Below are 54443 nucleotides of genomic sequence, written 5' to 3' on the forward strand. Positions count from 1 at the left end.
AGATCTTCGGCCCCGAGATTGGCCTCTATCGGCTGCAAGAGGGTGAACATTCGGCGGTAATTGGGTTGGGCCCTGCGGCCCCCAAAGAATTTGAGCGCACGATTGCTACTGATCAGATCCTTGAGCCGGTTCTGGCCGAATTGCGCGGCGGTGTGATCCGGGTCGAGGACGGTTTGCCTTCGATCCGAAATGTCCGCGCTGGGCGGCCAGCATCGGGGCGCGGTTGGATCGGGCTGACCCCGCGCGATGCCTACCAGACCAGCTCTGTAACACAGGCTGGTGTTCTACCGCCCTGGCTGGTGCTTTTGCTGGCCGGTGGGTTCCTTCTGGCGGGTTGGCTGCGTGAAGGTCGGCGTTAGGTCATTCGACTACAACGCTGATTGTGGCCCCAATCACCAGCATCATGTCATGGTAAAGCACCGTTTGAACCGGCTTTGCTGCGTCAGGATTGTCGTGTAATCCCACACAGTTTTTTGATCTGAGCGCCTTTCGCGCATTCAGATACCGCAGATTTTGCGTTGAGTAGGAAAAGGCAGGTAACGGCGAGGCAGGCAGTTTTGGACGTTTGCGGCCTCTGAGCCTGCCATTGGTCTGTTGCAACAGGCAACGACTTAAACACTTTTTCACGCTCTGTTGGGATGCTGTGGGCAGATTGTACCGGGATCACCTTTGATGAGTCTTGCAACCAAACTGGCACAGGAAAGACGCGCACGGCTTGCCGCTGAACGTCTGCTGGAGATGAAACAGGCCGAGCTATCAGCGGCCAACCGGAAATTGGGCCTGCACGCGATGGCTCTGACTAAACGCATTGGTGAAACGCGGGCCGAGGTTGAGACGGTGCGCGATGAAAATGAAAAAGTTAAATCGGACCTGACATTGGCCAATGCCAAGATCGAAGTGGCCGAACGGCGGCTATGGCATTCGATCCAGACCTTCCCAGACGGGTTTGCATTCTTCGACGAAGAGAGCCGGTTGATCGGGGCAAATGCCTCATATTTCAGCCTGTTTGAGGGGCTGGATGAAGTAGCGCCCGGCATCAGGTATGGCAGAATTCTGGAAACCCTCACGCAGGAGGGTCTGATTGATACCGTGGACGAGGCGCAGGATGATTGGCGCGCCAGGATGCTGGCCCGTTGGAAGTTGTCCAACCCGCCGTCAGAAATCGTCAAGCTGTGGAACGGGCTCTATATCAAGCTGATTGATCAACGCGGTGGCGGTGGCGATGTGGTCAGCCTTGCGCTTGATATAACCGCCTCGGTCCGGCATCAGGCCGAACTGACCGCGGCGCGCGAACGGGCCGAGGCTGCAAACCGCGCGAAATCTGCATTCCTGGCCAATATGAGCCATGAAATCCGCACGCCCATGAACGGTATTGTTGGCATGACCGAGTTGATGACCGAAACCGCGCTGGATGAAGAACAACGGCTCTATCTCAACACGATCCGCAATTCCGGTGAAGCCTTGCTGGTGATCATCAACGATGTTCTGGATTACTCGAAGATTGAGGCGGATAAGCTGGTCTTGCACCCCGAACAGTTCGATTTCGAACGCTGTATCCTTGAGGTGGCGATGCTGCTGCAGCCCAGTGTTCGTGACAAGGGTTTAAGCCTTTTAGTCGACTATGACTTGTTTTTGCCAACCCTGTTCGTAGGCGATCCGGGCCGGGTGCGTCAGGTCTTGACCAATCTGGTTGGCAACGCTGTCAAGTTCACCGCGGAAGGGCATGTCTTGATCCGCGTCACGGGGGTCCCTCGCGCGGAGGCCCAGGCCTGTGATATTCATGTTGCCATAGAAGATACCGGTATCGGTATTGCCGAGGATAAAGCGGCGCATATCTTTGGTGAATTCAATCAGGTCGAGGATGAACAAAACCGACAGTTTGAAGGGACCGGGTTGGGTCTGGCCATCACCAAACGACTGATCAAATTGATGGACGGTGCTATCTGGGTCGAAAGCGAGCCGGGCCAGGGGTCCTGTTTTGGATTTCGGATAACGCTGCCGACGGTCGAAGGTCCGCAACCCGCCCCCCCGAATCTGGAAGGATGTCTGCGCCATGTGGTCGTGGTTGAAGATCTGGCTGTCAATCGAGCGATCCTGTCAAAGCAACTTGGTCGCCTGGGTGCCAAGGTTACCGAATGTACCACCGGAACCGAGGCGCTGGCTACGCTTGATGACACCGTAGATCTGGTGCTGTGCGATCACGATCTGCCGGACATGGACGGGCTGGATTTGGCGGCCACGATAAAGGGCCGGGGGTGGACGGATATCTCTGTCGTGGTCATGTCGGCCAATCCCGGCGTGATTCATGCTCATCCGGCCTGCCAGCTCATTGACGGAGTGTTGCAAAAGCCGATCCCTCGTTCAGAATTATATGCACGTCTGACCGCTCTGGGACGATCAGCGGATTCGATATCGAATGGTTCCGACACGCAAAACCCAACGGTTGCGCAGGTCAGACCGATTGCCGAGGATCAAAGGCTCATGCGGGTTCTGGCTGCTGAGGACAACAAGACCAACCAGCTGATCCTGCGCAAGATGGTCAAGGATCTGAACATTGATCTTCGCTTTGCGGGCAACGGGCTTGAGGCGGTCGCCGCCCATCTGGAATTCGACCCGGATTTGATATTCATGGATATCTCGATGCCCGGAATGGATGGTAAACAGGCCACAGGTGAAATCCGCCGCCGCGAGGTTGAAACCAATCAGCACGTCCCGATCGTAGCCCTGACCGCACATGCAATGAGCGGAGATGACCAGGGTATTTTATCGGCTGGATTGGACTACTACCTGACCAAACCGTTGCAAAAACAGAAAATCCACCAGATGATCCTTGACCATCGGCCAGACGGGACGCAACCGGTTCTTGATGACGAAACCCGAGCGATCTAGGCTGCCGATATGACTGATGACCGTGGATTTTACCCCCGCGCGCTGGGCGAGATTGCCATTCGCTGCGCAGATATGGCCGCTATGGTGCAGTTCTATGAACAGGTGGTCGGCCTGCAGCGTCTGAGCGGTGACCATGACAGCGCTATAACCTTCTTCCGGATAGCCGAGGGGTTTGGCGGCCATACGCAAGTTCTGGCCCTTTTTCACCACAGCACCGCGCCACGACCGGGGCAACATCGGGCCGGTGCAGAAGGTCCCGTAACAGGAGCGGGATCGCCGCTGCATCATATCGCATTGTCGCTGCCCTTCGACGAGCAGGCGGCGGTCATGAGTTGGTATGACAAGATCGGCCAACCCTATCGCATCGAGCAGTTCGGATGGGTTGGTTGGCGCGGAATTTTCACCGAAGACCCGGAAGGCAACACAGTTGAACTGGTCTCTTACGACCCGTCGATGCTGGCTGAGGCCTGATAGGGCCGGATAAAGACCAGCTTGTCGTTCTCTGACAGGTCAGGGCGGTATTCATAGCCGCCCGAGTCGAACTCCGTCAGGCTGGCGGGATCGGACAGACGGTGTTGAATGACATAGCGTGCCATCGCCCCGCGTGCCTTTTTGGCAAAGAAGCTGACGATCTTTGGCGTGCCGCCCTTGTCTTCCATGAAGACCGGTGTGATGACCCGTAATTTCAGCGCTTTGGGGTCTACTGCACCGAAATATTCCTGACTGGCGCAATTCAACAGCACATCGCTACCGGTCCCGGCTGCCTGAGCGTTCAGCGCCTTGCTTAGTTGGTCGCGCCAATAATCGTACAGGTTCTTGCCGCGCCGGGTCTTCAGCCTACTGCCCATCTCAAGCCGATAGGGCTGAATGGCGTCCAGCGGACGCAATATGCCATACAGTCCGGACAGGATACGCAGGTGATCCTGGGCCCAGGCCATCTCTTCCACATCCAGCGAAGTCGCTTCGAGCCCCTGATAGGTGTCTCCGGCAAAGGCCAGTGCGGCCGGGCGTGTCGCCACAGCATCGGGGGCGTCCGAAAAGGCGCGATAACGGTCGCGGTTCAGGCGGGCCAGATCATCGCTCAGATCCATCAGCTTTTTCAGGTCGCCCAGCGTCAGATTGCGGGCGGTTTTCGACAGGCGGATCGCGTCATCCTGAAAGTCGGGTTGCGTGACCTCAACATTCCGTTCTGCCCAATCCAGCCGTTTGGCCGGGGAAATCACTACCAGCATAGTCGCCCTCGTTTCTTGCCTGTTGGTGGGTATCTAGATTGCCATACGCAGCACGTCCAGAAAGGCGGCTCCAAACCTTTCGTGACGGCGGTCACCCAGAACCTGTTCGATGGCGCGCGGGTCGTCTGATCGCAACTGCGCCACCTTTGCCAGTTGCGAGGCGGTACAGGTCAGCGGCTTGTCGATTCCATCAGGGCCGCGCGACAGTTGCGACTGAACTTCGAGCAGGCGGTCGTAAATCTCACCCTGATCGCGCCCGGCCAGTTTGCGGCGGGCCGGGTGCAGTTCTTCGACCGCGCCGGTCAGAACCTCCAGAAACGTGGCCCCGTATCGTTCCAACTTTTTAGCACCGATCCCGCTGATCCGGGCCATATCATCCAGCGTTGCAGGGCGGGTTTCCGCCATTTCGATCAGCGTGCGATCGGGAAAAATAACATAGGCCGGGACCCGCGCGGATTCGGCCAGCGCACGGCGTTTCGCCTTGAGTGCGCTCAGCAGCGGTGCGTCTTCTTCGGATACCATCTCTTTGACCGCAGGCCGACGGGTTGCTTTGCGGATCGTGTCCTTACGCAGGTTGATCTGCGCCTCGCCTTTCAGGATCGGCTTGGCGGCCTCAGTCATGCGCAGCGCACCGTGGCGGTCGGGATCAGGACGGACCAGATCATGGCCCATCATCTGCCGGAAAATCGCTTGCCACTGGGGCCGCGACCAGTCCTTGCCGATACCGTAGGTGGACAGCGCATCATGGCGGCGGGCGCGGATCTTGTCGGTCTCGTTGCCCAGCAGGATGTCGATCAGATGGCCTGCGCCGAACCATTCCTCGGTGCGCAGGATCGCTGACAGGGCCATACGAACCGGGGTGGTGCCATCGAACACTTCCGGCGGGCTGTCACACAGATCGCATTTGCCACAGGGTTCGGTCTGTTCACTGAAATAACCCAGCAAAGTCTGACGGCGGCAGGCCAGCGCCTCGGCCAAGCCAAGCAGGGCGTTCAACCGTGCGTGATCGGCCATCCGCCGGTCAGAGGGGGCAAGCCCCTCGTCTATCTGTGACCGGCGCAGGCGAATGTCATCTGCCCCAAACAGGGTCAGGGTTTCTGCCGGGGCGCCATCGCGCCCGGCGCGGCCGATTTCCTGATAATAGGCCTCGATGGATTTGGGCAGGTCCGCATGGGCGACCCAGCGGATATCGGGCTTGTCGATGCCCATGCCAAAGGCAACCGTGGCCACCACGATCAGACCATCCTCGCGCGCAAAGCGGGTCTCGACGATGCGGCGATCCTCGGGATCCATGCCGCCGTGATAGTGACAGGCGGTGTGGCCTTCGGCACGCAGGGCCTGTGCCAGAACCTCGGTCTTGTTACGGGTGCCGCAATAGACAATGCCGGATTGGGTTTTGCGCGCGGCGGCAAAATCCAGGATCTGTTTGCGGGGCCCATCCTTGGCGGCAAAGGCCAGGTGGATGTTAGGCCGGTCGAACCCGCGCAGAAATTTGCGCGGGGCCGCGCCGTCAAGCAGCTTTTCGACAATCTCGTCCTGGGTTTCCGCATCCGCCGTGGCGGTGAAGGCGGCCAGGGGCACGTTCAGCGCACGTCGCAGCTCTCCGATCCGAAGGTAATCGGGGCGGAAATCATGGCCCCATTGGCTGACGCAATGCGCCTCGTCCACCGCAATCAAGCTGACATTGATCCGCCGCAACATGCCCAGCGCCGATTCGGCGGCCAGACGTTCGGGAGCCATGTACAGCAGCTTGAGCCGTCCGGCCTCCAACGCCTCCCACACGGCATCGGTTTCTTCGGGGGTATTGCCGGAGGTCAGCGCGCCGGCCTCGACGCCTGCTTCCTGCAAGCCGCGCACCTGATCACGCATCAGGGCAATCAGCGGAGAGATCACCACCGTGACCCCTTCACGGATCAGCGCAGGCAGCTGGAAACACAGGGATTTACCGCCACCCGTGGGCATGATGGCCAGCACGTTTTCGCCCAGCGTGACGGCATCGACGATCTCTTCCTGACCGGGGCGGAAGTCGTCGAATCCAAAGACATCTCGCAGCAAAGGCGCGGCGTCGAACATGTGCGGGGGTGCCCTGTTTTAAGGTTTATCTGCTCTTAAGACAGGACAATCACATACTAAGATTCACTGAACAAGAGGTCAGACAAAATAGACCATATTGTTGATCAGGATAATACGCAGCGCATAGACGCCGATCAGAACCACCAGGGGCGTCAGGTCAAGCCCGCCCATTGCAGGCAGAACGCGTCGGATCGGGCCGTAAATCGGTTCTAACAGGCGGTTCAGCCCGTACCAGATCTGCGCAACCAACTGTTGATGCAGGTTCAGCACCTGGAAATTGATCAGCCAGCTCATGATGACATGGGCCAGAATGATGAACCAGACAATGTCCAGAATCAGCAGCAGAATTTGGATCAACGACAGCATGGGGCCTCCGGATTTCACATCTGCTGAGACCTAAGCGCCCCTGCACAAAAGAGCAAGTCCGCGCCAACAGAACGCTTGCGAATTGAGCCAAAGCCCCGTCTTATGATGCCAACAATAAAAAACGGGGCAGGTATGGCAGAGATTTCCAAGCGCAAACGCATCTGGGGCTGGTGGTTCTTCGACTGGGCAAGTCAGCCCTATCACACGCTGTTGGTGACCTTTGTTTTTGGGCCCTATTTTGCCGGGGTAGCCGCCGAGTATTATCTGAACGCCGGTCTGGGTTCCGATGCCGCAGACGCACGGGCGCAGACGGTGTGGGCGAACTGCATGACCATCGTGGGGCTGATCATCGCCTTTGGTGCCCCGCTGATGGGGGCGATGGCGGATGTTTCGGGCCGTCGTATACCATGGATATTCGGCTTTTCCATCATGTACGCGGTGGGCTCTGCTGCGCTGTGGTACACGTTGCCGGACGGGTCAAACATGTGGCTGATGCTGTCGGCCTTTGGCCTGGGTTTTGTCGGGGCGGAATACGCGCTGATCTTCGCCAATTCTCAGCTGCCCGATCTGGGTGATGACAGTGAGGTGGGCGAGATATCGGGTTCGGGCTTTGCCTTTGGCTATTTCGGCGGGCTTATCTCGCTTGCAATCATGCTGGCCCTGTTTGTTGAGCAGGGTAATGGCAAGACCCTGATCGGCATGGACCCTGTTTTTGGTCTGGACGCCGCAGCACGCGAAGGCACGCGATTTGTCGGGCCGTTCACCGCCGTGTGGTTCATTCTGTTCATGATCCCCTATTTCCTGTGGGTGCGCGACGATCCAGATGTCGAAAAGAAAGGCAGCGTCAAAGAGGCGCTGCAGCTGCTGGTCAAATCAGTCTCTAACCTGCGCAATCGTGTCAGTCTGGCCAGCTATCTGGGCTCGTCCATGTTCTATCGCGATGCGCTGAACGGTCTGTATACCTTTGGCGGCGTTTATGCGCGGCTGGTGCTGGAATGGGATCTGATCAAGATCGGCGTATTCGGGATTGTCAGCGTTCTGGCTGCGGCAGCCTTTGCCTGGCTTGGCGGCAAGCTGGACAAGAAATACGGCCCCAAACCTGTCATTCTGGTTGCGATCTGGGTGCTGATCTTTGTCTGTATCACCGTCGTGATGATGGACCGGACCCAGATCTACGGCATCACCCTGCCCGAAGGGTCGGGCCTGCCGGATCTGGTGTTCTTTGGTTGTGGTGTTCTGATCGGCGGCATGGGGGGTATCCTACAATCGGCCAGCCGTTCTCTGATGGTGCGCCACACCGATCCCGTCGCCCCGGTCGAGAGCTTTGGCCTGTATGGCTTGTCCGGCCGCGCCACCGCATTTGCGGCCCCGTTGTTGATCGGGATTGCCACAACCCTGACCGGTAGTGCGCGACTGGGGGTGTCACCCATAGTTCTGTTGTTTATTCTGGGACTGTTCCTAATGCGCTGGGTCAAACCGGAAGGGGATCAGAGCAGATGATTTTATTACGTTTTTTCGCGGTCATTGCCGCAATCACATTCGCCGGTACCGCAGGTTCCGAGCCGCTGGCCAAGCAGTTATTCGGAGGCCAAAAGCAAAGTTCACAACAAAAACCGGCCGCTTTCGGCAGTTATTCGCGCGGCTGTGCGGCGGGGGCGGTGCAACTGCCCGAAACCGGACCCACATGGCAGGCCATGCGTCTGTCACGCAACCGCAACTGGGGCCATCCGCAGGCGATTGACTATGTGCAGGACCTCAGCCGGTTTGCCGCCAAGCAGTCAGGATGGAATGGTCTCTATATCGGCGATATCAGCCAGCCGCGCGGCGGGCCGATGACATCGGGCCACCGCAGCCATCAGCTGGGTCTGGACATCGATATCTGGATGCTGCCCGGTGACAACATGCGTCTTTCCCGCAAGGCGCGCGAGAATATCTCTTCGATTTCCCTGCGCCGCTCGAACGGTGCCTTCGTCAACGGCAGCTGGACCAAACAGCATCACGCAGTGCTGCGTGAGGCCGCAAAAGACAAGCGCGTGGCTCGGATATTCGTCTTTCCCGGTGCCAAGGTGCAGATGTGCAATGACGAAAAGGGAAACCGCGCTTACCTGCGTAAAATCCGGCCGTGGTGGGGCCATCACTATCATTTCCACGTGCGGTTGGCCTGTCCAAGAGGATCAAGCGGCTGCGTGAATCAGGATCCGCCGCCCAAGGGTGATGGTTGCGCCGAAGCACAGCAATGGGTGAACAACATCCTCAACCCGCCACCGCCCGATCCAAACGCGCCTGCACCCAAGAAGCGACGCGAATACCGGCTGGCCGATCTGCCCAAGCAATGCACAAACGTCTTGCAATCCAACTGATCGCGGCGCTGCTGCTTACAGGTATGGTCTGGGCGGAGGGGGTAAAGCCTGCCGCTTTGCTGAACAATTTTGCATGGCGACATCAGGCGGATTGGTTCGGCGGATATTCCGGAATTCACATCTTTGACGGTGGCACCCGCATGATCGCGCTGAGTGATCGTGCAACGATGTTGGACGCTCGTATTGATCGAAACGAAGATGAGATTACTGGTATCGAGATCCAGCGGCACTGGCCCATCCTGTCCAGCACCGGCAAGGTTCTGGTGGGCACCGCGGGCGATTCCGAAGGCCTGGTAATCGCCCCTGACGGTGGGGTCTATATCTCATTCGAGGGTGTGCACCGGGTGGCTTATTATTCCGATCCAACCGGCCCGGCGCAGGTTCTGCCACGCCCCAAAGCCTTTGAGGTTCTTGACCATAACGGCTCGTTCGAGGCACTGGCCATTGACAGGCTTGGGCGGCTGTACACCCTGACCGAAAAGAGCCGTACCGTATCGGGGGACATACCGGTATATCGTTGGGATGGTCTGTCGTGGTCGACACCTTTTGTCCTGCCGCAACGAGGCAAGTTCCTGCCAGTAGCCGCGGATTTCGGCCCCGACGGGCGGTTCTATGTGCTGGAACGATCGGTGTCCCTGACAGGCTTTCGGTCGCAGCTCAGGCGTTGGGAACTGAATGGTGACACTCCGCAATCCGAAGAGATCTTGCTGCAAACCGCGCGCGGGACGCATGACAACCTCGAAGGCCTGTCGGTCTGGCGTGACGATCAGGGAAGGTTGCGGGTTACGATGATTTCGGATGACAATTTTCTGGCCCTTCAGCGGACGGAACTGGTGGAATATCTGCTGCCCGATTGACAGGCTCGAAACAAAGGTCTAAACGCACGGCTTGCCTTGGGACGGTCCCTTGGCCAAGTCGCCGCTACCTTGTCAAAACGGGCATCAAAACATGCAACGCGCTTTTATTCCCGGCATTCTTGCCATGGCCACCATCGTTGTGGCTTCGAACATTCTGGTCCAGTTCCTGATCCTTGACGGGCTGTTGACTTGGGGTGCTTTCACCTATCCGCTGGCCTTTCTGGTCACCGACATCATGAACCGCGTCTATGGCGTGGCCACCGCCCGCAAGGTCGTGTTGGCCGGGTTCGTCACCGGCATCGTCTGCTCGCTGATCGGCAGCCAGATCATGCTGCAGGGCGACGGGTTCACCTATGCCGCTGTGCCGCTGCGGATCGCTGTTGCCTCTGGCACTGCTTTCCTGATCGCCCAGCTGACCGATGTCACCGTGTTCAATGCAATGCGCGGGGGTCGCTGGTGGCGCGCACCGCTGGTCTCGACCCTAGTGGGTTCGGCGCTGGATACAGCATTGTTCTTCACTATCGCCTTTTCCGCTTCGATCGCGATCTTCGGCGCCAATGCCGACGCTGCGATCAGCTGGGCGTGGGAGCCTGTTCCCTTCATGCTGTCTGGCCCGATGGCACCCCTGTGGGTCACGCTGGCCTTTGCCGACTGGCTGGTAAAGTTGTCGTTGGCGCTGGTGGCGCTGATCCCCTTCAAGGTGATCGTTGCGCGCCTGACCGCGCAGCCCGTGTAAAAAACGCTTTGAGAATGGCACAGCTTGTGTCACCATCCTAGTTAACCGCAACAGATAGAAAAGGAGGTGATCCAGTGTCGAGAAAGAGATTGGAGAGAGGTGTTGGAACAACCGGGGGGATCGCCCGTTAGGGCAGCCCTTGGCGGAGCGCTCGCTCCGGCTGGTCGATTGATCTAACCGACCCAACCTCCTGAACTTTCGAAGGGCCGTCCTGCTAGGGCGGCCCTTTTTGTTTCCGCACAGCACTTGTAAGGTCCGCCCCATGTTGCGGATCAATGACGATATCACCCTGCAAGACTGGGAAATGACCGAAAGCTTTGTGCGCTCTTCCGGCCCTGGCGGGCAGAACGTGAACAAGGTTTCGACAGCAGTCGAGTTGCGGTTCGAAGCGGCGCGCTCGCCCTCACTGCCTGATCCGGTCAAGGCGCGGCTGAAACGGTTGGCTGGGCGGCGCTGGACCAAAGAGGGCGCGATCATCATCCAGTGCGAGGAAACGCGTAGCCAGGCCCGCAACCGCGAGATTGCGCGGGTGCGATTGGCCGAACTGATCACCCGCGCGCTGGTCAAACCCAAACGGCGTATCGCCACCAAGCCCACCTATGGCTCGGTCAAACGTCGATTGGCCGCCAAAAAGGCCCGTTCGGATGTCAAATCTCTGCGCGGCAGGGTCGACGAAGATTGATCTGGTAACTTCTTTGCGCCTTGCTACTCTGCCCTGACAGGCGACAAGGAGGCAAAGCCATGAGGTTGGAGGGAAAAACCGCAATCGTAACAGGCGGCGCGTCCGGGTTCGGGGCCGGTATCGCGCAGAAGTTCAATGCAGAGGGCGCACGCGTTATGATCGCGGATATCAACGGCGCTGCGGCCCGCGAAATGGCAGAAACGCTGGGCGCGCAGGCCATCGCGCAGCAGGTTGATGTGGCCAGCACGGCATCGGTTCAGGAAATGGCGGACACCGCCCACGACGCCTTTGGCAGGCTCGACATCCTGGTCAACAATGCCGGAGTGACCCATCTGCCTACACCGCTAGAAGACGTCTCCGAAGAGGATTTCGACCGTGTCTTCAACGTGAACATGAAATCCGTCTATCTGACCGCCCGCGCCTTTGTGCCGATGATGAAGGCACGCGGAACCGGGGCGATCTTGAACGTCGCCTCAACCGCCGGGCTGTCCCCGCGCCCCAACCTGAACTGGTATAACGCGTCCAAGGGTTGGATGATCACCGCAACCAAAACCATGGCGGTGGAACTCGCGCCGTCCGGCGTGCGTGTCAACGCGATCTGCCCCGTTGCGGGCGAAACCCCATTGCTGAAATCCTTCATGGGCGAAGACACCCCCGAGATTCGCGCCAAATTCCTGTCGACCATCCCATTGGGTCGCTTCTCGACTCCCGAAGACATGGCCAACGCCGCCTGCTTTCTGTGCTCGGATGAAGCCAGTATGATTACGGGCACCACGCTCGAAGTGGACGGGGGCCGATGCATTTGATCCGGACTTCATTTGGCTCAAAATATCTCCGCCAGAGGCAGCGCGCCGAGGCGCGCTTCCCTGCCCAACGTCAGAGGTTTCGATGACTCCCGGATCCAAAAACCTTATAACCGATGTCCCAGGGCTGAAGGTCGGCAACGCGCAGGACGAGGCGTTGAAATCGGGCACAACTGTTCTGACGGTGGACAAACCCTTTGTTGCTTCTGTCCATGTAATGGGGGGCGCGCCGGGCACGCGTGAAACTGACTTGTTGGCACCGGACAAAACCGTTGATCAAATCGATGCGATCGTGCTGTCTGGCGGCTCGGCTTTCGGGTTGGACGCCTGCTCAGGGGTTACGGATGGTTTGCGGGCCGACGGGCGCGGCTTTGCTGTCGGGAATGCGATTGTGCCCATCGTGCCGGGAGCAATTCTGTTCGATTTACTCAATGGCGGCGATAAAACTTGGTCCGAGAATCCATACCGCGCTCTCGGAAAGGCAGCCTACCACGCTGCCGCAGAACGTTTTGCGCTCGGTTCAGTCGGGGCAGGAACCGGCGCATTGGCGGCTATGCAAAAAGGTGGCCTGGGTTCTGCATCGTTGGTTCTGGACGACGGCATCACTGTAGGCGCGCTTGTGGCAGCCAATCCGGTCGGCAGCGTCACGACACCTGGGGATCGCCACTTTTGGGCGGCGCCATTCGAGATCGACAACGAATTTGGCGGCCTGGGGCCAGACCTCTCATCGGGTCAAGCACAGATTCAGCAAAGCCGCAAAGCTCTAGCTATGGGGCAGGTTGACCCAGACCGGGCCAACACGGCCATTGCAATTGTCGCAACTGATGCCGCGTTAACCAAGACACAGTGCCACCGCCTGGCGGTGACAGCTCATGATGGCATCGCTCGCGCGATTGTGCCTGCGCATACTTCACAAGATGGTGATCTGGTTTTCGGCATCAGCACTTCCGGTCAAGCTGTTGACCCAAGCGTGCTGCCTATGATCGCGCATGCAGCCTCGGTTTGCCTGTCGCGGGCGATCGCCCGTGCGATTTATCTGGCGTCACCCAGTGCAGGCGATCTTCTGCCCTGTTGGGCAGACGTACATGACTTAAGTTAAGGACGACCCGATCCCGGCTGTGACACAGTGCCATCGCGCGGCAATCTGCGCGTTGACTCTCTGCTGCGCCAGAGGTCCTTTCTGTGCAGCCAATTCGTATCGGAGCAAAAGTTATGAATCGTATCCTCGCGACCGCAATTGCCGGCCTACTGGCCCTTCCAGTCTATGCTGAAGGTGACACCGAAGCTGGCAAGAAAGCCTTCAACAAATGCAAATCCTGCCATCTGATTGCTGATCCCGATGGCGAGGTGATCGTAAAGGGCGGAAAAACCGGCCCGAACCTCTATGGGGTTGCAGGCCGTACTGCTGGGACGGTCGAAGGGTTCAAATACGGTGACAGCATTGTCGAAGCCGGTGAAAACGGCTTGGTCTGGGACGAGGCAACCTTTGTCGAATATGCCCAGGACCCCAAAGCCTTCCTGCAATCCTATCTGGATCAGACCTCGGCCAAGTCCAAAATGACCTTCAAGCTGAAAAAGGGCGCTGAGGACGTTTACGCCTATATCGTCAGTGTTTCGGGCGAATAACCTGGGAAACCACGCAATCGGTAAGACCAGAAAAGGCCGCAGCCCCTGCGGCCTTTCGTGCGGTTGATAACCGGATCAATAGACGCCAGTTTGGAATCGCGTGGTGCATTGCCCGCTTTGCACCACAGCCAAGCCTATCAGGCCAAAGCTATTCCGGAATTCCCGGTCGCACAGGCGGATCGGCAGCAGGAGACGACAAATGGGAATCATGATCCCGGCCTGGGTTGATGGTGAATTGACCCCCGTTGAAAAGCTTGAAGCCCATGAAAAGGGTCTGCGGCACAAAGCGGTGTCGGTCTTTGTTGTGCGCGGCACCGAGATTTTGCTGCAGCGCCGGGCGATGGGCAAATACCACACGCCCGGCCTGTGGGCGAATACCTGTTGTACCCATCCTGACTGGGGTGAAATGCCCTCGGTCTGTGCCGTCCGCCGCCTGCGCGAGGAACTGGGGATCACCGGGTTGTACCCCGAATATCGTCACCGTTTGGAATATCACGCCGATGTCGGCAATTCGCTGATCGAGCATGAGGTGGTAGACGTATTCCTGGCCCATGTTCGAGGACCACTGAAGATCGAGCCGAACCCCGAGGAAGTGATGGATATCCGCTGGATCGACTACCACGATCTGCTGGCCGAGGTGCAGCGCCATCCTGACCGGTTTACGCCTTGGCTGAAAATCTATCTGCACAACCACGCCGACACGATTTTCGGCCCCGATCTGATTATCTCGGCCAAATCCTGATGCACCTGCTTGCAAGGTCCGCCCAAGGGGCATAAATCAACCCGTCATGGCCAAGCAGAAGACAGACCCGAATTACAAAGTTATCGCCGAAAACCGGCGCGCCCGCTTCGATTACGCGATCGAAGAGGATATAGAGTGCGGCATCATTCTGCACGGGTCCGAGGTCAAATCCCTGCGGGCAGGCGGGTCGAACATCGCCGAAAGCTATGCCACGGTTGATGACGGAGAGCTGTGGTTGGTCAACAGCTATGTCGCCCCTTACGAACAGGCCAAGGTCTTCAAACACGAAGAACGTCGTCGCCGTAAGCTGTTGGTGTCGCGCAAAGAGCTGTCAAATCTGTGGAACGCGACCCAACGCAAAGGCATGACGCTTGTGCCGCTGGTCCTGTATTTCAACCACAAGGGCCTGGCCAAGATTAAGATCGGCATCGCCAAGGGTAAGAAAAACCACGACAAGCGCGAAACCCAGGCCAAGCGCGACTGGTCACGGCAAAAGCAACGCTTGCTGAAAGATCACAGCTAAAGGCGCTCGATTATCGGTTGTCAGATGGATTTGATCCTCGCGTTCTCAATCAGGCTACCGGGGCTACAGATACGGCAGATGTCAGGTTTGAGCCCAAAGCGACAGAGCTTCAAACCTAACATCAAACTTTTCGAGGGCTAAAACAACTGCTACACCCTATTGAATGATTGTTTGGTTTCGAAGCTTCCTCTTGTTTACCTTGTCTTTAGGCTCAGTTGCGTTGGCCTGCAGTCCTGATCCGAATTTTGCTTACGATGACATTTTCTCGCAGGAGATTTTGCTGGTCACAGCCAACGTCAAGACATTTGAAATTGAATCTTCCGACTATGAGCTGTGCTGGAATGCGAGGTATTCCGATGCTCAATACTTGTATGGAGTTGGTGCGGAACAGTTTTCCGTTAGAACATGCTTGGACAAGGAGTCGACAGGTGAGGAGCTAGGTGCAGAGCCGGAAGCATTTGATATTTACGGCTTTGTTACTAACGCCAACGTTGTTTTGGGTTTGGTTCGCCCGCCTGAATATCCTTCGACACTAAGATATGCCATTCCGTCATGTTGGGGATGGTTACACTATAATTTGGGCGAGTTCTCTAGTGAAGAACGAGACGAGTTTTTGCAAGAGCTCGAAGACCAAATCAAAAAAGCCGAATGACGACTAAGTCCGCTCTACCGACATTGACCAACAGCCTTACTCGCAGCACTGACTTGCCGTAGAAATTCACCGTTCGCACAGGTGGCCCCATAAGAACCCAACTTTGAACAAAGCAGAGCCCAAATGCGGCTGCGATCAGAACGCCATGGCCGCCTGAACAGCGCGTTGCCAGCGGTCATAGGCGGCGTCGCGTTCCTCTGCGGATAGTTTGGGTTCAAACCGACGATCCAGCGCCCAGGTTTCCGCGAATTCCTGTTGATCAGGGTAGATGCCCGCGCGCATACCGGCCAGCCAGGCCGCGCCCAGAGCGGTGGTTTCCTGCATCACGGGTCGGTCGACCTCGGCGCCGAGGTAATCCGACAGGCCTTGCATCGCCCAATCGGATGCGCTGGCACCGCCGTCGACGCGTAAGATGACATCGGTATCTGCGCCCCAGTCGCCTTGCATGGCGTGCCAAAGGTCTCGGGTCTGATAGGCGATGCTTTCCAGTGTTGCCTTGGCAAATTCTGCCCGCCCGGAATTGCGGGTCAGGCCAAAGACCGCGCCCCGACAATCTGGTTTCCAATAAGGCGCGCCCAATCCGGTAAATGCGGGCACCAGCACAACATGCTGGTTGGGGTCGGCCTGCTGCGCCAGCTCGCCGCTTTCCGGGGCGGTTTCGATGATCTGCAGCGCATCGCGCAGCCATTGGACTGCTGCCCCTGCGACAAAAATCGAACCCTCAAGGGCATAGGTTCTTTGTCCGTCCAACTGATAGGCGATCGTCGTCAGCAGGCGGTTCTTCGAAGCGACCGGCTGTGGCCCGGTATTCAACAGCGCAAAACAGCCTGTCCCATAGGTCGATTTCATCATGCCGGGCTGAAAACAGGCCTGCCCGATGGTCGCGGCCTGCTGATCGCCCGCAACACCCAAAATCGGGATATTTCCCCCAATCAGAGTCGTTTTTCCGAAATCCGAGGCGCAATCCTGTACCTCGGGCAGCATGGACATGGGCACATCCAACAGATCGCAGATCTCGGTGCTCCAACAGCCTTTGTGGATGTCGAACAGCAGTGTGCGGGCAGCGTTGGTGGCGTCTGTCACATGGTTGCGGCCTTCGGTCAGGCGCCAGATCAGGAAACTGTCGATGGTGCCGAACAGTAGATCGCCTGCCTCAGCGCGGTCGCGGGCGCCGGGGACATTATCCAGTAGCCATTTTACTTTGGTGCCCGAAAAATACGGGTCCAGCAACAGCCCGGTCTGCTGGGTCACGTCATCCTCGCAACCGGCCTGCTTGTAGCGGGCGCAGATATCGGCGGTGCGTCGATCCTGCCAGACGATTGCGTTGTGGATAGGCTCGCCGGTCTGTTTATCCCAGACCACGGTCGTTTCACGCTGGTTGGTGATGCCGATACCGGCAATCTGATCGGGGGTTGCGCCAACGCTCTGCATCACCTCGCGGCAGACACGTAGGACGCTGTCCCAGATTTCCTCGGGATCGTGTTCGACCCAGCCTTCTTGTGGGAAATGCTGCGTGAATTCATGCTGCGCGGTGCCTGCCCGTTGCATGTCCGCGTCGAACAGAATGGCCCGTGATGATGTGGTGCCCTGATCAATGGCAAGAATATAGGTCACGCCTGCGCCCCCCTTCGCATTTGGTTTTGCGAGACTTTAGCGCAAACAGTCGGTTGCGTACCAGAGTGTTCAGACGGGAATATTGTCGATTAGACGCACTCCATCCGCCCAGGCCGCGGCAAACAGGCGGGCGGGTCGGTCGGCATGTGTCAGCGGGTTCAGAGATTCCGCACAGCGCAGTTGGATATATTCCACTTGTGTAAAACCTGCGGCCAAAAGATCGGTACTGGCCTGTGCTGCCAGTGTGTCGAACGGGGCGCCGTTCTTTAGCGCGTTGGCCAGATCCAGCATGATGCGGTGTTTGTGCGCTGCAATCTCCACCCCCTCGGGCGAGAGGCGCTGATTGCGCGAGGACATGGCCAGACCCGAGGGTTCACGCACCGTGGGGCAGCCGATCACTTCGACCGGGATAACCAGATCGCGCGCCATGCGGCGCACGACCAGCAGCTGTTGATAGTCTTTTTCCCCAAAATAGGCTCTGTCTGCCTGGGTTTGCAGGAACAGTTTGGCGACCACAGTGGCGACGCCATCGAAATGGCCAGGGCGGAATTCGCCCTCCATCACATTGGTCAGGCCAGTTACAGATACGGTGGTGGCAAAGCCTTGCGGGTAGATCTCGTCCGGGTCCGGCACATAAATTGCATCAACGCCATAGGGGGCCAGTTTCTGAGCATCTTCGATTTCGGTGCGCGGATAATTGGCCAGATCCTCGGGGTTGTTAAACTGCTTTGGGTTCACGAAAATCGTCACGATAACTCGGTCGGTGCCATTTTTGGCCGCCTCAACCAAAGACAGATGCCCTGGATGCAACGCGCCCATGGTTGGGACGACGCCGATTGACTGCCCCTCGCGGCGCCAGAGGCTTGTCTTGGCGCGCAGCTCGGCCAAGGACCGCAATATCGGGGCTGTCACGTCTTGGCCCTTTTTGACGGGGCCTCATCGGCAAACACATGTTCTGCGGCCGGGAAACTGCGCGCGCGCACTTCGGCGGCGTATTCGGCGATGGCGGCCTCGGCCAATGGCCCCAGTTCGGCATAGCGTTTGACGAATTTCGGTTTGAAAGCGGTGAAAAAGCCGACCATGTCGTCCACCACAAGTATTTGCCCGTCACATTCGGCGGACGCGCCAATGCCGATAGTAGGGATGGCGACCTCGGCAGTGATTTGGTTGGCTAGACCCTGCGGGACCTTCTCTAACACAAGGGAAAAGGCGCCTGCATCAGCCACGGCATGGGCATCGGCCAGTACCGTCTGTGCCTGAACATCACGGCCCTGCACCTTATATCCACCTAGCGTGTTGATCGACTGTGGGGTCAGGCCGATATGCGCCATCACCGGGATGCCGCGCTTGACCAGAAAGCGGATGGTTTCGGCCATTTCGACCCCGCCCTCTAGCTTGATCGCACCGGCACCGGTTTCCGCCATCAGGCGGGCGGCATTGCGGAACGCCTGTGAGGGGCTTTCCTCGTAACTGGCAAAGGGCATGTCGATGACCATCATCGCCTTGTCCAGCCCGCGAGCAACAGCCTGACCATGCAGGATCATCATCTCCATCGTCACGCCAAGGGTGGATTCCAACCCGTGTAGCACCATGCCGACACTGTCACCGACCAGAACAAAGTCGCAATGATCATCCATCAGTCGGGCCATCGGAGTTGTATATGCGGTCAGACTGACCAGTGGCTCGCCACCTTTTCGGGCGCGAATATCCACGGCATTCGGGGCTCTTTTGCGGGCGGTGGCGCTCATGCTCGCTCCTCGCGGTTCATGTTGCGGTGCGGCATAGCAGATTGGACCGGGCCAAAGATAGCCCGGTTGCGCGAACATTTCCTTGATTGACCTAAGGTTTAAAGGGACATTGGTCCGCAGACCGGTCCGCGACATGCAGGACCACGCAGTTTCAGTGGGGAGACAACGATATGACAAAGCAGATGTTTCGGTCTTTTGCATCGGCGCTGGCGATTGGAGCCAGTTTGATAGCCACCCAAGCCCTGGCCAAATCCGACATCACCATCGCAATGCAGCTTGAGCCGCCGCATCTGGACCCGACCAGCGCTGCGGCACAGGCCATCGATTCGGTTGTCTATACCAATATCTTCGAAGGTCTGACCCGGTTCATGGGCGACGGATCGGTCGTGCCCGGGCTGGCGGAAAGCTGGGAGATATCAGACGACGGCACCGTCTATACCTTTAAGCTGCGCGATGGTGTGAGCTTCCACGATGGCACCACCATGGATGCCGAGGACGTCAAATTCAGCCTTGACCGGGCCCGCGCTGAAGACAGCGCCAATGCACAAAAGGCCCTGTTTGCCGGGATCGAAAGCGTTGAGGTCGTGGATCCGTTGACCGTCAGGGTCACCCTGTCAGGACCAAACGGGAATTTCCTGTTCAATATGGCCTGGGGGGATGCGGTGATTGTCGCCCCCGAAAGCATAGAGGCGATCAAGACCAACCCGGTCGGCACCGGCGCGTTTGCCTTTGGGGACTGGGTGCAGGGGGACAGCATCACGCTGACGCGAAACCCCGACTATTGGGGTGATCAGCCTGCGTTAGAGTCTGCTACATTCAAGTTCATCTCGGACCCGACCGCCGCCTTTGCCGCCATGATGGCCGAGGATGTTGATGTGTTCGACATTTTCCCGGCGCCTGAGAACATGCCGCAGTTCGAGGCTGATCCGCGCTTTCAGGTGCTTGTCGGCTCGACCGAGGGTGAGACGATTCTGTCCACCAACAACAAGCAGCCGCCCTTTGACGACATCCGGGTGCGGCAGGCGCTGGCCCATGCCATCGACCGTCAGGCAATTATTGACGGCGCGATGTTCGGCTATGGCACGCCCATCGGAACGCATTTTGCCCCGCACAACCCCGCCTATGTCGATCTGACCGGCAATTCGGCGTATGACCCCAAGAAGGCCGCGCAGTTGCTGGCCGATGCGGGCTATGCCGAAGGGTTCAAGACCACTCTGCACCTGCCGCCGCCTTCTTACGCTCGCCGCGGAGGCGAGATCATCGCCGCACAACTGGCCGAGGTCGGGATTGAGGCTGAAATCATCAATGTCGAATGGGCGCAGTGGCTGGAATCGGTGTTCAAGGGCAAGGATTTTGGTCTGACTATCGTCAGCCATACCGAGCCGATGGATATCGGCATCTATGCGCGGCCCGACTATTATTTCCAGTATGACAGCATCGACTTTCAGACGCTGATGGAGACGTTGAACGCCACCACCGACCCTGATGAGCGTACCCGCCTGTTGGGCGAAGCGCAGCGTCTGATCGCAAATGATTACGTCAACGGGTATCTGTTCCAGCTGGCCAAGCTTGGCGTTGCCAAGGCTGGCGTTCAGGGACTTTGGGAAAACGCACCCACAGCGGCCATCGACCTGACCGCCATCAGTTGGGCGGAATAAGACCAGTTCCAGAGAGGAGACCGGCGCATGAGAAGATCAACCCTCGTTGCGTTGATGATTGCGGTTTTAGCCGTGATTGCGCCGGTCGCCAAAGGGGATACGCCGCTTGAACAGGCGGTGACACTGTGGCTGGAGGGCGATGATGAACGCGCTCTGCCACTGCTGGCGGATCTGGCGGCTGATGGCAACGCGCAGGCTCGTCTGCTGTTGGGGCGAATTGAAACCGCCGATCTTGGACCATCTCCGTTCCGCCAATCGCTGGGCCGAAAGGGTTCGCGCAAGCTGTTTCGTCAAAAAGACCTGACGGCCTTTGGCCGATCCTGGCTGTTGGTCGAGGCGAAAGGTGGAAATGAGCTTGCCCAAGCGCTGTTGGATGCCAAACGCCCCACACCAGACCCGAAGCTGATTGCACAGCTCAATGCGTTGGGAGAACATCAAGCTACGGACTACCCGACGCGAATTGTGGCGCTCTATGGCGATCCAGAAATGCGCGGCGATCTGTTGGCGGATGGGCAGCTGATGCAGGACCTCAAACCTTATCTGAGTTATCTGACGGTCGATCCCGAGCCGCGCGGCGACGGTCTGGCAGCGCTGCGCCACATTCAGCCTGATCCAGTTGACATGAATTCCGATCAGGCGCTGGGCATGGCGGGGTTGCTGGCCCTGGGGCTGGGATATGGCGATCTGTCTGTGGACAATAGCTGGCGCCCGGCGGTGGAAAACTGGTTGATGACATCCCAGTCGACCCGCCCCATCGCGCAGCTCTGTTCTGACCAATGCGGGGCCGAGGCACCAAACTGCGCCTTTGCCTTCCTTGCCCTGTTTGGCGGCTATTTCGAGGTCATCCGCATCGACAGCCCGCTGGAAACGCTCATCCCGCAGGAGCAGTTTCTGGACAGTCCTCGCGCGCGCCTGATGGTCCTTCGTCGGGCGGCACTGGCCCGGACCGAGACAAATCTGGAAACGCTGGTGGACAGCGCACCCGCGGCGAAGCTTTCGACCTGCGCGACTGATCTGGTCCGGCAAGAGCAGCAGTCCTACAAGTAGCTGTTGCGTAGGCGCCGCTCGCACCCGTAACCTGTTTGTAATGCTACGCTATGCCCTCAAACGTCTGATTTCGCTGGTGATCAGCCTGGCTATCGCCTCGGTGGTCATTTTTGCAGTGATCGAGGTCGCGCCGGGCGATCCGGCATCCTTCATGCTTGGCGTCAACGCGCAGGCGGACACGCTGGCCGCGCTGCGGGCCGAGCTGGGGTTGGATGTGTCCAAACCGCAGCGCTATTTCAACTGGGTCAGCGGAATGCTGGTCGGGGATTTCGGCACTTCATACACCTATCGCACGCCGGTGTCTCAGATGATTGCGGACCGACTTTGGGTGTCGCTGCCGCTGGCGCTTTATGCACTGACCCTTTCAACCCTGATCGCCTTTCCCGCCGGGATGTACGCTGCTGCGCGCCGGGGGCGGCCCGGCGATGTGGCGGTCATGGGGGCCACACAGCTCGGCATCGCCGTGCCCAATTTCTGGTTCGCCATGATGCTGGTGCTGGTCTTTGCCATCAATCTGCGCTGGTTCAACGCTGGAGGGTTCGCAGGCTGGGACGACGGGTTTTGGACCGGTCTACACTCGCTGACCCTGCCAGCCATAGCGCTGGCCCTGCCACAGGCGGCGATTCTTGCAAGGGTCATGCGGTCGGCCCTGCTGGATATTCTGGGTGAGGATTTCATGCGCACCGCACGGGCCAAGGGCCTGTCCCGCCGACAGGCGCTGTGGCGTCACGGGGTGCGCAATGCGCTGATCCCGGTGCTGACTATCATCGGGCTGCAGTTTTCCTTTCTTCTGGCCGGGTCCATCATTATCGAACAGGTGTTTTACCTGCCCGGCCTCGGGCGGCTGGTGTTTCAAGCGATCTCGGCCCGCGATCTGATCGTGGTGGAATCCGTGGTCATGCTACTGGTTTTTGCAGTGATCACGGTGAATTTTCTGGTTGATCTCGCCTATGCCGCCGTTGACCCCCGTCTGAGGAGCAGGACATGAGCCGCAACCTCATCCTTGGTGCAGTGCTCTCCTCGCTGGTGGTCTTGGCGGCCGCACTTTCCTTTGTCTGGACGCCCTATGCGCACGCCGCGCTGAATATTCCCGCCAAGCTGCAACCACCCAATGCGCAGCACTGGTTCGGCACCGATCATTTTGGACGGGACATGTTCTCAATGATCATGGTGGGTGCGCGCACTTCAATCGCTGTGGCCTTGGTGGCGGTGGGGATCGGCATGACATTGGGCGTGCCACTTGGTCTGGCGGCAGCGGCGCGCAAAGGCACGTGGCTGGATGAGGTGATCATGCGCGGCAACGATCTGGTTTTTGCTTTCCCGTCGTTGGTCATCGCCATCCTGATCACTGCCGTTTTCGGTGCCGGGGCGGTCAACGCCATCATTGCCATCGGTATCTTCAACATTCCGGTCTTTGCCCGTATCACCCGTGGCGCTGCGCTGTCCCTGTGGGAGCGAGAGTTCATCCTGGCCGCCCGGGTCTCGGGCAAGGGCGCGGCGCGGATATCGGCGGAACATATCCTGCCGAATGTGGCGAACTTGCTGATCGTACAGGGCACCATCCAGTTCAGCCTTGGCATTCTTGCCGAGGCAGGCCTGTCCTATGTCGGGTTGGGTGCGCAACCGCCTACGCCCAGTTGGGGCCGGATGTTGGCAGATGCGCAGACGATGGTCAGTTTTGCCCCGCATTTGGCTCTGATTCCGGGGCTTGCAATCATTGTCACTGTTTTGGGGCTGAACCTGCTGGGCGACGGTTTGCGGGATTGGCTGGACCCCCAAATACGGGTGGCGCGCGCATGAGCTTGCTGGAAATCGAAAATCTCAACCTGTCGATTCATGGCATGGACATCCTCAAACAGGTCAGCCTGTCTGTTGCGTCGGGTGAGATCGTCGCCGTCACCGGTGAAAGCGGTTCGGGCAAGTCCATGACGGCGTTGGCGGTGATGCAACTGCTGCCAAACGGTGCGGATGCCGCGGGCGCGATCCGGTTGGACGGGCTGGACCTGCTGAACTGTTCCGAGGATGAGATGTGCGCTCTGCGCGGCGCCTCGGTCGGGATGGTGTTTCAGGAACCCATGACTGCGCTCAACCCGGTCAAAACCATCGGGGATCAGGTGATGGAGACAATCCTGATCCACAAGGCCATGCCTACTGCACAGGCCCGGTCCCGTGCCGAAGAAGTGCTGACGCGCGTCGGCCTTCCGCCCGAAAGGTTCCCTCTGTCCAGGTATCCGCATGAGCTGTCCGGTGGTCAGCGTCAGCGCGTGGTGATCGCCATGGCCATCGCGTTGCGCCCAAGGTTGCTGATCGCGGACGAACCTACGACGGCGCTGGACGTCACTACGCAGGCGCAGATTCTAGACCTGCTCACGGGGTTGGTGCGCGAATACGACATGGGATTGCTAATGATCACCCATGATCTGGCGGTTGTGGCCGATATGGCCGACCGGATCATCGTCATGCGCTATGGCGAAGTCGTCGAGGCCGGCGCCACCGAACCCTTGCTGCGGAACATGCAGCACCCTTATACACGCATGCTGTTCCGGGCTTCGGGCCATCAGGTCAACCTGCCGGAACCCAAACCGACACAGCCTTTGCTTGAGGTTGCACAGGTGGTCCGGGATTACCGTTTGCCCCGAAAGGGCTTGTTTGATGCGCCGCGACACCACAGGGCTGTGGCTGGGGTCAGCTTTACACTGAACAAAGGCGAGCGCTTAGGCCTGGTCGGAGAGTCCGGGTGCGGAAAATCGACCCTAACACGGGCTGTCCTGGGGCTGGAAGAGGTGCAGAGCGGCCAGATTCTGCTGGACGGGCAGCCAGTATTCACGGGGCACAAACCCAATCTGGCCGTCCGGCGTAAGATGCAGGTTGTGTTCCAGGACCCCTATGGCAGCTTCAACCCCCGACACCGGGTCACGCGCCTGATCACCGAGCCGTTTCACCTGCTCGAACATCCCCCAACCGGGTCCGAGCGGCAGGATCGGATCGCCGAGATTCTGACAGCCGTAGGTCTCAGCCCCGATGACGCGGGTCGGTACATTCACGAATTCTCGGGCGGGCAGAGGCAGCGTATTGCCATCGCCCGTGCCCTGATCATCCGGCCCGAGCTGATCCTGTTTGATGAGGCGGTCTCGGCCCTTGATGTTTCTGTCCGAGCGCAGATCCTTGATCTGCTGGCCGAGCTCTGCGCCGCCTATGATCTGACTTATCTGTTCATCAGCCACGATCTAAGCGTCGTGCGCACCATTACCGACCGGGTTTTGGTGATGCAGGCGGGGCAAATTGTTGAACAGGGTAAGACCGAACAGGTCTTTTCCAACCCGCAGCACGTTTATACCCAAACTCTGATTGCCGCTGCACCTATCCTGCCGGATATCGGTCAGGATGTGGCGTAAACTTCAATGTTAGAGACGAAATGGAGCCTGACATGACCAACCCCTTGTGGTTCGATCCCAGCTTGTGCCTGATTGGCGGCGCATGGCAGCGCCCAGCCTCGCAGGCCGATCTGCCGCTGATCAACCCCTCGGACGGATCTGAACTTTGCCGGATCGCGCGCGGAGATGCCGGTGACATCGACGCAGCCGTGGCCGCGGCCCAAAAAGCGTTGGATGGGGACTGGGGCCGCAAATCCGCATTAGAGCGCGGGCGCATTCTGACCCGGTTGGGTCAGATGGTGCTGGAGCGTGTCGATGATCTGGCCGCGTTGGAGGCGATGGATGTCGGCAAACCCCTGACACAGGCGCGCGCCGATGCGGTGGCACTGGCGCGGTATTGTGAGTTTTACGGAGGCGCGGCGGATAAGGTGATGGGCGAAACGATCCCTTATCTGGATGGCTATACCGTCTATACCCTGCGTGAACCGCATGGTGTGACGGGCCACATTGTGCCGTGGAATTACCCTATGCAGATCATCGGCCGCTCTGTCGGGGCGGCTTTGGCGATGGGCAATGCCTGTGTGCTGAAACCAGCGGAAGAGGCCTGTTTGACCGCGCTTGCCTTTGCCCATCTGGCGCAGCAGGCCGGGTTGCCGGCGGGCGCTTTGAACGTGGTTCCGGGGCTGGGGGCCGAGGCCGGGGCGGCGCTGTCGGCGCATCCGGGGATTCAGCATGTGTCCTTCACCGGCTCCGTTGCCACCGGCGCGTTGGTGCAACAGGCCGCTGGGCATAACGTGGTGCCAGTGACGCTGGAGCTGGGCGGGAAATCCCCGCAGCTGGTGTTCGACGATGCAGATCTGGATGCGGCCCTGCCATTTCTGGTGAATGCGGGCGTTCAGAACGCAGGGCAGACCTGTTCGGCCTCCTCCCGCGTTCTGGTGCAACGCGGAGTGTATGAGCAGGTCAAATCGCGCATGGCCTCGGCCTATTCCGAGTTGACCGTTGGGCCCGCGTCCGAAGATTTGCGCCTGGGGCCCCTGATTTCAGCGCGCCAGAAGGACATCGTGACTGGATTTATCGACAAAGGCGCAGATCTGAATATCGTGGGCCAGGGGCCGATTGTTGGCCACGCACCCGAGTCTGGCGCCTATGTGCAACCGACCCTGTTTGCCGACGTACCCCCTGATCATGTTTTGGCACAGGATGAGATTTTCGGCCCAGTCCAAGTGCTGATCCCCTTTGAGACCGAGGAAGAGGCCCTGCAGATCGCCAACTCCACCGATTACGGGCTGGTTGCCAGCATTTGGACACGCGATGGCGCGCGGCAGATGCGGCTGGCGAAGAAGTTGCGGTCGGGGCAGGTGTTTATCAACAATTACGGCGCTGGCGGCGGCGTGGAGCTGCCCTTTGGCGGTGTCGGGAAATCTGGCCATGGTCGCGAAAAAGGGTTCGAAGCGCTGTACGGGTTCTCACAGGTGAAAACGGTAGCTGCGTTCCATGGTTAGGGCCTAAACGATGACCTCGATTGGCTGTTGCACCCCGACGCCGAAGACACGCTTGTAGCGCTCAATCTGATCTGCCGGACCCATCGCTTTTTCCGGGTTGTCCGACAGTTTGACCGTCGGGCGACCATTGGCCGAAACCGCCTTGCAGACCAACGAGAAGGGTGCCAGCGCGTCATCGGGAACCAGCCCTCTGAAATCATTGGTCAGCAGCGTGCCCCAGCCGAAGGATACTTTGGTGCGGCCTGCAAACTGACTTTGCAGTTCGCGGATTTTGCCGACATCCAGACCGTCAGAAAAGATCACGCGTTTCTGTTTGGGATCCTCACCGCGCGATTGCCACCATTTGATCGCAGTTTCTGCACCGGTTGCCGGATCACCGCTGTCGATTCTGATGCCGGTCCATCCCGCCAACCAATCTGGCGCGTCGTCCAGAAAACCCTTGGTGCCATAGGTATCAGGCAGGATGATCCGTAGGTTGCCGTCATGTTCCTCGTGCCAATCGCTAAGCACATCATAGGGTGCCTGCGCCAGTTTCTCATCAGTATCAGCCAGCGCAGAGTAAACCATGGGCAACTCGTGGGCATTGGTGCCGATGGCCTCGACCTCGCGCCGCATGGCGATCAGGCAGTTCGAGGTGCCGGTAAATGCAGGGCCCAGACCTTCGATCATGGCTTGGACGCACCAGTCCTGCCATAGAAAGGAATGCCGCCGCCTAGTGCCGAAATCGGCGATGCCCAGCCCCTGAATCCCTCGTAAGTGTTCGATTTTCTCCCATACACGGGTCATCGCACGAGCATAGAGAATTTGTAGCTCGAACCGCCGCATCGCATTCAGCACCGAGCGGGATCGCAGCTCCATCAGGACTGCCAATGCGGGAATTTCCCACAGCATGACCTCGTGCCATTTGCCTTCAAAGGTCAATTCGTACTGATCACCTTTGCGTTCAAGGTGGTAGGGCGGCAGTCGCAGGTTCTCGAACCACCCCATGAAATCCGAACGGAACATCTGACGTTTGCCATAAAAGGTATTGCCGCGCAGCCAAGTGCTTTCCCCCCGGCTCAGGCTGAGTGACCGAATGTGGTCCAGCTGTTCGCGCAGCTCTCCCTCATCAATCAATTCAGCCAATGGAATGTGATTCGACCGGTTAATAAGTGAAAACACCACATCCGTTTGGGGCTTATTTCGAAACACTGACTGGCACATCAGCAGTTTGTAGAAGTCTGTGTCGATTAAAGACCGGACAATCGGGTCAATCTTCCATTTGTGATTGTATACTCGCGTCGCAATATCGACCATTGGGAACTCCTGCGATTTCCGTTGTTAGATCAATAGGTGCGTGGAATGGCAAGAGTCGCTAAATTGATGACAATGACAAGGTCAAGTCACAATGCGAGCATATTGTGGGGTCTTTTCACCGGTTAGTGGAAAGAGGGGGATGGATAGTCGAGGTTTAGTTAGTGAATGGTTCTCGAGTACGACTTTGATATTGTAACGATCGCTTCGGGGGAAAACGATCCGGAGACGACCCCGTCAGGGGCGCAAAACGGACGCAAGGTGCGTGCGCTGTTTCGGAATGTGAAAACAGCCGATGCATTGCGGGCAGCGTCACCCAAAATACGCAAAATTTTTCATGATGCCGGTTTTGGTCTGGATTCGACGCGCAGCGAGATTACCCATGGATATTACCGTCCACAGGATACGGCGGACAGGGATCGCATTCTGCGAGCCTTGTTTCACAATATCCGGACGACGGGAGTCAAAGGCGAATATTGCGGCGAGTTTGATTTCCTGAAGTTCATGAACGATGTAAAAGCCGCCAAGCCGCGCGCCGGGTTGCCCAAAGAGGTTCCGATGTGGAAACCCAGGCCACAGCAGGCGGAATCGGTCGGACCAAAGCGCCGAACTGTACCAGGCCGGGTTGGGTTTGCTTTGGGGTTGGCGGTGATTATCTTTGCACTGCTCAAGTATCTGGCGGCTGCGGGGGCAACCCCTTAAATCAGCCGAACGCCAGCATCTTTCATCGCGGTCTCTGCCGAGGCCAATGACCCATCCAGATTAATTGCCCGGCAGGCTCTCATCTGAACTGACACGTCGAAACCCAGCCGCGCTGCGTCAACCGCAGAGTAGTAGACGCAGAAATCCGTGGCCAGTCCGACGAGTGTCAGTCTCTCGATTTCACGGGTGCGCAGATACCCTTCCAACCCGGTGGGCGTGGTCTGGTCGTTCTCAAAGAACGCCGAATAGCTATCGATGTTGCTGCGGAACCCTTTGCGCAGGATCAGATCGCCATCCGTACGCAGGTTCGCATGAAATGCTGCCCCATTTGTTCCCTGCACGCAGTGATCTGGCCACAAAACCTGAGGCCCATAAGGCATCTCGGTCATGTCATAGGGGTTTTTGCCCGCATGGCTGCTGGCAAAGGACGAATGCCCCGCAGGGTGCCAGTCTTGAGTCAGGATCACCGCGTCAAAATCTGGCATCATCGCGTTGATCGGAGCCACGATCTCATCTCCGCCGGGAACCGCCAACGCACCGCCGGGACAGAAATCGTTCTGAACATCGATCACAATAAGGGCATGGGTCATGGGGACCTCCTTCGGTTGCGTTATCGGTAGTGGGCGCGACAAGGGGCGTCAATCCGGTCTCTTGCGACTCTGTCCGCGCGGGTTTAGACCGCGCGCATGTATACGATCGCTGCTCTCTATCATTTCACCCGGTTCGCCAACCACGAAGCCCTTCGTGAGCCCTTGCTTGAGCTGTGCCGCGCGCAATCGGTCAAAGGGACGCTCTTGCTGGCACAGGAAGGGATCAATGGCACTATTGCCGGACCCCGCGCTGGCATTGACGCGGTTTTGGCCCATATCCGTGCGCTGCCCGGCTGTGCTGATCTGGAGTGGAAAGAGGCCACGTCTGACCAACCGCCATTTGGCAAGATCAAGGTACGCCTGAAAAAAGAGATCGTGACCATGGGCCAACCGGATATCGATCCGCGCGCCCGTGTCGGCAATTATGTCGAGCCCGAAGACTGGAATGATCTGATCCGCTCGGATGATGTGGTGGTGATCGACACCCGAAATGATTACGAGGTGGCAATCGGTACGTTTGAGGGCGCGTTAGACCCTGAAACAAGCAGTTTTCGTGAATTCCCCACCTGGTGGGAAGAAAACAAGGACCGGTTCCACAATAAGCGTGTGGCGATGTTTTGCACGGGTGGCATCCGGTGTGAGAAATCCACCAATTACCTGTTGGGTCAGGGGGTCGAGGATGTCTATCACCTAAAAGGTGGCATCTTGCGATACCTCGAGGAAATGCCCGTCGAGAACAGCACCTGGCAGGGCGAATGCTTTGTGTTCGACAACCGCGTATCTGTTGGGCATGGGCTGGTCGAAGGGCCGCACAACCTGTGCCATGGCTGCCGTCGCCCGATCCTTCCCGAGGATGTGAAACGTGCCGAATACGAACACGGCGTGTCCTGCCATCAATGCATAGAGGAAACCTCTGAGGTCGACAAAACCCGGTTCCGGGAACGTCAAAAACAGATCCTGCTGGCACGTCAGCGGGGACAGGAGCATCTGGGCGCAGACTGATTTGCTGAAATCTGGTTGCCACGCAGGACAGTCCACCGGATAATCCCGGAGATTTCAGCGCGTTGGAGGTTCCATGTCCCGAAAACCCACGACTTTGGAAGAATGGAAATCAACGCTGCTGGCGGCAGCCGCAATGGTGGTTGCCAGTTTCCTCGCATGGTTCGGTCTGTCCCGTCTGAGCGAGGGCACTGCAGGTGACACGATCGGTACGATCGCCTCTGTGGGGCTGGTTGTGTGGATGGTGTCTCAATCCTGGTTCTATATGACTCAGGTGAAATCACCGCGCCGCATTCTGTTTTTGATGGGTGTGTCCTTTATTCAGGTCGTTCCGTTCCTGTTCGCCGCTGCCTATGGCGCATTCGGGTACCAGGATAATTGCGTCATCGGGGCGCAAGGGCCCGCTGATATCCTGTATTTTTCTTATGTTACATTCACCACCGTTGGGTACGGCGATATGTCCCCAACCGGGCTGTGCCGCGCCCTGGCCGTGGCCGAGGCGGTGACCGGCTATATCCTACTGGGCCTGTTCGTCGCGGCGGCGGTGGCGTTGTATGCCCGCAATCATAGTCCGGATTAGGCTCTGATTTCGTCTATTTGTTTTGATCTATCCAACGCGACATCATCTGTTTGTCGCGAAAGCACTCCGACGGGATTGGGCGGCGTTTGCTGCGCGAGATACGTTCGGCAAAGGCAACCTGCTTGCCGGTCGGGTAATTTGCAAATGGCGAGGGATCATCAGGTTTGTGTTTGGAAATCCAGGCAGACATGGACTGACGGTCGCGCTGCGCCTCGACCGGAATCTCAAGTGCAGTTTGCTCCGCGATGGCGCGGGCATAGCGTATCTGCCGATCGGTGGCGGGCAGCAGGTGATAGTCGTTTGTCGGGCCGTGCGGGGCGGTGTTTCGCAATGAATGGGCCATCGGTTGATCCTCTGACTATGTAGAACATAAATAGAACATTTACCGAAAATTTCAAGCCACGGCCTGTTGGAATTGGCAGGAAATCGCTCTGGATCAGTTTTATTGACTGCTGAGTCAATAAAATATAAACGCGGAGGAAACAGCTTCTGATCAGGGAATCCCCACAATGAGATTTCAGCCCAAGGCGAGCCATTTCATCAACGGTGAATATGTCGACGACACGACCGGAGCACCCATAGACGTGATCTACCCTGCAACAGGGGAAGTGATCGCACGGCTGCATTCTGCTACTCCGCAGATCATAGATCAGGCTCTAAACAGTGCAAAATCGGCACAGGCAGACTGGGCCGCGATGTCTGGGACCGAAAGGGGCCGTGTTCTGCGCCGCGCCGCGGACATCATGCGCGAACGCAATCGTGATCTGTCGATCATCGAAACCCACGATACTGGAAAACCGCTGCAGGAAACGTTGGTTGCCGATGCTACCAGCGGAGCCGATGCGTTGGAATATTTCGGAGGTCTGGCGGCCTCGCTGACCGGCGAGCATATCCCGCTGGGTGGTGGGGATTTCGTATATACGATCCGTGAGGCGCTTGGGGTTTGCGTCGGAATCGGCGCGTGGAACTATCCAACCCAGATTGCCTGCTGGAAAGGCGCGCCTGCTTTGGCCTGCGGCAACACGATGGTATTCAAGCCTTCCGAGACCACGCCCTTGTCTGCTCTGCAAGTGGCCGAAATCCTGGTCGAGGCCGGGGCACCAAAGGGTGTCTATAACGTAATTCAGGGTTATGGCGATGTGGGCGCATCACTTGTGACGGACCCCCGTGTTGCCAAGGTCTCGCTGACCGGATCGGTACCGACAGGGCGCAAGGTTTATGCCGCAGCAGCCGATGGCATGAAGCATGTCACGATGGAACTGGGCGGCAAGTCCCCCATAATCGTGTTCGACGATGCAGATATCGAAAACGCCGTGTCTGGCGCCATTTTGGGGAATTTCTACTCCTCGGGTCAGGTCTGTTCCAACGGCACCCGCGTTTTTGTACACAAAGGCATCAAAGAAGCCTTCCTTGATCGCCTGTCCCAGCGTCTGGCGAATGTGAAAATCGGCGACCCGATGGATGAAGAGGTTAATTTCGGTCCGATGGTTAGCGAAAACCAGATGAATATCGCTCTGGGTTATGTTGAAAAAGGCAAGGCAGAAGGTGCCCGTTTGGTCTATGGCGGTGTGCGTATCGAAGGCGACGGTTTCTACATTCAGCCCGCCGTCTTTGCCGATGTGACCGATGAAATGGCCATCGCGCGCGAGGAAATCTTCGGCCCGGTTATGTCAGTGTTGGATTTCGAAACCGAGGAAGAGGTGATGGCCCGCGCCAATAACACCGAATTCGGTCTGGCAGCCGGTGTGTTCACCAAAGATCTGACCCGAGCCCATCGTATCGTGGCCGCGTTCGAGGCGGGCACCTGCTATATCAACACTTACAACCTCGCACCGGTTGAAGCCCCGTTTGGTGGGTCAAAAATGTCTGGGGTCGGGCGGGAAAACTCGAAATTGGCAATCAATCATTTCAGCGAGATGAAAACGGTCTATGTCTCGATGAATGACGTCGAGGCGCCTTACTGACTAAACCCACCAATTCAGGCTCTGTTCATGGGGTTTTCCCTCTGGAACAGAGCATTGGATGCCGCGGTTCGTCAGGAGATCAGCCCTGACTGAGTGGCCACCCTGAGTTTTGCCCAGACGTTTCAGTCTGCCCTCACAAGTGCGAGAAGCTGAGCGATATTCTCTCGGGCGTTGGCGCTGTTTTCAAGCAGGGCAGTTGCATCCGCCAATGGTTGTTCTTCAATCCTGGTTACAGGTTCTGCCAATGCCAGAGTCGCCCGCCTGACCTGTCCGAATTTTTGGTCGACCGCAGGCTGCGGGACGTCTTCCATATCAGAAAGCCAGAACAATCTTTCTGCTTCGTTCACCCTGTCAAACTGCAACAGTACCCGCCCTGCATTTTCAAACTCACCTATATCCAGATTGGCCTGCGCCCGCAGTGACATGGCCTTGTCCGAGGGTTCATCCCCTAACTCCAGCAAGGCTTTATGTGGCTGGCCGGACAACAATGCGGCCTGCGCGTGCAAAAGGGCTCGGTCCTTTCGCCTGATAGTGTCCTGCGGTCGGTTGGACCAAAATAACGTTGGACGGGCAAACCCCAGCGATGCCAACCTTTCGGCAATGGAGATTGCTGTTTCGGTTGTCAGCGATTGTGCCATCGGTTCGGGCAGGTTGAAGATGCGCCGCAAAAAGGTATCGTCGTCAGCGCGCGCAGTCAGTACTTGAACGGCCCGGTCCAGCGTTTCAGCTGAATTCGGAATATCTTCTAACAGATCAAAAGACTGGTCGAACTCTTGGCCCAAACTCAGCGCCAGCGCATATGTCCGTTGCATAAGTGGGCCGATCTCAGATCGGCGCAATTCGACCGTATAAGATGCGGCAAGTTCGAGCTCCCGGGCGGAGGCTGACCCGCGTTCCGCCCACCGCTGTTCAATCAGTCGCGCCAGCGCCAGAGGCGCTTCGAGCCCCGCTTCTGAGCTGCCCACCACGTCTTTCAGCAAGGTTTCGGATTTTTCCTGATCGCCTTCAGCCTTTGCAACACCGGCCTTGGCCTGTGTTGCGCCGGGGCTGGGTTTGGTTTCGATGCGATCAACAGCCCGCAAGACGCGCCGCGCGGCTTCAAGTTTTTGGGCTGCAACGAAAATGTCGGACAGCATAGGTCCGACTTGCCGGCGCAGATGATCCGGTAGTCGCGCAAAGGAATGTTCCATAACCCTTATCTGGGCATCTTCGGCGAGCTTACCCTCGGTCAGAGCGGCCCAGATTGCGGCGTCACTTTCGCAACGCTGTAGGTCGCGGAATGGATTTGACCCTTTCAGTGGCCGGTCGTCCAGAACAGCGGCAATCGCAGAAATCCGGTTCGTTTCCGGCGTCTCTTCACCCATCCAGCCAAGGCTGCGAACCGCCTCGGCACCGAAGCCGAAATATGCATAGAGCTTGGCAAGCTTCATGGCTCGTTCTTTGTCAAGGTGATCAAACTCCTGAAAAAGGCCAGTGCGCAGCTCTGCCACCTGTTCGGGGAACAGGCGCTCATCGGACCAGCTGTCAAAACCTAGCTCGGCGCTGGAAATGCAGGCTGGTTTCTTTTCCAGTTGTGGAATGGATGGTCCCAGCAAGCCATCCAGATCGTCCAGTACCGACGTAACTGCGATGTTCAGGTCCATACGCGGTGGCATGTCGAGCGATTGATTGCCATTCGAGTTCCTGGGCCCAATCTGAGATAGTTCAAGATCAACCAGATCTCGGTCAGCGCCCTGCAACAATCGCGTCGATAGCTGGTCCTCAAATACCTGCGCATTGAGATTCAAAAGCGGCAATACCAGAGGATCAAGCGCCTGTGGCCCGGGCAGCGGGGCGTTTACCACAGCGGCTTTGGGCAGCGTTGGGGGTGGAATGTCGCTGCTGATCGGTGGAAGGGCTGCCCCCGGCGCAATATCCACTACGATCATCGTGTTTTGATGCAGAAATGCGGTGGCAAAGCAGTCGCAGCCGAATTCCATCTCTAACGCATCACCCGGGTTGGTCTGTGAGATCGCAGACAGACGGTTCTGCGACAGCCGCTGAAATACCGCTCCGGTTTGAAATTCGGCATCAGGAAGCGCCACGTTGAGTCTTGCGCCATTCTTCGTTTGCTTCAGACCCCATTCCGTACCCGGGGGCACCTGCACAACAAGACGCGTATATCCGTCATGCTCGCCCGATCGCACAGAAATGTCGCGCGCGCCAGCCTGTCCAGCGGCCGTAAGCGCCGCTGAAACCATTAGGGCGTATCGGATCATGCCGCTGCCTGCTTTAGCTCTTTCAAGGCCTCTTCAAGTTCTGAGAAACCCGGCCTGTTATGGGTGGGAGTGTTCTGCCGGCCGACTTCGATGCACATGGCAGGGTTGTGGTTGTGCAGGTTGGCAACCAGAACCTCTTTGATCAACTGATAGAAATGATTGTCTTCTTCCACCACGGATTTGAGTTTTCCTGCAAATGGGCCGACCAGCCCATAAGCCAGAAAGACCCCCAGGAACGTCCCGACCAAAGCGCCACCGATCAGCTTTCCCAACACTTCTGGGGGTTGATCAATCGATCCCATCGTTTTGATAACGCCCAGAACTGCCGCAACAATTCCAAGTGCGGGCAGGCCGTCAGCAACAGTCTGTAGCGCGTGGCTAGAGTGCATCGCGTGGTGAAAATTCGCCTCCATCCGCTTTTCCAGCACCTCTTCGACCTGGTGGGGATCGTCATAATTCAAAGAGGCAGCCCGCATCGTGTCGCAGATCAAGTCGACGGCTTCTTTGTCCACCTGAATCTTCGGATAGGTCGAAAACAGAGGTGAGTTTTCGGGGTCTTCAATATGTTGTTCGACTTCGACCGGGTTGGCCTTGGCGATGCGGATCAGCGAAAACAACAGGCACAGTAGATCACGGTAGTCATTGGGCTTCCACTTCGGCCCTTTGAATACTTTTGCCATATCCTTGATCGTGTGCTTCACGGCGCTCAGGTCATTGCTGATCATAAATGCGCCGACCGCGGCGCCACCGATCATCATCATCTCGAACGGCAGGGATTTCATGATGATGGTCATTTTCCCACCAGCCGCCAAATAGCCGCCGAACACCATGACGAAAATAACGACAATTCCGACAATTCCGATCATAAGAGGTCTCCGGTGAATTCCGATGCAGGGTTGAAAATCATGGGGGCTACTCCTGCGGAGCCGAAGCGTTTCGCCCGGCCATAATCACGCTGATTGTATAGGCAGCCTCGGGGTTCAGGCCTGCCAAAACACCGGCTGCGGCATCGGGCGGCATCCGTGACAGGAATCCGGCGGCAAAGGTCGGGTCCATCGTTTCAAACAGGGCGGCCGCGTCTTTCGGCTTCATGTTCTGATAGACATCCGTCAGGCGCGTCAGGTCTGTCTCAGCCGCTTTTTCTGCAATGGCCAGCGTCTCACGCAGCGCCTCTTCTGCCTGCTGCAGGGCGGCCAGGCGGGCCTCGATGGCCTGATCGGCAATGGCCAGCGCCTTTTCCCGATCAATGGCGGTGGCTTCGCGCTTTTTCAACGCCTCTTCGCGCCGCAGCAATTCGGTCAGCAATATCCGGGCTCCGGGCAGCTCTGCTTGGGTCTCTTTCGGCTTTGCTTCGGCTTGCTCGGCCCCTTTTGCCAGGGCTGGCCCAGCCTCAAACCCCAGCCGAATCGCAGCTGACCCGAGCATCAACAGTGAGATCACTGTCAGCACACCGCTTCTTGGCCGTTTCTCTACAGCGCGTCCGCTCATGTCGCGGCCTCTCCGCTATTGCGGGCGTGACGGAAGAACATCAGCCCGCCCGGGCGCTTTTTTTCCTGAGCGTCCCCGGATTTGGGCGCGACAGGGGCTTCTGGCTTTTCCACCGCTTCGACCGGAGCCTCATCAGGCTCAGGTTCCGCCGTTGGTTCCTCGGCTCCGGGTTCTTGCAGCTTGGGTTCTTCAACCGTGATGTCTTCGGCGGGTTCTTCGGCCGGAATGACATCGTGCATCGAGGCCATCATCAGTTCGAGCCGCTGAGCAACCGATTCCGCCCTTTGGGTCAGTGCCTCAAGTACAAGGCCCGACTGGTCCGAAGCAGTTCGTGCCGAATCAAGCGATTTCTTCAGCTCATCCGCCTGGGATGACAGGACAGCGACCGCGCCACCGACACCTTGTTCCAGATTAGTGAACCGCTTTAACCGACGGGACAGCACAAAACAGTAAAGACCCGCGCCCAGCGCACCTGCGACCAGCAAAATATCTGCAATCAGCTCCATCTCGGCCTCCTAATTCAATACGAATTCCATCACGAGGACATCGCGCACGCGCCCTTCCCCAACGACGATTTCAATGCGACGCAAAAGGTGACCGCGAATGCGCATCAGTGCGAGCGAATCCTCCAGGTCCGACACTTCGACCGCCCGCAGATACCCGTTCAGAACATCCATGATTCGAGGCTTCATCTTCTCGACATCCGAGGCGTAGCTGCTGTTCACCTCAAGCTGGGCATGGAATTTCAGGTGCCGCGAATCGCCGGCACTGACCGAGACGATCACCGCCGGCAGGTCGATAAAACCAACCTCAGGCAGGGCTTTAACCTCGGTCCCTTTGTCTTTTTCCTTGGCGTCTTCCGCGGCTGGTTGGCCGCCAAATGGCAGGAGTCCCGAAGTGGTCAGGAAATACCCGCCCGCAGCCCCGGCAACGGCCAGAATCACCCCAATGATCAATCCTTTTTTTCCCGATTTTTCCGGGGCTTCTGCCTGTTCTGCAGTCGCGTCAGTCATGACGTCCTCATTCATTCAGTCTGGGGATGTCATAACCCGGCAGGGACTAACCGATTGTTAAGGGCAATCGTCCAAACAGGGGGTGCGCCGGGCAGAATGGCGGTGAGTCGGAGGTGAGCGTGCAGCAGATCGGAACTGTCTGGGCAAGTTTGGACAGGCGAAAGCAAATCATTGTCGCCGGTGCAGTTGTGCTGGTGTTTTTGGGGGTCCTTGCGATGTCGCGGTTGGCGACGGCGCCGTCGATGACCCTACTCTATGCCGGGCTGGAAAGCGCCGCGGCGGGGGATATCGTTCGATCACTGGATCAGCGCGGCGTACAGTATGAGATTCGAGGCGGTTCGATTTACGTGCCCGGCTCGCAGCGGGACGAATTGCGCATGACTCTGGCCAGCGAAGGCCTGCCTGCGAACGGAAACCGCGGGTATGAGCTTTTGGATTCACTCAGCGGCTTTGGCACCACCTCGCAAATGTTCGATGCTGCCTATTGGCGTGCGAAAGAGGGTGAGCTTGCACGCACGATTGTCGGCAGCCCTCACATAAGTCAGGCACGCGTGCATATTGCCAACGGGTCAACAGACCCGTTTCAGCGCAGCGTCGCGCCGACGGCTTCGGTCTATCTGGTGTCCTCGGGTGCGGATTTCACTTCGGATCAGGCCAAGGCGATCCGTTTTCTGGTCTCTTCTGCCGTCAGCGGCCTCGCACCCGAGAATGTGGCGGTGATTGATTCAAATGGTGCGGTCATTGGCGCAAAAGAGACTGCGGTTGCGGCAGATTCTGCGGATGACAAGTCGCGCCAGCTGCGCGAACGGGTCCTGCGTCTGATTGAGGCCCGAGTGGGGGCCGGAAATGCAGTCGTCGAAGTCAGTGTCGATACGGTCACTAAAACCGAATCCATCCGTGAAAGGCGCTTTGATCCTAAGGGGCGCGTAGCCATCAGCACCGATGTCGAGGAACGGTCTGACAGCGCCCGGAACCAATCGTCCGATGTCACGGTGGCGTCGAACCTGCCCGATGGCGACGGCGCAGGTGAGGATGCATCCAATTCAAATGCCACACAGACGCGGGAGCGGGTCAACTATGAGGTATCCGAGACGGAGCTAGAGGTTCACACCGCACCCGGGGCGATCAAGCGCCTGACAGTGGCGGTGCTGGTGAATGGAATGCGCTCGGTTGATGCCTCGGGTGCAGAAAGCTTTGCGCCATTGCCTCAGACCGAGCTTGACGCATTGGGAGAGCTTGTGGCCTCGGCCGTTGGGTTCCATGCAGAACGAGGTGATGTCATCACCCTGAAATCGCTGGATCTGCCCGCAGTAGAGCCTGGCGGAACTGTGGTTTCGTCCTCGATCTGGCAGCAGGTTCATTTTGACGCGATGTCACTGGTCCAAATGGCCGTTCTGGCGATCGTGATGCTGGTTCTGGGATTGTTCGTGATCCGTCCGATCCTGATGAAACCGGCCCTTGCCCCCGCCCTTTTACCAGCGGGAACACTGCCAGAGCCCGAGGCAGTTCTGACCGGTGAGATCGCGACCGAAGAGGGCGGGCAATTCGCCGCCATTCCGGGGCACGCCCCAGCAGACGTGCCGGCATTGGCGGCAAATCTAGGCGCTGATCCGGTTGATCGGCTGCGCGCCATGATCGGAGACAAGCAGGAGGAAACCGTGGAAATTCTGCGCAGCTGGCTTGAAGAAAGTGAGGAGCGTGCGTGATGTCGATAGCTCATCTTCTTGAGGATTTCACTGTACAGGCCGGCGGCGGCAAAGTTCATTTTCTGGACGAAGAGGCGCTGGAGGAACAGCGGCTAGGCGCCTTCGAACACGGCTACAGCGCTGGTTGGGACGATGCCCTTCAGGCCCAGGAACAGGGTCGTGGAAAGGTATCAGACAACCTTGCCCGCGCGCTCGAGGATATGTCCTTTACCTATCATGAGGCGACGAGCCAGATGACACTGTCGTTGGAGCCCATGTTCCAGAGCCTCGTCAATCTGGTGTTGCCGAACACCCTGGATCGGGGGCAGGCCACGCGGCTGGTCGAACAGCTTACAGAAATGGCCCGTGAACAGATTGGCCAACCGATGCAAATCTTTGTGCCTTCGGGGTGCGCGAGTGTTGTCGAAGGGCTGTTGCCCCCTGAATTGGCCACCCCGACCCGCGTTGTCGAGGACCCGTCTCTTGGGGCCGGTCAGGCACGTCTGCAGGTTGGTACCTCGCAGCGAGAGGTGGATAGCAGCGCCTTGCTAGAGACAATCCGTTCAGCATTTGACGCTTACGTGTATGAGGCAAAAGAGGCATTGAACAATGAGTGACCCGCAATCCCCCAAACCCGAAAAAGCCAGCCCGTTTGATACCGTTCCGATCGAGGTAACCGTGTCAGTCGGCCGCGCCCGCCCGCTCATCCGCGATCTGCTGAGTATGGGTGAAAACGCTGTTCTTACCCTGGACAAGCGGATCGAAGACCCTGTGGACCTCTATGTTGGCGACCAACTCGTGGCGCGTGGTCTGCTGGAAGAGATGGAGGGTGATCAGGCCGGGCAACTGGCCGTGCGCCTAACCGAAATCGCGGATCTGCAGAACGGGATCGGGTAATGCGTTTCCTGTTTTGGGTGGCGGTGCTGCTGACGCTGACCCCGTCTCTGACCGCCGCACAAGAGGTGTCGCTGTCGCTGGGCGAAGCTGGTTCGATCTCCGCGCGCACCATTCAGTTGATTTTGCTGATTACCGTGCTCAGCCTTGCGCCTGGGCTGGCGATCATGATCACCTGTTTCCCGTTCCTGATCACCGTTCTGGCCATCTTGCGGCAAGGGATCGGATTGCAGCAATCCCCCCCCAACATGCTGATCGTCAGCCTCGCACTGTTTCTGACCTATTTCATCATGGAGCCGGTCTTTTCGGCGGCCTGGACCACAGGTATTCGCCCCATGGTCGAAGAAACGATGGAGGTCGAACCAGCGTTGGAGCGCGCGTTGCAGCCGTTTCGTGCTTTCATGGCCGGACGCCTTGATCCGGATACTTTCCACGCCATGGCAGCATTGCGACCCGGGGGTGATACGGTTTCCTTGTCGGCCGAGGCACCCTTGTCGATCTTGATGCCCTCTTTCATGCTCTCTGAGATAGCGCGGGCCTTTCAGATCGGGTTTCTGATCTTCCTGCCGTTTCTGATCATTGATCTTGTGGTGGCCGCTGTGCTGATGTCGATGGGGATGATGATGGTTCCGCCTGCAACAGTGTCGCTGCCGTTCAAACTAGCCTTCTTTGTCATCGCCGACGGCTGGTCGCTGATCGCAAGCGCGCTGGTGCGTAGCTATATGACATGAATCGTCACTGCCTGGTGATCTGCAGACGTGCGCGCAGGCCTTGCTCTCCGGCTTCGAAGCCGAGGGTGCCGCCATGCTGTTCCGCGATTGTCGCCGCGATTGTCAGACCCAGACCAAACCCATCCGAAGACCCGGTGTTTGACCCGCGCCGGAACGGGGCCATCAGGGCTTCGATATCCGAGACGGACAGATCGGCCCCTTTGTCCTCGACGGTGATGGTTGCTGTTTTGGCATCGGTTTCCAGCTGAACCTCGGCATGGCGCCCATATTTCAGCGCATTGTCGATCAGGTTGGTCAGGGCGCGCTTTAGCGAAATTGGCCTGCCAACGACCAGTATCCGCCGGGTCTCGGGCAGGGATCCATGACCTCGGCGCGACATGAAAACTGACGTGCCGCCCTGTACCGCCACTGGGGCCAGCTTTTTCAGGGTCACCGGCAGTCCCATATCCTGATAGTCTGCGACCAGAGCCTCGACCAGCGACGTCAGTGAAATCTGCCGCGGTTCCTCAATGCTCAGCTCGGACCTTGTGTAGGTCAGAACGCTTTCGATCATGCCGGTCATCTGATCGACATCGGCCTCAAGCTTTTCGCGCAGCTCGACATCCGGGATCAAAGCGGCACGCAGCCGGACGCGGGTGGCCGGGGTGCCCAGATCGTGGCTGACACCCGATAAAACAGTGGCGCGCTTTTCCAGTTGCATGCGCTCTGCGTCCAGATGCTCGTTCACGGCAGAGACGATGTCGCGCAGTTCGGCCGGGCCATCGGCCTCATAACTGTTCGGCCCGCCCCGCCTTTTGCGGTCGCGCAAGGCGGTCGAAAACCGGGTGAAACTGTCCGATACATTGCCCACCGAGGTCAGGATCACCGCCAGCGCGACAATAGCGACCAGAATCGTAGGCAGACGCAGGTCGGTTGGGGCTGCACGGCATCCCCAGATATCTGTCCCGTCCACCTGTTGCCATGCGCCGCGCCCATAGCGGGCGATCAGTATCGGTTCGCTGCAATAGGTCGCCAAAAGCCGGGTCAGGTTGCCCATTTTCTCAGGGCCGGTCTGGTCGATGCCGGAGAGGATGTCGGACACCGGGTAAACCAGCCGGTCTGACATCACAGCCAGCGTCAGCTCTCGGCCTGAAACGGGTGCTGAGCTGTCAGTCAGGATCGACAGGTTGGTGACAAAGCTGCGATCCGAAAACCCGGGAAGTTGCTCAAACTGCCCGGCATCCGCCAGGCTGGCTGCTTTGGGCGGCAATGGTACGATGGAGATGCCTGGCGGTGGGGATTTACCGATGCGCAAATCCTCGTAAATAGCGAACCCGGCAACATATGCACGGGTCTGGAATTCCTGCCATGCCCGGGCCGAGGCGAACCAAAGGCCTGCGGCCAGCAACCCCGAGGTAAAAGCGGCGCAGGTCCAGATCCAGCCTAGGCTGCGCAGGCGCGTGGCGCGGACGGTCATGCGGTTTCGTCCACAGACACCTCTGCGGCAAAGATATAGCCCACACCGCGTTCGGTCTTCAGCATTTGCGGGTCTTTGGGGTTGGCTTCGATCTTGGATCGCAGCCGCCCGACCAGCATGTCGATGGCGCGTCCCTGGCCTTCGCTCTTGTCATTAGCGCCTGTTACATCCAGGGCCGCGGCGATTTCATCCCGGGTCAGGGGAATATGCGGGTTGGCCAGAAAAACCTTGAGCATTGCTGTTTCTCGCTGCGACAGGGATACCAGATATCCGTCGGGTGAATGCACTTCGTCCCGTTTGCCGTCATAGAGCCAGCCGTCAAACCTAAAGGAGCGGGTGCGGCGGCGATAGGCAAGCGAAGGTGTACGACGCGCCCGTTGCATGACGGCGCGTACGCGAGCCAGCATCAGTTGCGGATTAAAAGGCTTGGCGATGTAATCGTCGGCGCCCACCTCATACCCGGCCATGCGTTGATGATCGGCGGACAAGGCCGAGACCAGAATGATCGGCACGTCCTGTTCGGCCCGCAGGCGGGCACAGATATCTACGCCGTTTTCATCCCCCAGCATCACATCCAACAGAATCAGGTCGATCCGACCCGACTTGAGATGCGCGCGGATTTCGCGTTCGGAACTGGCGGGCAGCGCAATGAAGCCATTCTGTTGCAGGAACTGGGTCATCATCGACCGCATTTCAGGGTCGTCATCCACCACCAACAGCCGCGGAATGCTCACAGTGTTTGTCCTCCTGTTCTCTGGCCCCTAACTTCGTCCATTGTAACGAACGGAAACAGATTCAATGCTAACGTAACACGCTGTAACAAAAGCGGTGAAAATTTGCGCCATTCCCGGGTATTGGCCCGGATTTAGCGTTGTCAGACTCAGATAGGGACACAGTATTGCGGCATTGCCATTTTGACTGGCACCGAATTCTCAGGGAGGAGAAAACATGAAACGATTTTCTTTTGCGACTGTGTCCGCATTGGCCGTCGCAGCCGGATCATCTGTGGTGGCCGAACCACAGGCGGAGGTATTGCATTGGTGGACATCCGGTGGCGAGGCCAAATCGGTGGCCGTGCTTCAGGAAGAGTTTGCCTCGAACGGGGGCACATGGACCGATATGCCTGTCGCAGGCGGCGGCGGTGATGCGGCCATGACAGCGCTGCGGGCCCGGGTTCTGGCCGGCAACGCTCCGACGGCAGTTCAGCTGAAAGGCCCGGCGATTCAGGAATGGTATGAAGAGGGCGTACTGGCCGATATTTCGAACGTGGCCGCAGCCGAAGGCTGGGCCGAAGTTCTACCCGCGTCGATTGCCGGTCACATGATGTGCGAAGGCACTTGGTGCGCGGCGCCGGTGAACGTTCACCGCATCGACTGGATTTGGGCCAATGCCGATGTGCTGGCCGCAAACGGAATTGAGATGCCGACCACATGGGACGAGTTCAACGCCGCAGCCGAAAAACTGCAGGCCGCCGGTGTGATCCCGCTGGCGCATGGCGGTCAGGCCTGGCAGGACGCTACGGTTTTCGAAGCCGTCGCGCTGGGTCTTGGCGGACCGGAATTCTATCAGAAAGCCCTGGTCGATCTGGACCCCGAGGCGTTGACCTCGGATACAATGATCCAGATCTTTGACCAAATGCGCACCCTGCGTGGTTATGTGGACGAGAATTTCTCGGGTCGCGACTGGAACCTTGCCACCGCGATGGTGATGAACGGCGAAGCGGCCTTTCAGATCATGGGTGACTGGGCCAAGGGCGAATTCCTGGCAGCGGGCAAGAAGCCTGGTGAGGATTTCCTCTGCGCCTCGACCCCCGGCGATGGATATCTGTATAACGTCGACAGTTTTGCCATGTTCGAGGTTGAGGGCGACGACAATCGCGCCGGTCAGGAATTGCTGGCGAAGCTGATTGTTGCACCGAACTTTCAGGAAGTGTTCAACCTGAACAAAGGTTCGATCCCGGCCCGGACCGATGTGTCGCTGGATGCCTTTGACATCTGCGCGCAAATCTCGGCCGAAGACATGGGCTCGACCTCGGCAGGTGGTTCACTGCTGCCGTCTTATGCCCATGGCATGGCGCTGCGCGGGTCGCAGGCTGGTGCGATCACAGATGTTGTGACCGCGCATTTCAACTCGGATATGTCCTCGGCTGACGCGGTTCAGCAACTGGCGGACGCGGTGGCCAACAGCTACTGATCCAATACGCTCTGCCCCCAAGATGTGGGGCAGAGCATCTTTCCCCGGAGGAAAACATGTCCGAATGGCTGGAAAACCACCTGCCCAAGGTGGTGCTGGCACCGTCGTTCATCGCCGTATTGATCTTTGTCTACGGATTTATCGGATGGACCGCATGGGTGTCGCTTACACGCTCAAAACTGCTGCCGAAATACGAGATCCATGGCTTCATCCAGTATGAGCGCCTGTTCGACTCTCCTCGCTGGGATACGGCGATTGGCAACCTGTATATCTTTGGTACTCTGTTCATCGTGATCGCGATGCTGCTGGGCCTGCTGCTGGCCATCCTGCTGGATCAGAAAATCCGCGTCGAAGGAGCGATCCGAACAATCTATCTCTACCCCATGGCGCTGTCGATGATCGTCACGGGCACGGCGTGGAAGTGGATCCTGAACCCCGGTCTGGGGATTGAGTCCATGGTGCAGGGTTGGGGCTTTCCCAACTTCGAATTCGATTGGCTGGTGAACCCCGATTACGCGATCTACACTATTGTGATCGCTGCACTCTGGCAGAGCTCGGGCTTTGTGATGGCGCTGTTTCTGGCCGGTCTGCGCTCGGTCGATGGCGAGATCATCAAGGCCGCACAGGTCGATGGTATTCCAACATGGCGTATCTATACCGCGATCATCATCCCGTCGATGGCCCCGATTTTCCTGTCCGCTTTCATCGTGTTGGCGCATCTGGCAATCAAAAGCTTTGACCTTGTCATCGCCCTGACTGGCGGCGGCCCGGGTTATGCCACCGATCTGCCCGCCACTTACATGTATGCGATGGCCTTTTCGCGCGGCGATATCGGTCAGGCGGCGTCTTCTGCAATGATCATGATGCTGGTCGTCTTTGCCATCGTGGTTCCTTATCTCTACTCAGAATTGAGGGCTAAAAATGACTGATCTGTCGATGCCCCACACCCAAACCCGCAGTCAAAGTAACATGAGCAAAATCGTCCTGCGCTGGCTGCTTTACGTGGTGCTGTGCCTGTTCGCGCTGTATTACCTGATGCCATTATTTGTGATGTTGACGACATCGCTCAAAAGTCTTGAGGAAATCCGTACCGGTAGTCTGATATCGTTACCGCGTGAGGTGAGTTTCGAGGCCTGGAAAACCGCTTGGTCGGGCGCCTGCACGGGTATCCAATGCGAAGGTCTGCGGCCTTACTTCTGGAACTCGGTCCTGATTGCGGTGCCTGCGGTGGCTATCTCGACCCTGCTGGGCGCTCTGAATGGTTACGTTGTCGCGCAGTGGCGGTTCAAAGGGGCTAACATCATCTTCTCGCTGATGCTGTTTGGTTGCTTCATTCCGTTTCAGGTCGTCCTGCTGCCGATGGCGCGCCTTCTGGGCATGATGGGTATTGCCGGAACCATTCCGGGTCTGATTTTTGTCCACGTAATCTATGGTCTTGGCTTCACCACGCTGTTTTTCCGCAACTATTATGTCTCTATCCCGGCCGAGCTGACCAAGGCCGCTCGCGTCGATGGGGCCGGGTTCCTGCGGATTTTCTGGTCGATCTTCCTGCCACTGTCACTGCCGATCATCGTGGTAACCGTGATCTGGCAATTCACGCAGATCTGGAATGATTTCTTGTTCGGCGTGTCGTTCAGCCAGGCGGGCACACAGCCTGTGACTGTGGCGCTTAACAACATCGTAAACTCCACCACCGGTGTCAAAGAATACAATGTCGACATGGCCGCCGCGATCATCGCGGGTCTGCCGACGCTGCTCGTCTATGTCGTTGCCGGTAAGTATTTCATCCGCGGCCTGACCGCTGGCTCTGTGAAGGGATAGAATGATGGCTCCCATCCTTGATATCAACAAGCTGTACAAGAACTACGGCGCAACCGAGATCCTGAAGGATATCAACATCTCGATCGAACCGGGCGACTTTCTGGTGCTGGTCGGCCCATCGGGCTGTGGTAAATCCACCTTGCTGAACTGCATTGCCGGGCTGGAACCGATCACCGGCGGTACGCTGGCCATTGGTGGCAAAGACATGACCCATGTCAGCCCTAAGGACCGGGACATCGCCATGGTGTTTCAGTCCTACGCCCTGTACCCAACCATGTCGGTGGCCAAGAACATTACCTTTGGCATGAAAGTGCGCGGCGTGGATCAGGCTACGATGGACGCTAAGCTAAAGGATGTGGCCGCGCTGCTGCAAATCGAACCGCTGCTGAACCGCCGTCCTAGTCAGCTGTCCGGTGGTCAACGTCAGCGGGTGGCGATGGGACGGGCGCTGGTGCGCGACCCCAAACTGTTCCTTTTTGACGAGCCGCTGTCGAATCTCGACGCCAAGCTGCGGGTCGAGATGCGGACAGAAATAAAGAAGCTGCACCAGACTCTGGATGCCTCTATCGTTTATGTGACCCACGACCAGATCGAGGCGATGACGCTGGCCACCAAGATTGTGGTTCTGAAAGGCGGGATCGTGCAGCAGATCGGCAGCCCGGCCGAGATCTATAACAACCCTGCCAACCTGTTCGTGGCTGATTTCATGGGCTCACCCGCGATGAACCTGATCCCTGCAAAGGCAACCAAGAACGGCACAGGCACCGAAATTGCCATCGAGCGGTCATCGGGTGAAACGCTAGTCCTGAAGGATGCCCGTGATCTGTCGCTGCCGCAGGATGTCATTCTGGGCCTGCGCCCAGAGGATATCGCCGAGGCCGGATTCCGCGCAGGCGACGGTGTGCAGGAGGCGGTCTGCATGGTCGACATGGTCGAACCTGCCGGAGCTGACACCTATGTAGTGTCCGAACTGGGCGGTAAACAGGTCACTGCGCGCCTGCACGCGGAAACCAGCGCCCAGGCCGGACAAGAGCTGAACCTGGCCTTTGACATGAGCAAAGTGTCCTATTTTGCCAAGGAAACCGGCGAGCGGTTGAACTAGCGCACTGCGCAGGACTTGTTCTTGCTAAACTCGGGCAATTTCGCCAAGTACTGACGCCATGTCAGGCCAACGAGATTGCCCGGGGTATATGATGATACTGGAAATTCGACATTACACACTAAAACCGGGCCGCCGAGAAGCGTTCATAGAATTCTTTGAGAAACACAATCGCGCTGCGTTGCGGGATGCAGGAATGCTTGTGTTTGGGCCGCTCAGAGACCTGGAAAATCCTGACAAAGTGCATTGGATGCGCGCGTTTTCTTCGTTGGAAGAACGCGACAGGATAAAGGACAGCTTCTATGGTGAGGCGGTCTGGAATGACCAGATCGAACCCATTGCAATGCCAATGATCGCACACTATGAGGCCGAACTGGTCGAAACTACGAGCGGATTTGAAAGTTTTGACTGCAGCAAATCGCTGTGAATTCACCCGGTTCGCTTCATATCCTTGATCAGACGGTTCAGATCACCGCCGCGCGCGTCCAGCATGGCGCCAATCTCGGTACGTTCGGTCAGCAGCATGTTCACGCCTTCGATAAACATGTTGAAGAATTTGTCGCGGCCGGATTTGTCGGACACCAGGAAGGTCACCTCAAAGGGCGAGGAGCCCTGCAGCTTGACCGAGGTACGCACCTCGTATCCGGCTTTGATCTTGCGCGCATTTCGAACGGTCACCTCGCCGCCAATGAACTCGCGAAAGCGACGTCCGTATTTGTTCGAGATATAGCCCTGAAACGCGTCGGTGAACTGCTTTATCTGTGACGCACTGGCCGAGCGGCCATCGGCCCCCAGCACATAGCGGGCCATGATCGGAACGTCGGCATATTGCACGAAGATCTTTTCAAAATCGCGGATCATGCTCTTTTCGGATTTTCCCGAACTGATGACGCGGTTGATGTCATCCACAACGCTAACGACCAACGCTTTTGCACTGGCCTCTGTCTGTGCAAAGCTTGGCAAAGGGAGGGTGGCTAGCGCCAGGCCGGCGATGCCAGATGCAATAAACTCTCTTCTCTTCAAATAATTACTCGGCATATGGATCCTCGTAGGGGTCAAGGTAGGGGTCTCTGACAGGGTCGGTCCCGATATCTGCATAGGGATCGTCATACAATCCCAGATAGGCGTCCTCATCATCGCGTGCCAGTTCGAAACGTCGATTTTGCAGGTAAATTGTTTGTGCCTGCTTATAGCTGTCAGCACTTTCATAGAGGATGGAATCGACTGTGTCCGAGAACCGTCCACGGTCGCCCATCCGCCTTACGATTTCGGCGTAGACGCCGATATTCTCAACCGGGCGCACTGGTGTGAAGTTGATCGGGTTCGAAAACAGGTTGACGACGACGCCGACCGCATCCCTGGATGTTGAGGGACCATAGAAGGGCAATTCCACATAGGCACCTTCGCCAAAACCCCAGACGTGCAGGGTTTCACCGAAATCGGTATCCACGGGCGGCAGGTTCAATTCGCTGGCCGGGTCAGACAGACCCGCGCCACCAACGGTCGTATTGATGAGGAACCGCAGTAGGGCATTGCCCGACTGCTTCAGATTGCCCTGCAGCAGATAATCCAGAGCCTGACCCGGCATAGTCAGGTTTTCGGCAAAATGGTTGAAACTGGTCACCATCGGATCGGGCACGATCTTCACATAGCCTTTCGAGGCCGGACGGAACAGGAACCGGTCGACGCCCAGATTGAACTTGTGAATGCCGCGGTTTGTATTCTCGTAGGGATCGAAAGTATCGCCTCGCGCGGCCTGATCGGCGGGTTGGGACGCACAAGCGCCAAGAACGGTCATCAGGGTCACGACAATCAGGGGCTTGAATCTGATCTTGCTCAACACGGTATTTCAACTCCAAACGCGCCAGCCGTTTTGTGAGTGGGGCTGGACGCTCAATCAATAATGCCTGCGGCCATTTTGCGGCTCAATCTGTCGTCACATAAAGGTTTTGGTCCCATTTTGAAACAGTTCGCGTTTAACCCGGCCGACTGCATCAGGTAAAGTGACACAAGTTCAACACCTCGGGATAAGAGAAGTTACGCTTAATACGCCACTGACCGCAGTTTTACTGGTTTCACACTTTTCCAGCCGAACGATCCCGGATAGCGTCCGGCCGAGTCTATATCAGGTGAGGATCAACCGATGAGTATCGCAGCAAAACTGGAAAGCCTGGGAATCAGTCTGCCGGACGGGCCGGCGCCCGCCGCCAACTATGTGCCTTTCGTGCGGGTCGGCAATATCGTCTACGTTTCAGGACAGATTTCCAAGGATGCGGAACTGATCACCGGCAAGCTGGGTGATAACATGGATGTTGCAGCGGGTGCTGCGGCTGCCAAGGTCTGCGCGATCAATCTTCTGGCGCAGGTCAAGGCTGCTTGCGGTGGCGATATAGAAAAGCTGGTGCGTGTGATCAAACTGACAGGGTTTGTGAATTCAACCGCCGATTTCACCGACCAGCCGCAGGTGATCAATGGTGCGTCGGACTTTCTGGTCGAGGCGCTGGGCGAGGCTGGTCGCCATTCGCGCTCGGCCGTGAGTGCAGCGTCGTTGCCGTTGGGCGTCGCGGTTGAGATCGAAGGCATCTTCGAGATCGCATGACCCCGGTACTGCCCGCTACGTTCCTACAGGCCCCGATCACGCATCGGGCCCTGCACGACAAATTGGACAACCGCCCGGAAAACAGCCGGGCGGCGGTTCGTGCCGCTGTTAAGGCCGGTTACGGGATTGAGATTGATCTGCAGTTGAGCGCCGACAACCGGGCTTTGGTCTTTCACGACTATGACCTGGGGCGACTGACCGGGCGACCGGGGCCAGTTCGGCAGATTTCGGCGCAGGTAGCGTCCGAGACACAGCTGTTGCACGCTGATGACGGTATTCCGACACTGGATGATGTGCTGGAAATCGTGGCGGGCAAGGTGCCCCTGCTGATCGAGCTTAAGGATCAGGACGGTGTGATGGGCCCGAATGTGGGCCCGCTCGAGCGCGATACTGTACGAGCCCTTGAGGGTTATGAAGGTCCGGTGGCGCTGATGTCGTTCAACCCCAATTCGGTGGCTGAACTGGCGCGGTTGGCGCCGCATTTGCCCAGGGGGATCACGACCTGTTCGTATCAGCCCAAAGTCGAACTTTTGCCTGCGGCGGTGTGCGATTACCTGCGGGACATCCCGGATTTCGTAAGGGTCGGGGCCAGTTTCATCAGCCACGAAGTCGAAGACTTGTCCCGCCCAAGGGTTGCCGAGCTGAAGGCGCAGGGTGTTCCGGTCCTGTGCTGGACCGTTCGCTCGGCCGCGCAAGAGGCCGAGGCTCGCAAGATTGCCGATAATGTGACTTTCGAAGGGTACATAGCTGCGCATCCGGCTTGAACCGCGCCCCTTCCGTCACAGATAAAGATCAAACGCAGAGGGCACATGGATCAGGCACAAATCGAGGTTCGGGTACTTGGATCGCTCTCGCAGATTACTGCGGCAGAGTGGGACAGCTGTGCCTGCCCCGAGACTGCGGATTGGGGCCGTCCGCTTGATCCCTTTACCACTCATCGCTTTCTTTTGGCTTTGGAGGAGAGCGGGTCGGTCGGGCCGGGTACCGGCTGGCAGCCGCAATACCTGACGGTTTATCTGGATGGAATGTTGATCGGGGCCGCCCCGATGTACGCCAAATCGCATAGTCAGGGCGAATATATCTTCGACCACAACTGGGCGCATGCCTATGAAAACGCCGGCGGGCGGTATTATCCCAAACTGCAGATTGCCGTACCGTTCACCCCGGCCACCGGGCGTCGCTTTCTGCTGCGGCCGGGATATCAGGCGGTGGGCATGTCCGCCTTGGTGCAGGGGGCGGTGCAGCTGGCGGCGGACAATCAGGTTTCCTCTGTCCACGCGACCTTTTGCACCGAAGATGAGGCGCTGGCTGGCGCGCAGATGGGCCTGATGCCGCGCCATTCCCAGCAATTTCACTGGCTGAACGACGGGTATGCGGATTTCGATGGATTTCTGGCCGCTTTATCCTCGCGCAAACGCAAGAACATTCGCAAGGAACGCGCGCAGGCCTGCGCCTTTGGCGGCGAAATCCGCGCGTTGACGGGTGATGACCTGCGCCCTGAACATTGGGACGCGTTCTGGGAGTTCTATCAGGAAACCGGCGCTCGGAAATGGGGCGTGCCCTATCTGACGCGGCAATTCTTTGATATCGCTCAGGAAACCATGGCGGATGACATGGCATTGGTTCTGGCCGAGCGCGGCGGGTATCCGATTGCGGGGGCGCTGAACTTTATCGGGCGCGAGACGCTTTATGGCCGTTACTGGGGCTGCGTCGAACATCATGCCTGCCTGCATTTCGAACTGTGCTATTATAGGGCAATCGACTTTGCCATTGCGCAAGGCCTGGCCCGGGTCGAGGCAGGGGCGCAGGGCGAACACAAGCTGGCGCGCGGCTATCTTCCCACGCGCACGCACAGCCTGCACTGGGTCAATGACCCCAGCTTTGCCGATGCGATCAAAAAATATCTGGACGCCGAGGCCCAAGCAGTGGGAGAAGAAATCGAGATTCTGACTGATTATGGCCCGTTCAGAAAGTCGAACCCGGAGGAACACCAATGACTGAACTTCTGTCGACCGAGACCCGTGGCCCCTTGCTGGACCCGCTGTTCAAAAGCGGCTGGACCATGGTCAAGGACCGGGATGCGATCACCAAGACCTTTACCTTCGAAGATTTCGTCCACGCCTTTGGCTGGATGACCCAAGTGTCCATGTTTGCCGAGAAATGGAACCATCATCCCGAATGGTTCAATGTCTACCGCACGGTCGAGGTGACGCTGTCCACCCATGATGTCGGCGGGCTTTCGGCGCTGGACGCCAAACTGGCCCGCAAGATGGACAGCCTGGTCTAGCCGCTGTCACCGCGTGATCCGACACCACCGGCAAGGCTGGCAACCTGACCCAGCCGCCTGAACTCGGCTGGGGTGACCAGGTTGTCACTAACGTCGATTTCGGCAGGTATCCGGGTAGTTCTGTTGCCGATCATGCGCACGGACCGTGCTGCGGGGTTGATGTCGAGACAACGCCGGTCATAGCAGGTCAGGCCATTGGTACTGATCTCTATCCTCGGTTGGCCATCAGGGCCGGTCACAATAGGGGCCTGCGGCACATCACATGCCGCAAGCAACCCCAACGCAAAAAGAGCGCTCCATTTGGTCATTGCATACTCCTGTCTGGTCCAGGGCCGCAGAGCCTAATCCAGTTGACCGTTGCTGTTCTGATCGGCAGAAATAAAATCTTCGGTCATATGCTGATCGTATTCCGTTCTTGAAATATTACTATCCCGGTCCCGGTCAACCTTTTGGAATTGCTTTATATCCAGAAACGGCTTGGCTTCATCCAGGCCCAATGTGCCGTTCTTGTCCTCATCCATCGTCTGGAACGCATAGTCGGAAAAGGCGTCGAACTCATCTTTCGACAGGAAGCCGTCATTATTGGTGTCGATGGCCTTAAGCTCATTCTCATGCAGCTCTGCCACGGTTTCGGCCGTTGCGGCACCCGCCAGGGACAACATCGACAGGACGATTGCGGTTTTCATCTTCATCCCTCTCAACATGCGAACCTCTGACCTTCAACGCCGCCGACCGCAGCACCCGCTGCCGTCAGGATGGTTTTCCCGGAACCGCCGCCAAACTGATTGCCGATGACACCGCCCAGCAAGGCACCACCCACTGTGCCGCTCAGGCAGGCGATCTCATGCTGTCGTGCGGCCTGTTGCTGCGGGGTAGGGGCCGGTCCACAAGCGCCAAGTGCGCCGGTCAGACCTAAAAGAAAGGTAAATGTCTTTAGGTTCATAAACAAACTCCCTGATGAATATGTACCAAGTATTCGCCCATCATGAGAGTGCCGCAAGTTAAATTGCGAAAATGGCCCCAGCAGCACTGGGGCCAGATCAGGTCAGATAACCTCTAACAGCCCTTCACCTGCGGAAATCTCGCAGACGCCGGGATTTTCCTCCAGGTTCATGGCGACCACTTTGCCGTCTTCGACCAGCATCGCATAGCGCTTGGACCTGCCGATCAGACCAACGGGCGGGGCGTCGAAATCCATCCCGATGGCTTTGGTGAATTCAGACGCCGCATCGGCCAACATGGTTAGGCCAGTCGCAGTTGCGCCGGTGGACTCGCCCCAGGCGCTCATGACAAAGGGGTCGTTGACCGAGATGCAGATGATTTCTTCCACGCCTTTTGCATCGAACTGGTCTTTGGTACGCATAAAGCTTGGAACATGCGCCGTTGTGCACGTGCCGGTATAGGCGCCGGGCACGGCGAAAATGACAACCTTGCGCCCTTTGGTCTTGTCCGAAACGCGGACCTCTTCAGGGCCATTTGCCCCCATTTGGGTCAATGTGGCGTCGGGCAGAGTGTCACCTGTTGAAATCATTTTTTCGCTCCTGTCATTTGGATTTGCAGAGTCGGGCCTAGCCGCAATATAGGTGAGCTAACAAAAGTGACCACGGGAATTCGACAGGGTGAGGGGAATATGAGCCATATTGTCGTGATTGGCGCCGGCCAGGCAGGTGCTTCGCTTGTCGCCCGGCTGCGCAAAGATGGGTTCGACGGCGAGATTACTCTGATCGGCGCGGAGCCGCATTTGCCCTATCAGAGACCACCTTTGTCCAAGGCCTATCTTCTGGGTGAGATGGGGCTAGAGCGCCTGTTCCTGCGCCCCGAAAACTTCTATACCGATAACAATATCACCCTGCGCCTTGGTCAGCGCGTGACCGACATCGACCCGCAGGCCAAGACAGTAGCGCTGGGTGATCAGGTTGTTGCCTATGATGAGCTGGCCCTGACCACCGGATCAGACCCGCGCCGCCTTCCCGCTGCTATTGGCGGCGATCTGGACGGCGTGCATGTGGTGCGCGATCTGGCCCATGTGGACGAAATGGAACCCTTCGTCTCTGAAGGTGCGCGCGCTTTGATCGTGGGTGGGGGATACATCGGGCTTGAGGCCGCAGCCGTTTGCGCCAAGCGCGGGGTCAAGGTGACCCTGGTCGAAATGGCCGACCGCATTTTGCAACGGGTCGCCGCCCCCGAAACCAGTGACTATTTCCGAGCACTGCATTCCGAATATGGCGCCGATATCCGCGAAGGCGTCGGGTTGGACCGACTGCTGGGTGAAAACGGCAAGGTCACTGGCGCGGTGCTGACCGA

Annotated in this window: 60 protein-coding genes (2 of these 60 cut by a window edge); 38 read left to right on the top strand and 22 right to left on the bottom strand. The window is 58.0% G+C overall.

Annotated features, from left to right (window positions below):
- The 3 genes from AC2FH2_RS14250 to AC2FH2_RS14260 all read left to right on the top strand — a co-directional run.
- Positions 1-359 carry the final stretch of a hypothetical protein gene (locus AC2FH2_RS14250; protein ID WP_496824052.1) on the top strand. Its footprint begins 1684 nt before the window's first position, so the window shows 359 of its 2043 coding nt (coding positions 1685-2043); its start codon lies beyond the left edge, outside the window; it ends in the stop codon at positions 357-359.
- Between the two features lie 313 nt (positions 360-672).
- Positions 673-2889, top strand: coding sequence for a response regulator (locus AC2FH2_RS14255; RefSeq protein ID WP_496824054.1), 2217 nt, complete (start codon positions 673-675; stop codon positions 2887-2889).
- A gap of 9 nt (positions 2890-2898) precedes the next feature.
- A complete protein-coding gene (locus AC2FH2_RS14260; protein ID WP_496824056.1) occupies positions 2899-3360 on the top strand; it encodes a VOC family protein in 462 nt (153 codons plus the stop codon).
- Here AC2FH2_RS14260 and yaaA read toward each other — a convergent pair.
- The 3 genes from yaaA to AC2FH2_RS14275 form a co-directional block, all read right to left on the bottom strand.
- Positions 3330-4121 carry a peroxide stress protein YaaA gene (yaaA, locus tag AC2FH2_RS14265; protein ID WP_282027662.1) on the bottom strand — a complete coding sequence of 264 codons (792 nt, stop codon included), beginning with the start codon at positions 4119-4121 and terminating at the stop codon, positions 3330-3332. The genes AC2FH2_RS14260 and yaaA overlap by 31 nt on opposite strands.
- A gap of 33 nt (positions 4122-4154) precedes the next feature.
- Entirely contained in the window at positions 4155-6194 is a 2040-nt protein-coding gene (gene recQ / locus AC2FH2_RS14270) for a DNA helicase RecQ (protein WP_496824059.1), read from the bottom strand.
- A gap of 78 nt (positions 6195-6272) precedes the next feature.
- Positions 6273-6560: a YggT family protein gene (locus tag AC2FH2_RS14275; RefSeq protein WP_271951835.1), complete on the bottom strand. Its 288-nt coding sequence runs from the start codon at positions 6558-6560 to the stop codon at positions 6273-6275.
- A gap of 132 nt (positions 6561-6692) precedes the next feature.
- On the opposite strand from AC2FH2_RS14275, the gene AC2FH2_RS14280 reads away from it, so the two are divergent.
- The 11 genes from AC2FH2_RS14280 to AC2FH2_RS14330 all read left to right on the top strand — a co-directional run bounded on the left by AC2FH2_RS14280 (position 6693) and on the right by AC2FH2_RS14330 (position 15541).
- Positions 6693-8060: an MFS transporter gene (locus tag AC2FH2_RS14280; protein WP_496702608.1), complete on the top strand. Its 1368-nt coding sequence runs from the start codon at positions 6693-6695 to the stop codon at positions 8058-8060.
- Positions 8057-8920, top strand: coding sequence for a penicillin-insensitive murein endopeptidase (gene mepA / locus AC2FH2_RS14285; protein ID WP_142638569.1), 864 nt, complete (start codon positions 8057-8059; stop codon positions 8918-8920). The genes AC2FH2_RS14280 and mepA overlap by 4 nt, the downstream gene beginning before the upstream one ends.
- Positions 8893-9777: an esterase-like activity of phytase family protein gene (locus AC2FH2_RS14290; RefSeq protein WP_496824061.1), complete on the top strand. Its 885-nt coding sequence runs from the start codon at positions 8893-8895 to the stop codon at positions 9775-9777. The genes mepA and AC2FH2_RS14290 overlap by 28 nt, the downstream gene beginning before the upstream one ends.
- Positions 9778-9868: 91 nt before the next feature.
- Entirely contained in the window at positions 9869-10513 is a 645-nt protein-coding gene (locus AC2FH2_RS14295; RefSeq protein ID WP_496824063.1) for a queuosine precursor transporter, read from the top strand.
- 262 nt (positions 10514-10775) lie between these two features.
- Positions 10776-11195 carry an alternative ribosome rescue aminoacyl-tRNA hydrolase ArfB gene (gene arfB, locus AC2FH2_RS14300; protein WP_142638575.1) on the top strand — a complete coding sequence of 140 codons (420 nt, stop codon included), beginning with the start codon at positions 10776-10778 and terminating at the stop codon, positions 11193-11195.
- 59 nt (positions 11196-11254) lie between these two features.
- Complete coding sequence (locus AC2FH2_RS14305; RefSeq protein ID WP_496789796.1) at positions 11255-12001, top strand: SDR family oxidoreductase; 747 nt, start codon at positions 11255-11257, stop codon at positions 11999-12001.
- An 82-nt stretch (positions 12002-12083) separates the two neighbouring features.
- Entirely contained in the window at positions 12084-13097 is a 1014-nt protein-coding gene (locus AC2FH2_RS14310) for a P1 family peptidase (protein WP_496824065.1), read from the top strand.
- Between the two features lie 113 nt (positions 13098-13210).
- A complete protein-coding gene (locus AC2FH2_RS14315; protein WP_142638581.1) occupies positions 13211-13624 on the top strand; it encodes a c-type cytochrome in 414 nt (137 codons plus the stop codon).
- 199 nt (positions 13625-13823) lie between these two features.
- Complete coding sequence (idi, locus tag AC2FH2_RS14320) at positions 13824-14366, top strand: isopentenyl-diphosphate Delta-isomerase (protein WP_281973317.1); 543 nt, start codon at positions 13824-13826, stop codon at positions 14364-14366.
- A 46-nt stretch (positions 14367-14412) separates the two neighbouring features.
- Complete coding sequence (gene smpB / locus AC2FH2_RS14325) at positions 14413-14889, top strand: SsrA-binding protein SmpB (protein WP_271951849.1); 477 nt, start codon at positions 14413-14415, stop codon at positions 14887-14889.
- Between the two features lie 163 nt (positions 14890-15052).
- A complete protein-coding gene (locus tag AC2FH2_RS14330) occupies positions 15053-15541 on the top strand; it encodes a hypothetical protein (protein ID WP_496824068.1) in 489 nt (162 codons plus the stop codon).
- A 135-nt stretch (positions 15542-15676) separates the two neighbouring features.
- Here the strand turns inward: AC2FH2_RS14330 and glpK are convergent, their stop codons facing one another.
- The 3 genes from glpK to panB form a co-directional block, all read right to left on the bottom strand.
- Positions 15677-17155: a glycerol kinase GlpK gene (gene glpK, locus AC2FH2_RS14335; protein ID WP_496824070.1), complete on the bottom strand. Its 1479-nt coding sequence runs from the start codon at positions 17153-17155 to the stop codon at positions 15677-15679.
- 69 nt (positions 17156-17224) lie between these two features.
- A complete protein-coding gene (gene panC / locus AC2FH2_RS14340) occupies positions 17225-18067 on the bottom strand; it encodes a pantoate--beta-alanine ligase (RefSeq protein WP_496824072.1) in 843 nt (280 codons plus the stop codon).
- Positions 18064-18903 (bottom strand): 3-methyl-2-oxobutanoate hydroxymethyltransferase, encoded by an 840-nt coding sequence (gene panB / locus AC2FH2_RS14345; RefSeq protein ID WP_496824074.1) that lies wholly within the window; start codon positions 18901-18903, stop codon positions 18064-18066. The genes panC and panB overlap by 4 nt, the downstream gene beginning before the upstream one ends.
- Positions 18904-19073: 170 nt before the next feature.
- On the opposite strand from panB, the gene AC2FH2_RS14350 reads away from it, so the two are divergent.
- Genes AC2FH2_RS14350 through AC2FH2_RS14375 form a run of 6 tightly spaced genes read left to right on the top strand, consistent with a single transcriptional unit; the run spans position 19074 to position 26487 of the window.
- Positions 19074-20561, top strand: a complete 1488-nt coding sequence (locus tag AC2FH2_RS14350; protein ID WP_496824076.1) for an ABC transporter substrate-binding protein — start codon at positions 19074-19076, stop codon at positions 20559-20561.
- A 27-nt stretch (positions 20562-20588) separates the two neighbouring features.
- Positions 20589-21608, top strand: coding sequence for a hypothetical protein (locus AC2FH2_RS14355; protein WP_282022086.1), 1020 nt, complete (start codon positions 20589-20591; stop codon positions 21606-21608).
- A 40-nt stretch (positions 21609-21648) separates the two neighbouring features.
- Positions 21649-22596: an ABC transporter permease gene (locus AC2FH2_RS14360; RefSeq protein WP_496824078.1), complete on the top strand. Its 948-nt coding sequence runs from the start codon at positions 21649-21651 to the stop codon at positions 22594-22596.
- Positions 22593-23408: an ABC transporter permease gene (locus AC2FH2_RS14365; protein ID WP_496714002.1), complete on the top strand. Its 816-nt coding sequence runs from the start codon at positions 22593-22595 to the stop codon at positions 23406-23408. Before AC2FH2_RS14360 ends, AC2FH2_RS14365 begins: the two co-directional genes overlap by 4 nt.
- Positions 23405-25003, top strand: coding sequence for an ABC transporter ATP-binding protein (locus tag AC2FH2_RS14370; RefSeq protein ID WP_496714001.1), 1599 nt, complete (start codon positions 23405-23407; stop codon positions 25001-25003). Before AC2FH2_RS14365 ends, AC2FH2_RS14370 begins: the two co-directional genes overlap by 4 nt.
- A gap of 32 nt (positions 25004-25035) precedes the next feature.
- A complete protein-coding gene (locus AC2FH2_RS14375; RefSeq protein WP_142638614.1) occupies positions 25036-26487 on the top strand; it encodes an aldehyde dehydrogenase family protein in 1452 nt (483 codons plus the stop codon).
- Between the two features lie 3 nt (positions 26488-26490).
- Here the strand turns inward: AC2FH2_RS14375 and pncB are convergent, their stop codons facing one another.
- On the bottom strand, positions 26491-27783 hold the full coding sequence (pncB, locus tag AC2FH2_RS14380) for a nicotinate phosphoribosyltransferase (RefSeq protein ID WP_142638615.1): 1293 nt from the start codon (positions 27781-27783) through the stop codon (positions 26491-26493).
- Positions 27784-27948: 165 nt separating this feature from the next.
- On the opposite strand from pncB, the gene AC2FH2_RS14385 reads away from it, so the two are divergent.
- Entirely contained in the window at positions 27949-28482 is a 534-nt protein-coding gene (locus AC2FH2_RS14385; protein ID WP_282022091.1) for a hypothetical protein, read from the top strand.
- Here AC2FH2_RS14385 and pncA read toward each other — a convergent pair.
- Positions 28479-29072: a bifunctional nicotinamidase/pyrazinamidase gene (gene pncA / locus AC2FH2_RS14390; RefSeq protein ID WP_142638619.1), complete on the bottom strand. Its 594-nt coding sequence runs from the start codon at positions 29070-29072 to the stop codon at positions 28479-28481. The genes AC2FH2_RS14385 and pncA overlap by 4 nt on opposite strands.
- Before the next feature lie 96 nt (positions 29073-29168).
- On the opposite strand from pncA, the gene trhO reads away from it, so the two are divergent.
- Together trhO and AC2FH2_RS14400 are read left to right on the top strand one after the other, a co-directional pair.
- Positions 29169-30074 (top strand): oxygen-dependent tRNA uridine(34) hydroxylase TrhO, encoded by a 906-nt coding sequence (trhO, locus tag AC2FH2_RS14395; protein ID WP_496694325.1) that lies wholly within the window; start codon positions 29169-29171, stop codon positions 30072-30074.
- A gap of 73 nt (positions 30075-30147) precedes the next feature.
- A complete protein-coding gene (locus AC2FH2_RS14400) occupies positions 30148-30651 on the top strand; it encodes a potassium channel family protein (protein WP_281973307.1) in 504 nt (167 codons plus the stop codon).
- Positions 30652-30664: 13 nt separating this feature from the next.
- Here AC2FH2_RS14400 and AC2FH2_RS14405 read toward each other — a convergent pair whose 3' ends face one another.
- Positions 30665-30994 carry a hypothetical protein gene (locus AC2FH2_RS14405; RefSeq protein ID WP_271952366.1) on the bottom strand — a complete coding sequence of 110 codons (330 nt, stop codon included), beginning with the start codon at positions 30992-30994 and terminating at the stop codon, positions 30665-30667.
- A 166-nt stretch (positions 30995-31160) separates the two neighbouring features.
- Here AC2FH2_RS14405 and betB point away from each other — a divergent pair, with 166 nt between their 5' ends.
- Positions 31161-32615, top strand: a complete 1455-nt coding sequence (betB, locus tag AC2FH2_RS14410; RefSeq protein ID WP_142638627.1) for a betaine-aldehyde dehydrogenase — start codon at positions 31161-31163, stop codon at positions 32613-32615.
- 122 nt (positions 32616-32737) lie between these two features.
- On the opposite strand, the gene AC2FH2_RS14415 is transcribed toward betB, so the two are convergent.
- Genes AC2FH2_RS14415 through AC2FH2_RS14435 form a run of 5 tightly spaced genes read right to left on the bottom strand, consistent with a single transcriptional unit; the run spans position 32738 to position 37374 of the window.
- Entirely contained in the window at positions 32738-34873 is a 2136-nt protein-coding gene (locus AC2FH2_RS14415) for a hypothetical protein (RefSeq protein ID WP_496824081.1), read from the bottom strand.
- On the bottom strand, positions 34870-35739 hold the full coding sequence (motA, locus tag AC2FH2_RS14420; RefSeq protein WP_496824083.1) for a flagellar motor stator protein MotA: 870 nt from the start codon (positions 35737-35739) through the stop codon (positions 34870-34872). The genes AC2FH2_RS14415 and motA overlap by 4 nt, the downstream gene beginning before the upstream one ends.
- A 46-nt stretch (positions 35740-35785) precedes the next feature.
- A complete protein-coding gene (locus AC2FH2_RS14425; protein WP_496824085.1) occupies positions 35786-36361 on the bottom strand; it encodes a MotE family protein in 576 nt (191 codons plus the stop codon).
- Complete coding sequence (locus AC2FH2_RS14430) at positions 36358-36867, bottom strand: hypothetical protein (protein WP_281995698.1); 510 nt, start codon at positions 36865-36867, stop codon at positions 36358-36360. Before AC2FH2_RS14430 ends, AC2FH2_RS14425 begins: the two co-directional genes overlap by 4 nt.
- Positions 36868-36876: 9 nt before the next feature.
- Positions 36877-37374 (bottom strand): flagellar basal body-associated FliL family protein, encoded by a 498-nt coding sequence (locus AC2FH2_RS14435; RefSeq protein ID WP_271952378.1) that lies wholly within the window; start codon positions 37372-37374, stop codon positions 36877-36879.
- 119 nt (positions 37375-37493) lie between these two features.
- Here AC2FH2_RS14435 and fliF point away from each other — a divergent pair, with 119 nt between their 5' ends.
- Genes fliF through fliP form a run of 4 tightly spaced genes read left to right on the top strand, consistent with a single transcriptional unit; the run spans position 37494 to position 40684 of the window.
- The gene (fliF, locus tag AC2FH2_RS14440) at positions 37494-39080 is read left to right on the top strand and encodes a flagellar basal-body MS-ring/collar protein FliF (protein ID WP_496824087.1); all 1587 of its coding nucleotides are present in this window, start codon (positions 37494-37496) and stop codon (positions 39078-39080) included.
- A complete protein-coding gene (locus tag AC2FH2_RS14445) occupies positions 39080-39676 on the top strand; it encodes a FliH/SctL family protein (protein ID WP_496824089.1) in 597 nt (198 codons plus the stop codon). Before fliF ends, AC2FH2_RS14445 begins: the two co-directional genes overlap by 1 nt.
- Positions 39669-39956 carry a FliM/FliN family flagellar motor switch protein gene (locus tag AC2FH2_RS14450; protein ID WP_142638642.1) on the top strand — a complete coding sequence of 96 codons (288 nt, stop codon included), beginning with the start codon at positions 39669-39671 and terminating at the stop codon, positions 39954-39956. The genes AC2FH2_RS14445 and AC2FH2_RS14450 overlap by 8 nt, the downstream gene beginning before the upstream one ends.
- Positions 39956-40684, top strand: coding sequence for a flagellar type III secretion system pore protein FliP (fliP, locus tag AC2FH2_RS14455; protein WP_496678411.1), 729 nt, complete (start codon positions 39956-39958; stop codon positions 40682-40684). Before AC2FH2_RS14450 ends, fliP begins: the two co-directional genes overlap by 1 nt.
- 4 nt (positions 40685-40688) lie before the next feature.
- On the opposite strand, the gene AC2FH2_RS14460 is transcribed toward fliP, so the two are convergent.
- Together AC2FH2_RS14460 and AC2FH2_RS14465 are read right to left on the bottom strand one after the other, a co-directional pair.
- Positions 40689-42140 (bottom strand): sensor histidine kinase, encoded by a 1452-nt coding sequence (locus AC2FH2_RS14460; protein WP_496824092.1) that lies wholly within the window; start codon positions 42138-42140, stop codon positions 40689-40691.
- A complete protein-coding gene (locus AC2FH2_RS14465) occupies positions 42137-42874 on the bottom strand; it encodes a response regulator transcription factor (RefSeq protein ID WP_496824094.1) in 738 nt (245 codons plus the stop codon). Before AC2FH2_RS14465 ends, AC2FH2_RS14460 begins: the two co-directional genes overlap by 4 nt.
- A gap of 214 nt (positions 42875-43088) precedes the next feature.
- Here AC2FH2_RS14465 and AC2FH2_RS14470 point away from each other — a divergent pair, with 214 nt between their 5' ends.
- The 5 genes from AC2FH2_RS14470 to AC2FH2_RS14490 all read left to right on the top strand — a co-directional run bounded on the left by AC2FH2_RS14470 (position 43089) and on the right by AC2FH2_RS14490 (position 47680).
- Positions 43089-44333: an ABC transporter substrate-binding protein gene (locus tag AC2FH2_RS14470; protein WP_496824096.1), complete on the top strand. Its 1245-nt coding sequence runs from the start codon at positions 43089-43091 to the stop codon at positions 44331-44333.
- Positions 44334-44389: 56 nt separating this feature from the next.
- On the top strand, positions 44390-45262 hold the full coding sequence (locus AC2FH2_RS14475) for a carbohydrate ABC transporter permease (RefSeq protein WP_142638652.1): 873 nt from the start codon (positions 44390-44392) through the stop codon (positions 45260-45262).
- On the top strand, positions 45255-46154 hold the full coding sequence (locus AC2FH2_RS14480; RefSeq protein ID WP_496694332.1) for a carbohydrate ABC transporter permease: 900 nt from the start codon (positions 45255-45257) through the stop codon (positions 46152-46154). Before AC2FH2_RS14475 ends, AC2FH2_RS14480 begins: the two co-directional genes overlap by 8 nt.
- 4 nt (positions 46155-46158) lie before the next feature.
- Positions 46159-47256, top strand: coding sequence for an ABC transporter ATP-binding protein (locus tag AC2FH2_RS14485; RefSeq protein ID WP_142638656.1), 1098 nt, complete (start codon positions 46159-46161; stop codon positions 47254-47256).
- A gap of 91 nt (positions 47257-47347) precedes the next feature.
- Positions 47348-47680: a putative quinol monooxygenase gene (locus AC2FH2_RS14490; protein WP_271952393.1), complete on the top strand. Its 333-nt coding sequence runs from the start codon at positions 47348-47350 to the stop codon at positions 47678-47680.
- Positions 47681-47682: 2 nt separating this feature from the next.
- Here the strand turns inward: AC2FH2_RS14490 and AC2FH2_RS14495 are convergent, their stop codons facing one another.
- Complete coding sequence (locus AC2FH2_RS14495) at positions 47683-48291, bottom strand: MlaC/ttg2D family ABC transporter substrate-binding protein (protein ID WP_142638660.1); 609 nt, start codon at positions 48289-48291, stop codon at positions 47683-47685.
- A complete protein-coding gene (locus AC2FH2_RS14500) occupies positions 48281-49051 on the bottom strand; it encodes an MlaA family lipoprotein (RefSeq protein WP_142638706.1) in 771 nt (256 codons plus the stop codon). Before AC2FH2_RS14500 ends, AC2FH2_RS14495 begins: the two co-directional genes overlap by 11 nt.
- 345 nt (positions 49052-49396) lie before the next feature.
- On the opposite strand from AC2FH2_RS14500, the gene AC2FH2_RS14505 reads away from it, so the two are divergent.
- From AC2FH2_RS14505 to AC2FH2_RS14520, 4 genes are read left to right on the top strand one after another with little or no spacing between them, the layout of a single operon-like run.
- Positions 49397-49852, top strand: a complete 456-nt coding sequence (locus AC2FH2_RS14505) for a RidA family protein (RefSeq protein WP_142638661.1) — start codon at positions 49397-49399, stop codon at positions 49850-49852.
- Complete coding sequence (locus tag AC2FH2_RS14510) at positions 49849-50616, top strand: glycerophosphodiester phosphodiesterase family protein (RefSeq protein ID WP_281995692.1); 768 nt, start codon at positions 49849-49851, stop codon at positions 50614-50616. Before AC2FH2_RS14505 ends, AC2FH2_RS14510 begins: the two co-directional genes overlap by 4 nt.
- 45 nt (positions 50617-50661) lie before the next feature.
- Positions 50662-51849, top strand: coding sequence for a GNAT family N-acetyltransferase (locus AC2FH2_RS14515; RefSeq protein ID WP_496824098.1), 1188 nt, complete (start codon positions 50662-50664; stop codon positions 51847-51849).
- Positions 51846-52139 (top strand): 4a-hydroxytetrahydrobiopterin dehydratase, encoded by a 294-nt coding sequence (locus AC2FH2_RS14520; protein ID WP_496690249.1) that lies wholly within the window; start codon positions 51846-51848, stop codon positions 52137-52139. Before AC2FH2_RS14515 ends, AC2FH2_RS14520 begins: the two co-directional genes overlap by 4 nt.
- Here the strand turns inward: AC2FH2_RS14520 and AC2FH2_RS14525 are convergent.
- From AC2FH2_RS14525 to AC2FH2_RS14540, 4 genes are all read right to left on the bottom strand, one after another.
- Positions 52136-52447: a hypothetical protein gene (locus tag AC2FH2_RS14525; RefSeq protein ID WP_281973287.1), complete on the bottom strand. Its 312-nt coding sequence runs from the start codon at positions 52445-52447 to the stop codon at positions 52136-52138. The two genes, AC2FH2_RS14520 and AC2FH2_RS14525, sit on opposite strands and share 4 nt — an antisense overlap.
- A gap of 33 nt (positions 52448-52480) precedes the next feature.
- Positions 52481-52825 (bottom strand): EF-hand domain-containing protein, encoded by a 345-nt coding sequence (locus AC2FH2_RS14530; protein WP_142638671.1) that lies wholly within the window; start codon positions 52823-52825, stop codon positions 52481-52483.
- An 11-nt stretch (positions 52826-52836) separates the two neighbouring features.
- Positions 52837-53082: a glycine zipper 2TM domain-containing protein gene (locus AC2FH2_RS14535; RefSeq protein ID WP_271952399.1), complete on the bottom strand. Its 246-nt coding sequence runs from the start codon at positions 53080-53082 to the stop codon at positions 52837-52839.
- A gap of 102 nt (positions 53083-53184) precedes the next feature.
- Positions 53185-53670 carry a peroxiredoxin gene (locus AC2FH2_RS14540; RefSeq protein WP_142638675.1) on the bottom strand — a complete coding sequence of 162 codons (486 nt, stop codon included), beginning with the start codon at positions 53668-53670 and terminating at the stop codon, positions 53185-53187.
- A 99-nt stretch (positions 53671-53769) separates the two neighbouring features.
- Here AC2FH2_RS14540 and AC2FH2_RS14545 point away from each other — a divergent pair, with 99 nt between their 5' ends.
- Positions 53770-54443 carry the 5' portion of an NAD(P)/FAD-dependent oxidoreductase gene (locus tag AC2FH2_RS14545; RefSeq protein WP_271952401.1) on the top strand. It continues 538 nt past the right edge of the window, so the window shows 674 of its 1212 coding nt (coding positions 1-674); the start codon lies at positions 53770-53772; its stop codon lies off the right edge, out of view.

This window comes from Ruegeria sp. YTSA105 (genome assembly GCF_059610225.1).

Excerpts from the sequence above, each read along its gene's own strand:
- AC2FH2_RS14505 (WP_142638661.1), top strand. The coding sequence starts at position 49,397 with ATGAGTATCGCAGCAAAACTGGAAAGCCTGGGAATCAGTCTGCCGGAC.
- recQ (WP_496824059.1), bottom strand. The coding sequence starts at position 6,194 with ATGTTCGACGCCGCGCCTTTGCTGCGAGATGTCTTTGGATTCGACGAC.
- AC2FH2_RS14490 (WP_271952393.1), top strand. The coding sequence starts at position 47,348 with ATGATACTGGAAATTCGACATTACACACTAAAACCGGGCCGCCGAGAA.
- AC2FH2_RS14530 (WP_142638671.1), bottom strand. The coding sequence starts at position 52,825 with ATGAAAACCGCAATCGTCCTGTCGATGTTGTCCCTGGCGGGTGCCGCA.
- AC2FH2_RS14485 (WP_142638656.1), top strand. The coding sequence starts at position 46,159 with ATGGCTCCCATCCTTGATATCAACAAGCTGTACAAGAACTACGGCGCA.
- AC2FH2_RS14370 (WP_496714001.1), top strand. The coding sequence starts at position 23,405 with ATGAGCTTGCTGGAAATCGAAAATCTCAACCTGTCGATTCATGGCATG.
- pncB (WP_142638615.1), bottom strand. The coding sequence starts at position 27,783 with ATGGTCGATATTGCGACGCGAGTATACAATCACAAATGGAAGATTGAC.
- AC2FH2_RS14460 (WP_496824092.1), bottom strand. The coding sequence starts at position 42,140 with ATGACCGTCCGCGCCACGCGCCTGCGCAGCCTAGGCTGGATCTGGACC.
- idi (WP_281973317.1), top strand. The coding sequence starts at position 13,824 with ATGGGAATCATGATCCCGGCCTGGGTTGATGGTGAATTGACCCCCGTT.
- AC2FH2_RS14365 (WP_496714002.1), top strand. The coding sequence starts at position 22,593 with ATGAGCCGCAACCTCATCCTTGGTGCAGTGCTCTCCTCGCTGGTGGTC.
- betB (WP_142638627.1), top strand. The coding sequence starts at position 31,161 with ATGAGATTTCAGCCCAAGGCGAGCCATTTCATCAACGGTGAATATGTC.
- AC2FH2_RS14475 (WP_142638652.1), top strand. The coding sequence starts at position 44,390 with ATGTCCGAATGGCTGGAAAACCACCTGCCCAAGGTGGTGCTGGCACCG.
- AC2FH2_RS14350 (WP_496824076.1), top strand. The coding sequence starts at position 19,074 with ATGACAAAGCAGATGTTTCGGTCTTTTGCATCGGCGCTGGCGATTGGA.
- AC2FH2_RS14495 (WP_142638660.1), bottom strand. The coding sequence starts at position 48,291 with ATGCCGAGTAATTATTTGAAGAGAAGAGAGTTTATTGCATCTGGCATC.
- AC2FH2_RS14500 (WP_142638706.1), bottom strand. The coding sequence starts at position 49,051 with ATGACCGTTCTTGGCGCTTGTGCGTCCCAACCCGCCGATCAGGCCGCG.
- pncA (WP_142638619.1), bottom strand. The coding sequence starts at position 29,072 with ATGACCCATGCCCTTATTGTGATCGATGTTCAGAACGATTTCTGTCCC.
- AC2FH2_RS14520 (WP_496690249.1), top strand. The coding sequence starts at position 51,846 with ATGACTGAACTTCTGTCGACCGAGACCCGTGGCCCCTTGCTGGACCCG.
- AC2FH2_RS14405 (WP_271952366.1), bottom strand. The coding sequence starts at position 30,994 with ATGGCCCATTCATTGCGAAACACCGCCCCGCACGGCCCGACAAACGAC.
- AC2FH2_RS14435 (WP_271952378.1), bottom strand. The coding sequence starts at position 37,374 with ATGACTGACGCGACTGCAGAACAGGCAGAAGCCCCGGAAAAATCGGGA.
- panB (WP_496824074.1), bottom strand. The coding sequence starts at position 18,903 with ATGAGCGCCACCGCCCGCAAAAGAGCCCCGAATGCCGTGGATATTCGC.
- AC2FH2_RS14280 (WP_496702608.1), top strand. The coding sequence starts at position 6,693 with ATGGCAGAGATTTCCAAGCGCAAACGCATCTGGGGCTGGTGGTTCTTC.
- AC2FH2_RS14445 (WP_496824089.1), top strand. The coding sequence starts at position 39,080 with ATGTCGATAGCTCATCTTCTTGAGGATTTCACTGTACAGGCCGGCGGC.
- AC2FH2_RS14375 (WP_142638614.1), top strand. The coding sequence starts at position 25,036 with ATGACCAACCCCTTGTGGTTCGATCCCAGCTTGTGCCTGATTGGCGGC.
- fliP (WP_496678411.1), top strand. The coding sequence starts at position 39,956 with ATGCGTTTCCTGTTTTGGGTGGCGGTGCTGCTGACGCTGACCCCGTCT.
- AC2FH2_RS14295 (WP_496824063.1), top strand. The coding sequence starts at position 9,869 with ATGCAACGCGCTTTTATTCCCGGCATTCTTGCCATGGCCACCATCGTT.
- AC2FH2_RS14470 (WP_496824096.1), top strand. The coding sequence starts at position 43,089 with ATGAAACGATTTTCTTTTGCGACTGTGTCCGCATTGGCCGTCGCAGCC.
- yaaA (WP_282027662.1), bottom strand. The coding sequence starts at position 4,121 with ATGCTGGTAGTGATTTCCCCGGCCAAACGGCTGGATTGGGCAGAACGG.
- AC2FH2_RS14315 (WP_142638581.1), top strand. The coding sequence starts at position 13,211 with ATGAATCGTATCCTCGCGACCGCAATTGCCGGCCTACTGGCCCTTCCA.
- AC2FH2_RS14450 (WP_142638642.1), top strand. The coding sequence starts at position 39,669 with ATGAGTGACCCGCAATCCCCCAAACCCGAAAAAGCCAGCCCGTTTGAT.
- AC2FH2_RS14540 (WP_142638675.1), bottom strand. The coding sequence starts at position 53,670 with ATGATTTCAACAGGTGACACTCTGCCCGACGCCACATTGACCCAAATG.
- arfB (WP_142638575.1), top strand. The coding sequence starts at position 10,776 with ATGTTGCGGATCAATGACGATATCACCCTGCAAGACTGGGAAATGACC.
- smpB (WP_271951849.1), top strand. The coding sequence starts at position 14,413 with ATGGCCAAGCAGAAGACAGACCCGAATTACAAAGTTATCGCCGAAAAC.
- AC2FH2_RS14305 (WP_496789796.1), top strand. The coding sequence starts at position 11,255 with ATGAGGTTGGAGGGAAAAACCGCAATCGTAACAGGCGGCGCGTCCGGG.
- AC2FH2_RS14535 (WP_271952399.1), bottom strand. The coding sequence starts at position 53,082 with ATGAACCTAAAGACATTTACCTTTCTTTTAGGTCTGACCGGCGCACTT.
- AC2FH2_RS14275 (WP_271951835.1), bottom strand. The coding sequence starts at position 6,560 with ATGCTGTCGTTGATCCAAATTCTGCTGCTGATTCTGGACATTGTCTGG.
- AC2FH2_RS14425 (WP_496824085.1), bottom strand. The coding sequence starts at position 36,361 with ATGAGCGGACGCGCTGTAGAGAAACGGCCAAGAAGCGGTGTGCTGACA.
- trhO (WP_496694325.1), top strand. The coding sequence starts at position 29,169 with ATGTATACGATCGCTGCTCTCTATCATTTCACCCGGTTCGCCAACCAC.
- AC2FH2_RS14400 (WP_281973307.1), top strand. The coding sequence starts at position 30,148 with ATGTCCCGAAAACCCACGACTTTGGAAGAATGGAAATCAACGCTGCTG.
- AC2FH2_RS14385 (WP_282022091.1), top strand. The coding sequence starts at position 27,949 with ATGGTTCTCGAGTACGACTTTGATATTGTAACGATCGCTTCGGGGGAA.
- AC2FH2_RS14510 (WP_281995692.1), top strand. The coding sequence starts at position 49,849 with ATGACCCCGGTACTGCCCGCTACGTTCCTACAGGCCCCGATCACGCAT.
- AC2FH2_RS14290 (WP_496824061.1), top strand. The coding sequence starts at position 8,893 with ATGCACAAACGTCTTGCAATCCAACTGATCGCGGCGCTGCTGCTTACA.
- AC2FH2_RS14310 (WP_496824065.1), top strand. The coding sequence starts at position 12,084 with ATGACTCCCGGATCCAAAAACCTTATAACCGATGTCCCAGGGCTGAAG.
- AC2FH2_RS14260 (WP_496824056.1), top strand. The coding sequence starts at position 2,899 with ATGACTGATGACCGTGGATTTTACCCCCGCGCGCTGGGCGAGATTGCC.
- AC2FH2_RS14525 (WP_281973287.1), bottom strand. The coding sequence starts at position 52,447 with ATGACCAAATGGAGCGCTCTTTTTGCGTTGGGGTTGCTTGCGGCATGT.
- AC2FH2_RS14360 (WP_496824078.1), top strand. The coding sequence starts at position 21,649 with ATGCTACGCTATGCCCTCAAACGTCTGATTTCGCTGGTGATCAGCCTG.
- motA (WP_496824083.1), bottom strand. The coding sequence starts at position 35,739 with ATGATCGGAATTGTCGGAATTGTCGTTATTTTCGTCATGGTGTTCGGC.
- AC2FH2_RS14515 (WP_496824098.1), top strand. The coding sequence starts at position 50,662 with ATGGATCAGGCACAAATCGAGGTTCGGGTACTTGGATCGCTCTCGCAG.
- AC2FH2_RS14330 (WP_496824068.1), top strand. The coding sequence starts at position 15,053 with ATGATTGTTTGGTTTCGAAGCTTCCTCTTGTTTACCTTGTCTTTAGGC.
- mepA (WP_142638569.1), top strand. The coding sequence starts at position 8,057 with ATGATTTTATTACGTTTTTTCGCGGTCATTGCCGCAATCACATTCGCC.
- AC2FH2_RS14430 (WP_281995698.1), bottom strand. The coding sequence starts at position 36,867 with ATGGAGCTGATTGCAGATATTTTGCTGGTCGCAGGTGCGCTGGGCGCG.
- AC2FH2_RS14255 (WP_496824054.1), top strand. The coding sequence starts at position 673 with ATGAGTCTTGCAACCAAACTGGCACAGGAAAGACGCGCACGGCTTGCC.
- AC2FH2_RS14415 (WP_496824081.1), bottom strand. The coding sequence starts at position 34,873 with ATGATCCGATACGCCCTAATGGTTTCAGCGGCGCTTACGGCCGCTGGA.
- AC2FH2_RS14480 (WP_496694332.1), top strand. The coding sequence starts at position 45,255 with ATGACTGATCTGTCGATGCCCCACACCCAAACCCGCAGTCAAAGTAAC.
- AC2FH2_RS14355 (WP_282022086.1), top strand. The coding sequence starts at position 20,589 with ATGAGAAGATCAACCCTCGTTGCGTTGATGATTGCGGTTTTAGCCGTG.